The 57671-nt window shown below is 55.3% G+C and carries 48 protein-coding genes (1 of these 48 running past the window's edge); 30 read left to right on the top strand and 18 right to left on the bottom strand.

What is annotated here, in order from left to right; all coding sequences use genetic code 11:
- On the bottom strand, positions 1-566 hold the beginning of the coding sequence (locus tag BMY22_RS12760) for a hypothetical protein (protein WP_244158865.1). 637 nt of this gene lie to the left of the window's left edge; the window shows 566 of its 1203 coding nt (coding positions 1-566); the start codon lies at positions 564-566; its stop codon lies beyond the left edge, outside the window.
- A gap of 860 nt (positions 567-1426) precedes the next feature.
- Here BMY22_RS12760 and BMY22_RS12755 point away from each other — a divergent pair.
- The 4 genes from BMY22_RS12755 to BMY22_RS12745 are packed head-to-tail and all read left to right on the top strand — an operon-like array spanning position 1427 to position 7450.
- A complete protein-coding gene (locus tag BMY22_RS12755; RefSeq protein WP_090622505.1) occupies positions 1427-2476 on the top strand; it encodes a ComEC/Rec2 family competence protein in 1050 nt (349 codons plus the stop codon).
- Position 2477: 1 nt separating this feature from the next.
- Positions 2478-3752, top strand: a complete 1275-nt coding sequence (locus tag BMY22_RS12750; RefSeq protein ID WP_143068488.1) for an ABC-three component system protein — start codon at positions 2478-2480, stop codon at positions 3750-3752.
- Entirely contained in the window at positions 3724-4272 is a 549-nt protein-coding gene (locus BMY22_RS23800) for an ABC-three component system middle component 1 (protein WP_143068487.1), read from the top strand. The genes BMY22_RS12750 and BMY22_RS23800 overlap by 29 nt, the downstream gene beginning before the upstream one ends.
- On the top strand, positions 4253-7450 hold the full coding sequence (locus BMY22_RS12745) for an AAA family ATPase (protein ID WP_090622500.1): 3198 nt from the start codon (positions 4253-4255) through the stop codon (positions 7448-7450). The genes BMY22_RS23800 and BMY22_RS12745 overlap by 20 nt, the downstream gene beginning before the upstream one ends.
- Positions 7451-7879: 429 nt before the next feature.
- On the opposite strand, the gene BMY22_RS12740 is transcribed toward BMY22_RS12745, so the two are convergent.
- From BMY22_RS12740 to BMY22_RS12675, 14 genes are all read right to left on the bottom strand, one after another.
- Positions 7880-8494, bottom strand: coding sequence for a lysozyme family protein (locus BMY22_RS12740; protein ID WP_090622499.1), 615 nt, complete (start codon positions 8492-8494; stop codon positions 7880-7882).
- Between the two features lie 3 nt (positions 8495-8497).
- Positions 8498-8803: a TrbM/KikA/MpfK family conjugal transfer protein gene (locus BMY22_RS12735; RefSeq protein ID WP_090622496.1), complete on the bottom strand. Its 306-nt coding sequence runs from the start codon at positions 8801-8803 to the stop codon at positions 8498-8500.
- Positions 8804-8815: 12 nt separating this feature from the next.
- Positions 8816-10414, bottom strand: coding sequence for a P-type conjugative transfer protein TrbL (gene trbL, locus BMY22_RS12730; protein WP_244158864.1), 1599 nt, complete (start codon positions 10412-10414; stop codon positions 8816-8818).
- Between the two features lie 27 nt (positions 10415-10441).
- Positions 10442-10669 carry an entry exclusion lipoprotein TrbK gene (trbK, locus tag BMY22_RS25220; protein WP_090622530.1) on the bottom strand — a complete coding sequence of 76 codons (228 nt, stop codon included), beginning with the start codon at positions 10667-10669 and terminating at the stop codon, positions 10442-10444.
- A 24-nt stretch (positions 10670-10693) separates the two neighbouring features.
- Positions 10694-11479 carry a P-type conjugative transfer protein TrbJ gene (gene trbJ / locus BMY22_RS12720; RefSeq protein WP_040107094.1) on the bottom strand — a complete coding sequence of 262 codons (786 nt, stop codon included), beginning with the start codon at positions 11477-11479 and terminating at the stop codon, positions 10694-10696.
- Between the two features lie 23 nt (positions 11480-11502).
- Positions 11503-12918: a TrbI/VirB10 family protein gene (locus BMY22_RS12715; RefSeq protein WP_090622494.1), complete on the bottom strand. Its 1416-nt coding sequence runs from the start codon at positions 12916-12918 to the stop codon at positions 11503-11505.
- A 6-nt stretch (positions 12919-12924) separates the two neighbouring features.
- Positions 12925-13389 carry a conjugal transfer protein TrbH gene (locus BMY22_RS12710; protein WP_090622492.1) on the bottom strand — a complete coding sequence of 155 codons (465 nt, stop codon included), beginning with the start codon at positions 13387-13389 and terminating at the stop codon, positions 12925-12927.
- A 3-nt stretch (positions 13390-13392) separates the two neighbouring features.
- On the bottom strand, positions 13393-14283 hold the full coding sequence (gene trbG / locus BMY22_RS12705) for a P-type conjugative transfer protein TrbG (protein ID WP_090622491.1): 891 nt from the start codon (positions 14281-14283) through the stop codon (positions 13393-13395).
- 11 nt (positions 14284-14294) lie between these two features.
- Positions 14295-15062, bottom strand: a complete 768-nt coding sequence (locus tag BMY22_RS12700; RefSeq protein ID WP_090622489.1) for a conjugal transfer protein TrbF — start codon at positions 15060-15062, stop codon at positions 14295-14297.
- On the bottom strand, positions 15059-17617 hold the full coding sequence (locus tag BMY22_RS12695) for a VirB4 family type IV secretion/conjugal transfer ATPase (protein WP_090622487.1): 2559 nt from the start codon (positions 17615-17617) through the stop codon (positions 15059-15061). Before BMY22_RS12695 ends, BMY22_RS12700 begins: the two co-directional genes overlap by 4 nt.
- Complete coding sequence (locus BMY22_RS12690) at positions 17614-17925, bottom strand: conjugal transfer protein TrbD (protein ID WP_040107099.1); 312 nt, start codon at positions 17923-17925, stop codon at positions 17614-17616. Before BMY22_RS12690 ends, BMY22_RS12695 begins: the two co-directional genes overlap by 4 nt.
- Positions 17926-17927: 2 nt before the next feature.
- A complete protein-coding gene (gene trbC / locus BMY22_RS12685; protein WP_090622485.1) occupies positions 17928-18332 on the bottom strand; it encodes a conjugal transfer system pilin TrbC in 405 nt (134 codons plus the stop codon).
- 18 nt (positions 18333-18350) lie between these two features.
- Complete coding sequence (trbB, locus tag BMY22_RS12680; RefSeq protein WP_090622483.1) at positions 18351-19313, bottom strand: P-type conjugative transfer ATPase TrbB; 963 nt, start codon at positions 19311-19313, stop codon at positions 18351-18353.
- Between the two features lie 262 nt (positions 19314-19575).
- Entirely contained in the window at positions 19576-19953 is a 378-nt protein-coding gene (locus tag BMY22_RS12675; protein WP_040107061.1) for a transcriptional regulator, read from the bottom strand.
- Positions 19954-20198: 245 nt separating this feature from the next.
- On the opposite strand from BMY22_RS12675, the gene trfA reads away from it, so the two are divergent.
- The 12 genes from trfA to BMY22_RS12615 all read left to right on the top strand — a co-directional run bounded on the left by trfA (position 20199) and on the right by BMY22_RS12615 (position 31640).
- Positions 20199-21284: a plasmid replication initiator TrfA gene (gene trfA, locus BMY22_RS12670; RefSeq protein WP_090622482.1), complete on the top strand. Its 1086-nt coding sequence runs from the start codon at positions 20199-20201 to the stop codon at positions 21282-21284.
- A gap of 1567 nt (positions 21285-22851) precedes the next feature.
- Positions 22852-23277 carry an antirestriction protein gene (locus BMY22_RS12665; protein ID WP_090622479.1) on the top strand — a complete coding sequence of 142 codons (426 nt, stop codon included), beginning with the start codon at positions 22852-22854 and terminating at the stop codon, positions 23275-23277.
- A 53-nt stretch (positions 23278-23330) separates the two neighbouring features.
- Positions 23331-23927 carry a hypothetical protein gene (locus BMY22_RS12660; RefSeq protein ID WP_090622478.1) on the top strand — a complete coding sequence of 199 codons (597 nt, stop codon included), beginning with the start codon at positions 23331-23333 and terminating at the stop codon, positions 23925-23927.
- Positions 23928-24427: 500 nt separating this feature from the next.
- Entirely contained in the window at positions 24428-24640 is a 213-nt protein-coding gene (locus BMY22_RS23795) for a hypothetical protein (protein ID WP_143068486.1), read from the top strand.
- Between the two features lie 310 nt (positions 24641-24950).
- Entirely contained in the window at positions 24951-25277 is a 327-nt protein-coding gene (gene kleE / locus BMY22_RS12650) for a KleE stable inheritance protein (protein ID WP_090622472.1), read from the top strand.
- 217 nt (positions 25278-25494) lie between these two features.
- On the top strand, positions 25495-25797 hold the full coding sequence (locus tag BMY22_RS12645) for a transcriptional regulator KorA (RefSeq protein WP_090622470.1): 303 nt from the start codon (positions 25495-25497) through the stop codon (positions 25795-25797).
- The gene (locus BMY22_RS12640; RefSeq protein ID WP_090622468.1) at positions 25794-26570 is read left to right on the top strand and encodes a ParA family protein; all 777 of its coding nucleotides are present in this window, start codon (positions 25794-25796) and stop codon (positions 26568-26570) included. Before BMY22_RS12645 ends, BMY22_RS12640 begins: the two co-directional genes overlap by 4 nt.
- Positions 26567-27604 (top strand): ParB/RepB/Spo0J family partition protein, encoded by a 1038-nt coding sequence (locus BMY22_RS12635; RefSeq protein WP_208599274.1) that lies wholly within the window; start codon positions 26567-26569, stop codon positions 27602-27604. The genes BMY22_RS12640 and BMY22_RS12635 overlap by 4 nt, the downstream gene beginning before the upstream one ends.
- A gap of 231 nt (positions 27605-27835) precedes the next feature.
- The gene (locus BMY22_RS12630) at positions 27836-28780 is read left to right on the top strand and encodes a DNA-binding protein (RefSeq protein ID WP_090622527.1); all 945 of its coding nucleotides are present in this window, start codon (positions 27836-27838) and stop codon (positions 28778-28780) included.
- A 190-nt stretch (positions 28781-28970) separates the two neighbouring features.
- Positions 28971-29333 carry a KfrB domain-containing protein gene (locus BMY22_RS12625; RefSeq protein ID WP_090622466.1) on the top strand — a complete coding sequence of 121 codons (363 nt, stop codon included), beginning with the start codon at positions 28971-28973 and terminating at the stop codon, positions 29331-29333.
- Between the two features lie 32 nt (positions 29334-29365).
- The gene (locus BMY22_RS12620; protein WP_090622525.1) at positions 29366-30697 is read left to right on the top strand and encodes a phosphoribosyltransferase; all 1332 of its coding nucleotides are present in this window, start codon (positions 29366-29368) and stop codon (positions 30695-30697) included.
- Positions 30698-30728: 31 nt separating this feature from the next.
- Positions 30729-31640, top strand: a complete 912-nt coding sequence (locus BMY22_RS12615) for an IS630 family transposase (RefSeq protein WP_090622464.1) — start codon at positions 30729-30731, stop codon at positions 31638-31640.
- Between the two features lie 71 nt (positions 31641-31711).
- Here the strand turns inward: BMY22_RS12615 and BMY22_RS12610 are convergent, their stop codons facing one another.
- The 3 genes from BMY22_RS12610 to BMY22_RS24385 are packed head-to-tail and all read right to left on the bottom strand — an operon-like array spanning position 31712 to position 33308.
- Positions 31712-32152, bottom strand: coding sequence for a conjugal transfer protein TraM (locus tag BMY22_RS12610; RefSeq protein ID WP_090622462.1), 441 nt, complete (start codon positions 32150-32152; stop codon positions 31712-31714).
- Positions 32153-32896, bottom strand: a complete 744-nt coding sequence (locus tag BMY22_RS12605; RefSeq protein ID WP_090622460.1) for a nucleotide-binding protein — start codon at positions 32894-32896, stop codon at positions 32153-32155.
- Positions 32889-33308 carry a TraK family protein gene (locus BMY22_RS24385; RefSeq protein WP_167363740.1) on the bottom strand — a complete coding sequence of 140 codons (420 nt, stop codon included), beginning with the start codon at positions 33306-33308 and terminating at the stop codon, positions 32889-32891. Before BMY22_RS24385 ends, BMY22_RS12605 begins: the two co-directional genes overlap by 8 nt.
- 332 nt (positions 33309-33640) lie before the next feature.
- Here BMY22_RS24385 and traJ point away from each other — a divergent pair, with 332 nt between their 5' ends.
- From traJ to tnpB, 14 genes are all read left to right on the top strand, one after another.
- Positions 33641-34012 (top strand): conjugal transfer transcriptional regulator TraJ, encoded by a 372-nt coding sequence (gene traJ, locus BMY22_RS12595; RefSeq protein WP_090622457.1) that lies wholly within the window; start codon positions 33641-33643, stop codon positions 34010-34012.
- A 14-nt stretch (positions 34013-34026) separates the two neighbouring features.
- Positions 34027-36426 carry a TraI/MobA(P) family conjugative relaxase gene (traI, locus tag BMY22_RS12590; protein WP_090622454.1) on the top strand — a complete coding sequence of 800 codons (2400 nt, stop codon included), beginning with the start codon at positions 34027-34029 and terminating at the stop codon, positions 36424-36426.
- Positions 36423-38339: a type IV secretory system conjugative DNA transfer family protein gene (locus tag BMY22_RS12585; protein ID WP_090622452.1), complete on the top strand. Its 1917-nt coding sequence runs from the start codon at positions 36423-36425 to the stop codon at positions 38337-38339. The genes traI and BMY22_RS12585 overlap by 4 nt, the downstream gene beginning before the upstream one ends.
- Positions 38336-38872, top strand: a complete 537-nt coding sequence (gene traF / locus BMY22_RS12580) for a conjugative transfer signal peptidase TraF (RefSeq protein WP_090622450.1) — start codon at positions 38336-38338, stop codon at positions 38870-38872. Before BMY22_RS12585 ends, traF begins: the two co-directional genes overlap by 4 nt.
- Positions 38873-38878: 6 nt before the next feature.
- Positions 38879-41077 carry a DNA topoisomerase III gene (locus BMY22_RS12575; protein WP_090622448.1) on the top strand — a complete coding sequence of 733 codons (2199 nt, stop codon included), beginning with the start codon at positions 38879-38881 and terminating at the stop codon, positions 41075-41077.
- Positions 41078-41087: 10 nt separating this feature from the next.
- Complete coding sequence (locus tag BMY22_RS25370; protein ID WP_090622446.1) at positions 41088-41321, top strand: hypothetical protein; 234 nt, start codon at positions 41088-41090, stop codon at positions 41319-41321.
- Positions 41322-41370: 49 nt separating this feature from the next.
- A complete protein-coding gene (locus BMY22_RS24890) occupies positions 41371-45003 on the top strand; it encodes a zincin-like metallopeptidase domain-containing protein (RefSeq protein WP_244158862.1) in 3633 nt (1210 codons plus the stop codon).
- A 435-nt stretch (positions 45004-45438) separates the two neighbouring features.
- A complete protein-coding gene (locus tag BMY22_RS12560) occupies positions 45439-48729 on the top strand; it encodes a helicase-related protein (RefSeq protein WP_090622444.1) in 3291 nt (1096 codons plus the stop codon).
- Positions 48726-49400 carry a DUF4391 domain-containing protein gene (locus tag BMY22_RS12555; protein ID WP_090622442.1) on the top strand — a complete coding sequence of 225 codons (675 nt, stop codon included), beginning with the start codon at positions 48726-48728 and terminating at the stop codon, positions 49398-49400. Before BMY22_RS12560 ends, BMY22_RS12555 begins: the two co-directional genes overlap by 4 nt.
- A gap of 43 nt (positions 49401-49443) precedes the next feature.
- Entirely contained in the window at positions 49444-51417 is a 1974-nt protein-coding gene (locus tag BMY22_RS12550) for a site-specific DNA-methyltransferase (protein WP_090622440.1), read from the top strand.
- A 28-nt stretch (positions 51418-51445) separates the two neighbouring features.
- A complete protein-coding gene (locus BMY22_RS12545) occupies positions 51446-53089 on the top strand; it encodes an RNA-binding domain-containing protein (protein ID WP_244158861.1) in 1644 nt (547 codons plus the stop codon).
- A gap of 123 nt (positions 53090-53212) precedes the next feature.
- On the top strand, positions 53213-56293 hold the full coding sequence (locus tag BMY22_RS12540; RefSeq protein ID WP_090622436.1) for a type III restriction-modification system endonuclease: 3081 nt from the start codon (positions 53213-53215) through the stop codon (positions 56291-56293).
- Between the two features lie 249 nt (positions 56294-56542).
- Positions 56543-56839, top strand: coding sequence for an HU family DNA-binding protein (locus BMY22_RS12535; protein ID WP_090622433.1), 297 nt, complete (start codon positions 56543-56545; stop codon positions 56837-56839).
- Positions 56840-57424: 585 nt separating this feature from the next.
- The coding region (tnpB, locus tag BMY22_RS12530) for an IS66 family insertion sequence element accessory protein TnpB (protein WP_139204230.1) at positions 57425-57671 on the top strand (247 nt) is incomplete at its 3' end.

Here is a 57671-nt window from a genome sequence, read left to right as displayed (position 1 = left end):
AGAATGTTCTCTATAAATGCCAATGTCTTTTCAGGATGACTTTGATGCAGCCACCTAATTAGCTTAGGTGCCTGCTCACTTATTTCAGCATTATACTCGTGAATCGTGAATGGTGAAGACATTATAGAGGTGGCCGAATATAGCGCAGCTAATACGTCCTCTTTTTGGTGCGACTTGAGACTGATACCGGGTATTCTTGAGCAAGCCTTATCAAAATTATCTATATCTCCACGCTTGTACTGTGTAATTACGCTCCTCAAATCCTTTTGCATTGGATAAAGCATATTCAGCATGTGCAGGCGGTAATTCAAGTGCCTGTACGCCTCCGAACCGATTTCACCTGTCACCCTGAGAAAGGTCGTCATGCCCATTACGTATTTCCCAAAGTAAGCCGGGAAATCTAAATGTAGATCAACAAAGGGATTATCGCCATTAAAAGGGGTCTCAAAATCTTCTAAATCTTTGGCCCCCTGCAATTCACCATCTGGCTGACCAAAAACAAATGAAATGCGTTCTTCGCATTCCGGGCAAGCGAATTGAAAAGGTTGTATATCTCTGTTTGACATGCCAATTCTGCAATCGATTTTTGTCCCGCATGTGTTGCATTGAAAGCATTTGCAAATATTCATTCCTGTCCCTATCTATTCGCACTGGTGCTCAGCCTTACTGAGCAGGTAGTTCGTCCAAGCCTGACCAGTTTACGTTTAATCCCGACATAGTAGGGGCAAACGCAGAAAATGGAAAAAATCGTACGTTTAGCCTCGAACCGTCAGGTTGAGGCCATAGAGCCAGATTCAGCTGTGTCAGGAAACATCAAAATGAACCCTAACCTGACGATGCTGGCTGGTCAGATCTGACGTCCGGTTGAGGTGTAACCCAGCCGGACACCCCCAGTTCGGCTGCGGCTTCCAGTCCATTACCTGACGCTTAGCGTACGATTTTTTCCGTTTTCTGCGGGCTCCCCTAGTATGTCAAAAACGGTCGGGGGAAGGCCCAGCACGCATCGTCCCGCCCCAAGGGGCGGGGCTTGTCCGCTTTGGGTCGCCCTGTGCCGCTGGTGTCCGGCGCAGACCGGCCAGAAGCGGCTGGTCTACCACATAAGTAATCCGTGCCCTTTTACCGTCCCTTATTCCCCAATCCGCACGCGAGCCCCAGCCCGCGCGACCGCGACGAACTGGCACGGTTGAGGTGCCGATTTAGGCTCGTTGCCCGACGGGGATCGCTCGTCTAACAAACATGGCGCTGCCTAAAACGTTGGCATCAGCACCAGAGGCGCTCTCGGAGCAATCTGCAAGCTGCAATTTTGGCATCAAAGATCGCCTGAATCAGAGCGATTGGAAGATGCCCAGCGAAGCGCTATTTTAGCGGCACTATGACAGCGTGGTCGTCCTCTGCGGGATGACCTAGGGCGATACAGGGAGTTTGGATGGGCATCAGCGTACGCATCCTGCAAGCGAACCATGGCGATTGCATCCTGGTCACGCATGAGGCCCCGGATGGCGTGTTTAACCTGCTGATCGATGGCGGGAACGCGGCCACCTTCAAATACGGGTCACCGCCGAGAAACAAGGGCTCGCTCTGCATCATTCTCGATGAGCTGAAAGCAAAAGGACAGCACATCGACTTGGCGATTTTGACCCATATTGACGACGATCATATCGGTGGCCTCCTGAAAGCGTTCAAGGCACCTGATTATCTGAGCAATATGGTCAAGTCCATATGGTTCAACTCCTCTCGGCTGATCACCTATCATTTCAATGCGCCGGAAATACCTGAGAACAACGTTCATCTGAGCAGCGATTCGCCGGAGACGAGCGTAAGGCAGGGCAGATTATTCGAGGCGCTGCTGGATGAAATTGGCTGTGACCGTGCTCCTCTTGTGATGGCCGGCCAGACCATCCAAAACGGCCCCTTCACGTTTACGATTTTGTCGCCAGACGAAGAGAAGCTTCAAAAGCTTCTGTGTGTTTGGCCGGAGGAGAAGAGCCCAGCCGAGACTTCACTCGCCACGGATTATGGGTTGAGTTTTGAAGAGATCTGGGCAAAAGACTCATTTGAAACAGACACCTCCATCGCAAATGGCAGTTCGATCGCATTCATCCTGAGGGCGAATGAAAAGGCCATGCTGTTTCTAGGCGATGCGCATGATGGCGTCGTGGTATCAACGCTACGCTCATTGGGCTATAGCGCCGAGTCTAAGCTATCCGTCGACTTGGTAAAGGTTTCGCATCATGGAAGCGAGTACAACACGAGCCGGGAATTTCTTGAGTTGGTTGAGAGCGACCGTTTCATAATTTCTTCCAGTGGATCGATCCATGGGCTTCCAAATAAGAGGGCCATAGCCAGAATCTTAGCGGAGAGCGAAGCGACCATATTTTTTAATTATAAAAAAGTTATCGGGCAGATATTGTTGGATCATGAGCAAGATGTCTATTCCAAGCGCCTAGTAGAGCTTGCTGGAGAAATTGGTCTATAAGATGGCAGTTGATGAACTAATTATTTCGTACGCTGTTAAGGTGAATGCTGGTAGCGGCGTTCTGATAAGCGCGCTATCGCAAGAGTTTTCGTATGTTTTAACTGCACGTCATGTGATCGGAGATCATCCTGAGGTTAGCCGGGACGGGCGGGCAATAAACGTTATCGAACCCCCTTATCACCACCCAGATGTCGATTGCTCCATTATCAAGGTCGAGTATCAAGCTGACATCAAACAGCGTACTTGGATGGGAGTGCTGCCAGCAGGATCAAGAATTTCCTATGTGGGCTACCCGAGGTCAAATGTCGGGACGGGAAGGCCCTACAAGATTTACACAGGAAGCCCGAACGATCTAGCGCATCAGATTATTGTCTGCAATTTGGATAACAATCCTAGCCAGGAATCGATTGAGGGAATGTCCGGTGGTGGGGTCTACTACATCGATGGACATCTCCCATATTTGTGGGGCGTCGAGTCTAGAATGGACGATGAGGATCCAGAAGCGCGATATGGGCGCATCCGCTGTTTTCCCATCAGTCGTTTTGAGGAGATTATCGAGACCCATAAGCTTGTGCAAATAGCGCCTTTCTACATGGGGTGTTTCTCTAACTTCAAGGATGATATATTCTATTTCAACGCTGCAAATCCGGTAAATGTTCAAAAGCTACGGCAGAAGCTCATTGAGCAGGCCGAGTGGCTGATTGACCAGGGAATGCCTGCCCCTCATGACTTGATGGTGCGGTACCTAAGAGAGCTTCTGATAGGTGATGATGAACCTGACGTTACCGTGATGGGTAGGAAACTCTGGGTGGCTTACTTCGAGTTTGTGATTGTCTGCTCAATTCTCGATGATGTCGACATTATTGATGAAGCCTATCTGAAGACACTGGATCGTAAGCGTCGATTTATGTATTCGAGCAGTGCTGATAACTGGATACGAAAATTATCAGAGATATTTAAAGCCGCAAAGGACATGCTTGACGCTAATGGGGCCATGCTCGTTAACTCCCCTCAAGAAAATGCAATAGGTGTACCCGATCCGGAGGATCTTGAGGAAGTCATAGGCGATATTGCCTCCTCGCCAAGATTTAGAGAGCTGAGCCGAATTGATAATGCGCATGGCGAGATTTATAAGACTTACTCAATCGCGCACCTAAAAGGTCTGCGTAACGAGCATGTATTGAATAAACATCGTGAGTATGGAAGTTCCACAGTCGGGAAACAACTTAGTATATTCAAGGGTTATTATGGCAGTGCTATCAAAGAAGGCTCATGATCTGGATTTTTTAAGTTCGGAATTTGAGAGTGTAAGGTTTGAGCTATTTTCCTCTGATGAATTGCAGTTTATTAACTGCATAGTTTGCTGGTTTGACTCTCCTAGGGAAGTGATTGCGAGTTGGAAGGCGCTCCAAAGTATCATCTCGGTTAAGTTTAAACCTGAAGCTCGATTTTCAAGGTGGAACATTTACTTAGTCATGCTGTGCTCGGCCCCCTTGGATATACGCGAAAAATACGTGATTGAAAATGATCGCTATGCGGCGAGAAAAATCGTGCTAGATGGCCTAGGAAGCCTTCCGGCTATCGAAAAGGTTGAGGAGATGATCAATATCGAGTTGCTCGGCACCGATTTGAAACTGCAGGCGATGCCTCAACCCAACTCAGGGATAAAACTTCCCATTGCCCCTCTGATTAAGAATGCGCCTGTAGACTCAACAAGCAAGTCAAAAGAGAAGCGGGGGGAGATCGTAAACAAATTAATAGAGCATTATAGGCAAAATGAAAATAAAGAAGGTTGAGATCCAGGGGTTTCGTGCCTATAAACTCAAAGAGGATGGAATCTTCGATTTTACTCTTGATGGCGATACGCCCTCAAACTTTGTCGCCATATATGCTCCAAATGGGTTTGGGAAAAGCTCATTTTACGATGCTGTAGAGTGGGCGCTCACTAATAGTTTAGAAAGATATACGGGTGAGCATAACAAAAAAAACAATCAGATAGCAGCTCGTGGAACCAAACAAGATCAGATTCCGTTGAAGATCTTGCGCAACAAGGATGTCCCGGAGGAGGTTTCAACCCGAGTGGAGGTGGTTACTACTCGTGGGGTTTTTCCGAGAGAGCTACCAAAATTGAGGTCGAACTCGACGGATCTTTCGTTCGGAGTGGCTAAGAATAAGAAAGGGAAGGAGGTCAGAATATTTAGTAAGATCATACTCTCCCAAGATGCCATTGATCGCTTTCTACGCGAGGCGAAGCCGCAAGAACGGTATGAGTTGTTCATGCATTACTTTGGCGATGAGGCCGAGGCGCTACGCCAAAAAGTCACAGCCATTCTGAATGAAAACAGGCTAACGTTGGATAGCCTTCGGAAACAACGGACGGACGTCAAAAAGCAACTTAAGTTCCCGGTCGATTCGGCGATCTTTGATAATTTTAATTCCTTGGCTGCTGACTTAAATAAGGATGGTGAGTCGGTCTCGCTGATTTCTGCGAATTTTGACGACAAAACGGAACATCAATTACTTGCATCTATCATTGAGCGAAAGCACGCGCTAACGTCCTTCCTTGCCGCAGAGCGGCAACGTGAGTCAGCGTTGCTAGAGCAGTCCTCCCGGCTGGAGGAACTGCAGCTTAATCTTGATGTAATTGTCGAACAAAACCCTAGGTTGGCAAAGCTGGCGAAAGGTGTTAAGGACTCGCAACACTACCAATTTCTCTCCGCTGCTCACAGTAAACATCTTGCAGACTGGCAAACGTGCACTGGCGAACTTGCGGAGCTAGAGACGATTGAAAAGCTGATTCCAGCTTTTCTCTCTGACGAATCGGAGTGCAAAAGAGCGGCAAGTGAGCAAGCCGCGCTAGAGAAACAAAAGACTGGCGTCGCCGTAGAGCTTAAATCGGCCCAGACTAATGCCAAGTTGCATAGTGATGCTCTAAGTGCGGCTGATCAGCGAGCATTAGCCTTGCGGTCAATGTTGACAGGCAGCTCTGCTGTATATGCAGAGATTGCTGTTCATCAGGCGGGCCTAGTGGCGCAACGGTCTGACCTACAGAGCAAGATAGCAACGATCCAGGTCGACAAGGCTGATCACGAGCGTATCAGTGGGGAGCTCGCGAAGCTCTCCGCGATGACCCTAAACGTTGAAACCCTAATGGCGCAGGACACGGGCCATCCCGCACTTCCGGCTCACCGTCTCTCCGAAGTCTACTCCGCACATCAGGAACTAGATCTACTGCAGCGGCATGATGTTGCGATTAGGAGCACGCAAGTAGCGCTCACTCGGCAAAAGGAAGCTGTTGAGCGGATAGTCTCTCAAGGGCTAACTTATCTCGCCGAATGGCCCAGCGATAGGTGCCCTCTGTGCCGAGCAGTGCACTCCTCGCCCGGAGCCCTGACGTCTACGATAAAAGAAAACGATCTCCTGACCGAGACGGCAAGACAAAACGCGGTTCAGCTTGAGCAGATTGCCTTTCGGGTGACAGTGCTTAAGGGCGTAATTGAGTCAGCGGTTGCCGAGGCTAGGGATCGACACGGCAAGAAGGTGATCGAAACTAGAACCCAGCTTGACCAACTTACCTCACGAATCAGTACAGCAGAGCGAGAGAGCGATTCGCTGGCAGCCTCAATTAACGCGACTGAGGAGACAATCCAGGCACTGCAGCTCAGAGTTTGGAGTCTAAACTCCGAGGAGTTGTACGCTCAGGCGGGCGCTGAGTTCGACAAACTTTCTAGTACTCGAACCTCCCAGGTTGCACAGCTTGAGGCGGCCAATAACACTGTTGCCAGTCTACAGGCCCAGGTGCAAAAAATTGACGCAAGGCTGGAAGTGCTGCGCTTTCTTGTGGAGAGCATAACCTCAAAGGATCAATACAAAAAAGTAGTGGTGTTCGCGTTGGAGAAGGCGGTTCGTGATTTTAAGGGCCTCCCTACGCACTGTAGTCAAAAATGTGACCAACTTGCTCGCTCTATCAGCGAAATCGCTGGGCAACTAGAAGGGCTGTCTGCAGAGTGTCATAAGCTTCATCAGGAGATGCTCGCAGAAGGGAATTGGATCGACTTTCAGCTGTTGGCCTCCCAGAGAGATAGCGCTTCGAAATTGGTCAGCAACGCAACATTCGTCGTAGAATCATTCTTGGCAAACCTCGGCAGATTGCTTGGTAAGGATATCGATGCAAATCCGGAGTTGATGCGTTCTGAGATCGCGTCGGCGATGCAAACATCGGCTGAGCAATCCGCCTATTTGTTAGCGAAGATTGATAAGTTTGAGCTGCTTACTGAGCAGTTAAAGGCCTTCAAGCCCTACCTGGGCAGCCTAGTCTTGCGCGAGAGTCTTTCTGACATTGAACGAAAGATCTCTGAGCATCAGCTGGTCGATAAAAAGTTGTCGGAAGAGCGGGAGATAATTTTTGCAGAGCTTCGCGAGCGAATCGGGGCTTTCTTCTTCACGGATCTTATCAATGCGATCTACAGTAAAATTGATCCCCATCCATCATTTAAGAAAGTAGAGTTCATTCCTGATTTTGACGGCTCGAATCAGCCTGGTCTCAACATTGTGCTTAGAGATGATGCGGGTGGTTTGATTTCACCGATGCTCTACTTTAGTGCGGCCCAGCTTAACATTCTTAGTCTCAGTGTGTTTCTGGCTAACGCGCTGCATGCCAGAGACGAAAAGGGAAACCCGCTCGACGTCATACTAATTGATGACCCTATTCAGTCAATGGATTCAATCAACGTTCTTGCAACGATTGATCTCCTTAGGAACGTCTCGCTACGGTTTGATAAGCAAATCATCATATCGACACACGACGAAAATTTCTTCGATTTGCTCAAGCTGAAGATACCAACGGAGGTGTTTGGGTCTAAGTTCTTGCAATTAGAAAGCTTTGGTGTAGTCAGTCAGGAACAGGACGCTCACGATTTCGTCGCGGGATTGCCTAAAGTGGCTTCACACTCTAACCCTGATCGCCAGGGGTAGTCCAGAGCCTACTTAAAAGTGTCCGTGGTAACAGGGTAGAACCCGTACCCAGAGAGGGGCATAAGAAAAGGGGACGGATTTATTTATGTGGTAGACCGGCTGCTTCTGGCCGGTTTCTGCCTATTGCAGTGGCTCGGTTGGGGACGCGGCACCTCGTCAGTGCGCACGTCCTCTCGCTCGACTCAGGATGAAACTCTATTTGTAAGAATGATACTTTATTGTCTTCCCACACCATCTGCTAAGTACCCGAAGAAAAGTAATCCTATATTTTCCCTTCCATGCCCGTGCCAGCCCTTGAAATACGGGGTTTGCGCAGCTCAGGGCTCCGGAAAAGCCTGGAAAATTTTCTTTCGGGCACTTATCACCAGGCGCGGAGGTTTGAGGGAGGTAGCATCTATTGTATTTTCGAGCATATTTTATGCCGCTACATTATTGCTGTTTGGCTGTAATGGTGCGGGGTGTGTACGAGGTTTGCGCATGGCTGCGTGCGCGACTAGTAGTCGGTGCTTGTAGGCTGGCTTGAGTCTTTCCTTCTGCCGTTGAAACCGCTTTGCTTTCCTGGATCGCAGTGGCCTTGTTCTTATTCGTTACGGCCTCTTGCGAGACATTATAAGTATTAAATCTTTCATTCAGCCAGTCGGCCCATTTGATAGCCCGCTGCATGATCTTTTGCCGGTATATGGCATTATGTTGTGGTGTTCTAGAGTGATAATTAGCGACCCGCGTCCACAGGTCGCCTTTATCGTTCAAGACATGGCTGCGAATACGCCACGCGGCAAGCTCATATGAATAGCAGCCTGATTTTTCTACATCCTGAGCGGTAATGCCGTATTTAGAAAGATCGGCAAGATAACCCGTATTGAACTGCATAGGGCCAACATCGTAAGTTTCGTTCTTGTTCTTCATCCACTGACCAGGCTTGCCGCCCTCTTGGCCAGCTACGGCCAACACAATGTTGGCCGGCAGCTCATACTTTACTGCTGCGATGATTGAGCACACGACTCGCTCTTGTTCAGCAGGGGGAAGATCAGCAATCACGAACATAGTTCACCCACGAGATTTACCAAACTTGCTATTTATCTTATTAGTGATTCCCCTGTCTGCCGATGGGCAGCTATCCAAGAACTGTTGTCGAGCGGTGAAGGTCTTCCCCCACCGAATAGAACCATGTTTCTTTTTGAGAATGCTGAAATAGTCGCTGACTGCTGAACTACATTCGGAGGGATTTGCACCTTTAAGTTTGCCATACATGCAAAGTACCGTCTCGCATGGGTCTTTTGCATGAGCAGGGATAGAGGCGAAAAGTGTGAGGCTAGAAAAGACAAATGCAATTGTGATCTTAGATACGTTCATTTTGATGTTCCTTCATGAGTTTTGGTTACGATCACGGAATGCGGCAACTTCGTCTTCTACGTCCACGTCGTTATTTTCTGCACCACCGATGCTATTGCCTTCGAATAAAGACGCTGATTGTTGGGCCAGAAACTGGCGGGCCTCTGCGGCCTGCTCTGCGCGGGCTTGCTGGGACATGATCGTGTCGGCTTTGGCAATGTCCAAGTTATCGCTGCGCTCCTGCGCTCTGGCTCCTGGGTTACTGATTTCTTGCGCAAGCCGCCCACCAGCAGTTTCGGCTACGCTGGCCTTCGCTGAATCAACCATGTCGAGAGCTTTGTCCTTGGCCATCCGCCCGATGCCACCTGCCAGGTTGGCACTCATATCGGCAGCGATCCGGCCAGCAGTCCCGAGCTTGCTAGAACCCTTATCGGCTTGTTGGCTACCTGACTCGGAGGCATTCCCACCAGCGGTAGAGTCAAAAGATGGTGTGCCAAACGATATAATGCTTCCGGTACTGCCCAAGCCCATAGCGGAAGCAAGCGGACTGCTACCACTAGTGGCGGAATTGTCGCTGCTAAAGGCTCCTGCGACTTTAGAGGTAATGTCAGTGCTGGCTGCGACGTTGTTTTGCGCACGGTTGAAAGCTGTCATCAATGCTTGAGCACCACCGGAGATATTGGCAGCACCGGATGCGAGTGCTGCGCCGCCAGTCGCGGCGGCAGCGACCACCATGCCGGTCGTGCCAACTGCTGCGCCTGCTCCAAAGTTGCCGATCCCGGCGCCGCCAACGCTCGCGCCAGTAATAATCCCAGAAATGAGTTGAGGGATTTTATTCGTCAGAACCAACAGAATAACCGTGACGATCAACATTACACCCATTTCCTTGAGCTTTATACCTTCGCTCATCGCATTGTAATAGTCGTCAAGGAAGGTTTTGCCGATGCCTACCAAGAGCACCATGGACATAAGTTGGGCAGCGACGCCGAGGACTGTTTTGTAATAATTGACAGCCATATCCGAAGTCCAGCGCGAGCCGCCGAAACCCAAGAAGAAGACTCCTGCGTAAGCAAGAATCCACCCGGAGATTAAGAGTAGCAGCATGTTTACGCCGATCAACGCCAGGATGACTAAGATGATCCCGGCCAAGATAATCCCGCACGCGCTATCGACCGGCGCCCAAACCGAGGACTGATCGAGAACTTTGCCGAAAATCTCAAACCCAATATCAACGATCCCTGATGGAGATAGTGTCCCGCCAAGACCAGTTGCTTCACCGGCCAGTTGGCGAAGTGATCGCATAATTGCATCCGCAAAGGCTGGCCCGTTAGTAAGTAGCCACCAGAAGAAGCCAGTAAAAATAGTGAACCGAATAAACTCCGCGAAGAATTCGGCAATGTCCGCTTTGCGCAAAGCCATCATGCCGAATGTCCAGACCATCGAGATCACAACAAGCAGCCAGAACAAGCGGCTCGCCGCGTCTTTGATAAAGGTAGCCCATGTGCCGGCTGCCGCGCTGTATCTCTCTAAGACCGTATCAAGGAGCCCTGCGTTATCAATCGCGGCATGAACATCTACGGTAAAGGTAAAAAAGGCTAGCCCAACGAACAACGGTAGAGTGGCATTCTTCATGGCGGCTGACATCCTCATATCAGTTCCTCACCATTCCCGCTTTTCGCTGGGTTTGTAGTCGCCTCCGTGACGAAGGCACAGGCTAGAGAACTTCTGGCGAGTGCCAGAATCCTTAATTTTGGCGATGTTCTCTGGCTTGCAGTTCTCTGCGTCGATAGTGGGCATTGCCTCCTTCGGTTGATCTTGGAAGCACGCGCTTAGCAGGCCAGCCAGGCCGGTGACCACAAGCAAGCCTAGATAGGTATTACGGTACATATACTTCATTGGCTTCATTCCCCTTTACCAGTCCCGAGCAGGACTATTGCGATATGTGCCTGAGCGGATCTGTTCCGACGAAGCAGTTTCTTGAGCTTCGCGGTCTTGAACTGCCTGATTGCGCGCCACGATTGCATTCTGCTGGGCAACCATCAGGCCGCGAATCTGGAGTAACTGGTTAGCTTGCTGGCTGGCGATCTGGTTGGCGTACTGGATAGCTTTAACCTGTCCATCAGCGGTCGAAGCGGCATCTTGTATACGCTCCAACTGAACGGCATCTTCTTTCATATTCTCTTGCTGCTGGGCCAGCCCTTTGAAGAGAGCTGCATTTGCCTCCTTCTGCGACTCGTTGGCCAGACGGCGGTTTTCTGCCATCGCCTCTCGCGCCTCTGGCGTGCAGCCCCCCCCGCTGAAGCATGGGGAACTGCGGTAATAGGCAACGTCCTGATATTTGCCTAGGTAGGCGTCCAGACTTCCGGCCTTGTTCTGGTAATAGGTCAACATATCCTGCGCTGCGATAAGCTTGTTGATCGTATTGCTGGCCTGATCCCAGATGTAAGCCGCAGGCGCGGCCGTGTTCTGGATTTGGTTTTCGTATTGTTGAAGTTGAGTTTGATACTGCTCTACCTGCTTGGCGTATTGCTCAATTTGCTTGAGCGTCTGTGCCACGCTTTCAAACGCGGTCATATAGTTTTGCGTCAGGTTCGATCCGTCTATTACTGGAATACCGGCGTTCGCCACCTGGAGCGATCCAGCGCTAATAACCAGGAAGAGAATTCGAGCAGTTTTAGCAGCTAAAGATAACTTCATTTACGCGTCTTCCTAACGGCAGTTTAATAGTCAAAAGACTTATAGGGCTTCGAAAATGTCATATCTTTTGTCACCATTACGTTAAAGCGAAATCCGGGCCTAATATCCAGCGTCGGCGCAATGTTGGCATTCTTTGATATGAGCTGTGCTGTGGCTTGGCCGAGCTGCTGGCCAAGCGCCTCACTCATTGCACTACTGGCAGTTGTTTCATTTTCGAAGCCACTACTATTGTTGTCTTGGCTAAGTGAAATTCCGGCCGTCACTGCCGACATGAATAGGGCCGAGCCGAACAACCGTAAATAATGGTTTTTGACTCTATCCTTAAACCCCGAGTAGCCCGCACTATCGGCACCCGACATGGAACCGATATCCATTGCTTTCCCGTCAGGGAAAACAATGCGTTGCCAGGCGACGAGAACGCGAGACTGACCATAGGCCACGTCGCTTGAGTACTCGCCCACCAGGCGAGAACCTTGTGGAATCAGCAGATGCCGACCGGTAGGCGTGTCGTACACATCTTGGGCGATCTGAGCCATGATTTGGCCCGGTAAATCGGAATTGATGCCGGAAATGAGCGTTGCGGGCACTACGAAGCCAGCACGCAGCTCGAATGGTGAGCGGGGGGCCTCGGTCCTAGACTGGAGTTCCCAGCGGTCGCCACCCTGCCTGTTGCTGAACTGGTCATAGCTGTTGCGGCTGCTGTTGTTCACTTGCGTCAGGAAAGGCGAATCGTCCGAGCTGTCGGAGGTGCCGCCCATACTGTCGCTAGTGCCGCCAATACCTGCGCCCCTCAATTGCTCGAGACGTGCCTGATAGGCCGCTGTTGGGTCGGATTGGGCTTCGGTTTGAAGGCGCTGGCGAGCGGCTGCAATACGCGCCAAGGCTTCTTCCTGGGTGGTGGGCAGGGTAGCGTCGGAGTTGCTGGAGCCAGAGCTGCGAGGCGCCACGACTTGGACAGTAGTTTTCGCTTTCACTGCTTCCTGGAATTGCTGCATCTTCGCCATACGGATGCGCTCCAACTCGTCGTCTTCACGGGTGCGCTCACGGCTAGGTGGGACTGGTGGCTTATCGAGGTCATCCGGGCGAACAACCGCGAGGGCGCCGGGCGTGGGGGCAGCCGGGCTAGCGTCAGGGACAGTCAGCTCGGGAACTTCGGGCGGCTTGGTAGCCTCCGGGGGGATGATCCCGCTAGTGTGATTACCCGCAATTTCCTGGGCAAACATGCTGGTATTGCCGCCCTTCTCCGCAGGGGCTGGTGCGGGTTGCTTCTGCTGTGCTGCTCGATCCGCAGCTACAAGCATCATCACGATTAGGAACGTCAGGCCAGCACCGCCCAAGATATACATGGGCCAATTGTTGACACGGCGAACTCCAGTTTTCTTGGATAGCTCCCCAGGCGAGGCATCCGGAGACATTTGATCGTCAGTGGCAGTGCTCATCGACTGTTACTCCTTTCGAGTCCATGCACCGGCTGGGTAGACGGTATTGCTCTGTGCGATGTAGCCGCGTGTCAGCGACTGATAGCCGACCCGGACAGTCACGCGGTACAGGTTGTTTTCTGGCGTGATGTCGATGATGTAGTTCATCGCCAAGCCTGTGGTAGAGCCTGATTTCTGAACCTCTGCTACTTGCTTGGAGGCTTGCTTGGAGTCTTGAGGGTTGAACTCCTCAAGCGAATAACCCTTGGCCCGCAAAGAGGTGACGAGCGCCCGGCCGTAAGCGTCCGGGGTTTCGTGTATTAGCTTGAACCGCGTGTGTGCGGGCGGATACACCGCGACAAGCTGCTTCACCGTATCGGTAACCAGCGCTTGGTTGATAGAGGTGCTGGTGTTTTCCGCGAAGTTGCCGTAAGGGCTGGAAGCGCAGCCGGCTAGCGTGGCCAGCAGCGCGAGACTAGCGATCTTGCGCATGGCTTATTCTCCCCGCTGGATGGTCACGCGATCTTGAGACTTGCCGACGCCGGCGATAAGGATGGCTTTGTCGAAAATGGTATCCACGATGAAGCGGTTGCTTTGGACGCGGTAGTTGACCATCACCGTTTCGTCATCCTTAAACCAGCCGCCGTCCTTACGCACGACCAGCAGGGTCGGCGCTTCGGTTTGTGTCATGGTCTTGGGCATTTCGATGATGGTCTTGACACCATCGTTGTAGACGCGCACAGGCTTCCAGGAGGTGCTCCCACTAATTGAATAATTGAAGCTCAGATTGCCCAGGTACTCGCCCGTTTCTGGAATCGTCGCCTTCTGGCGTTCGACTGTCTCATGGCGCTTGATGGCCTCCCACTTGGCCAGGGCCTCTTCGGGGTAGGTGAAGGCGACTTGCGGCATGTATTGCGTCCGATGGGACCGCAGCTTGAAATGGTAGGTACGGCGATTGGTTGTAACGACCAAGCTGGTTTCTAGACCCACATCCATCGGTTTGATAATGAGGTGCTGGACCTCGGTTGCACCGAAGCCGGTAATGGCCGGCTCGACCGCCCAGCGGGCGGTATCACCCAGGTTGATCGAGTTCACTTGTTCGCCAGCTTGGAGTGCCACATCGCAGACCTGGAGCACTGCACAAACAATGCTTGGCTGCTGGGCACCGAAGATGAAGCGTACATAGCCGTCACCCGAATCAACTGGCTTGATGCCGGTCGCGCTGGCCTTCTGCCAGCGCTGGGAAATCTCGATAGCCGCCTTTTCTTGTGGGGTCAGGGTCGGGTTGTTGGTCGAAAAATACAGGTCGGCAGTATTGTCGCCGGGAGCAGCCAAAGCAGTTGCAGACGCCAGGCTGACAAGGATTGCAGGAAGAATCTTTTTCATGGAGTGGCGTCTCAGACTTGCTTGGACCAAGTGAAGTCGCGGACGAACAGCCGGATCGGGTTCATCCACATTTCTTCTTCTTTCGTGTTTATGTTCGGTTCGGCCTGGTACACCGTGACCAAGGCGCGATAAGTGCCTTCGGATTTCTTCACGCCCTGCCGGTCGCGAGTGGTTTCCACCCAATCAACCTGCCAGGTTTCGGCCGTTTGGGGCATCACCGACCTGATTTCGATGGACACGGTTTCCTTCGCGGCCCGCTTGAATGGGCTGGCCTCCGCGTCGCCATTCAGCCATTCGTTCATTTTTTTTGTGGACGGATCGTTCGGAGCAAGCACTGAGTAGGTGCGGAACACCGCGTCTCGTTGCAGCTTTACATCTGGCGTAACAACTCGGGCGTCAGCGATGAAGGAGGCGATTCGAGCTGCGATTACGCGCTGATCGGCCTCACCTGCACGATCAGCACGGCCGTAGGCGACCGATTGGCCCAGCTTGTCCACCTGGACGATATAAGGAATGAACTTAGACTGACTACCGATATGGATGATGCCGCCCACACCAGCCAGCGCGATCATCAAAGAGAGAATGCCAATGACCTGCCACGCCTGACGGGAGCTGACCAGACTGGAATCATGGTTATTCCAAGTACGCCGAGCTGCTAGATAGGGGTTTTCGGTTTCCCTGTTGCGGCGGCTGCCTGCCATTGGTCCGCTCAAGCGCTGAGGATTGGTGTCGGCAGGCTTTTTGAATACGAAGCGCTTTAGGGTATCTGCAAAGCTCATGCTGTCACTCCATAATCATTGAATCTCAGGCCACGTCCAGCCAGCCATTCATCGACCCAGGCATCGCCGAATTTGCGTTCTAAATTCTTGATGAGGGCAACGGATTCCTTGTCGGTGGAACCGACAAAGGCGAGCGCGAGAGGGCCTAGGGCGAGGTCATAGAGGCGGCGGCCTTGCTCGGAAACGTAGTAGTACTGCCGTTTCGCAACAGCGGTCGCCAGAATCTCGATTTGACGGGTATTGAGGCCCATACGGCGATACAGTGCGATGGTGTCTTGGTCGCGAGCAAAGACGTTGGGCAGGAAAATCTTGGTCGCGGTCGATTCAACGATCACGTCTAGAATGCCGGAGTTGGCCGCGTCGGAAAGGCTTTGCGTGGCCATCAGAACCAAGCAGTTGGCCTTACGCAACACCTTGAGCCATTCCTTGATTTTCTCTCGGAATACCGGGTGGCCGAGCATCAGCCAGGCTTCGTCCAAGATGATGACCGAGGGCTGGCCTTTTAAGGCACGCTCGATGCGTCGGAACAGGTAGAGCAGGACCGGAAGCGCATACTTATCGCCTAGGTTCATCAGCTCTTCGATTTCAAAGACAGTGAAGTCAGATAGCGACAGACCGTCTTCCTCGGCATCCAACAGGTGGCCCATCGAACCATCGACGGTGTATTGGCGCAGAGTTTCCCGGATCTGCTCGTCCTGGACCGTGACGCAAAAATCAGACAGGGTGCGCGAGCCGTCGCGGTGCATCGTCATGATGGCGTAGCCGACTTCGTTCCGCTGCGCGGCATTCGTCTCCAGACCATTCAACGCCAGGATGGTGTCGATCCACTCCATTGCCCAGGCTCGATCAGCCTTCGTCTCCAGGAATTGAAGCGGGCAGAACGCAAGCCTGTCGTCATCGGCTGCAACTGTGAAGTGCAGGCCCGACACACCTTTTGTTTTGGCACGGATGCCTGCGGCGAGGGGGTACATGGACATGCCCTTGTCAAAAGCGAAGATCGACATGCCCAGGTAACGGCGAAACTGCGCGGCCAGGATAGCGAGGTGGGTTGATTTACCAGCGCCGGTCGGTCCGAACATGAATGTATGGCCCAAATCGCGGACATGGAGGTTTAGACGGAACGGGGTCGCGCCTTGCGTGACGCAATGCATCAGGGCGGGCGAAAGTGGCGGATACAGTGGGCATGGAGCGTCGGCAGAGCCTGTCCAGATGCTGCTGGTCGGCAACAAATCGGCTAGGTTCATCGTATTGATGAGCGGGCGGCGCACGTTCTCTACTCCGTGGCCGGGGATACTGCCTAGGTAGGCATCCATCGTGTTGATGGTTTCGACGCGGGCCGCGAATGCCAAGCGCTCGATGGCCTTCTCCACCATGCGGGCCGATTCTTCGAGCCGACTACGGTCTTCGTCCATTAGAATGACAACGCTGGTGTAGTAACCCTGCGCGGCCAATCCGCTGTTGACCTCGGCAATCGCGTTAGCCGCGTCCTGAACCATATTCAGCGCGTCTTGGTCGATAGCTCCGGTGTTGGTGTTGAAAACCTGGTCAAAGAAGCCACGGACTTTCTGTTTCCACTTTTTGCGAAACTTCTCCAGGTGTCTTACGGCCTCATGGGTATCCATGAAGATGAAGCGGTTTGACCAACGATATTCGCAAGGCAGTTCGGCCAGTGCAGCGAGTAGGCCGGGCGACGACTCGAGCGGAAAGCCCTCGATAGCCACCGCTTGGATGAAGTTTCGGCCAACCTTGGGCACTACCCCGCCCCATAGCTCTTTTCCGCCAATGATCGCGTCCAGGTACATCGGATTGCTTGGCAGCATGACCGGCTGGGTAATGCCAGTGATGCAGAATTGCAGCCAGCTCAGGAAGTCATCGTGCGTGACCACTTGCCCATCTTCCAGCTCAATCTTGTTGCCCTTCAGGCGGGTCATCTTAAAAATTGACGACAGGCTGCTTTCCATGCCGGCGCAATCGCGCTTGAACTGTTCAAGGAGATTGTGCGTCCGGGCCTTGTGGTCAGGTACGTCCGCGTCGTCATCGAACATCATCTCCACAAACTTCTGCTGGGCGAGCATCGGCGGGAAATAGGTGACGGTCAGGACGAAATAACCTTCATACATCGTGTCCATACTTTCAAATAGGGCGCGACGTTCTTCATCTATCGCGGCCGTTAGTGGATCAAGGAAGTGCGAGACATTGCGAGGCGAGTAGTTCGGTGCTGGACGGCGAACGGCGTCCAGATGAACCATCCAGCCATTTCCCAGGCCGGCAAATGCTTGGTTAATTCTGAGAGATACCAGCTCGCGCTGTTCCTCGGTACTGCTGGCATTGTCGTCGCCTTGATAGAGCCATGCGGCCATTAGGGCGCCATTTTTACCGACGATCACGCCGTCATCGACAACAGCGGCATGGATCAACAGATCGGCTAGCCCTGCATCCTTGGAGCGATGCTTCTTGAGCTTCAAATCTGCGTCCATCTGGCGTAGACGTGAAACAAGGATCAGCAGAAGCAAGGCACCGAGGGCAGCAATTGCATACGCAATACCTTCGATCATTTGTATTGGTTTCCTTGGCTTGTAGTGTTGTCTCGGAAGGGCGTGCTACGAGCCGGATAGAACGACTTGTAGCGACGGTGACGGAGGTAGACGAACCGCAGCTTTGGGTCCGACTTGGCCATGATTCGGAGCACAAAGAGCGATCCGAACCACAACACAAAGCCCACCACCGTTGCCCTCAGTTCTTGCGCACTGAAGATCAGTGCGAAGGCCAGCAAGCCCGAGAACATCACCAGTTCACGGTCCCCACCCATGAACAGGTTGTCTCGATTGCCAGCCCGCCGAATGGGGATCGTGCGGAGAGCCATAATTAGGCAGTCCGGCTCAACAGCAGCGAATGGGTAATCACGTCCCAAGCGGCGGCAATTTCAGCGCCGCGACCGAAGAAAGTAGACATGACGTTTTGGGCACCGACGAGCAACGCCATCACCAAGACCAGAAAGATCAAGCTACGGAAGAAGCCGTTTAGGTCACCGCCGAAGATCAACACGCCACCAGCAACTACAATACCAATGATTGAGAGGGCGAAGGCGACAGGGCCAGTAACGGAGTTGCGCAAGTTAGTCAGCCAGGACTCATAGGGCAATGATCCCCCTGTTCCTTCGGTCGCGAAAGCGTGCTGCGGCATAACCATGAAAAAAGCCAGCAATAAGGTCAGGCCGATATAAAACATTGCCTGACGGTTAAGGCGCGGGGCTTGAACGAGTGCGTACATAGGGTAAAGCTCCTTTATTTAAAGGTTATGGAGTTGATAGCAGCCATCGGCGTACCCGGAAACTTCAAGAATTTCCTGTATGCGTCGGCCTTTTGGGGTTCTAGCGATGAAAACAACAACGTGAACCGCCTTGCCAATCAGCGGCTCAATTTCGGATGGAGCCGACCTGTTTCGTGAAACAAGTGACTTCAAGCGAGTCAATCCTTCCACCGCGCTGTCGGCGTGAAGGGTCGCGGCACCGCCTGGGTGCCCGGTATTCCATGCGTCAAGCAGATCAAGCGCTTCCTCGCCGCGCACTTCGCCAACCAGAATGCGGTCGGGACGCATACGCAGCGTGGTTCTCAGCAACTCGGTCATGGTCACACCGAGCGTGGTGTGGTATTGCACGAAATTTGCGGCAGCACATTGAATTTCCCCGATGTCCTCGATGATGAACACGCGTTCTGCCGGGAACTGGACGACTATTTCATTGATTACGGCGTTGACTAGGGTGGTCTTGCCAGATCCTGTACCGCCGATGATCAGAATGTTTCGGTGTTGCTGAACCGCCCTCTTGATCACACTGCATTGATCCGCAGTCATGATTTCCGCCTCGACGTACTCGTCGAGGGTATGGATGGCCACGGCCTTCTTACGGATAGCGAAAGTGGGGGCACGCACAACAGGCTGAAGCTGGCCGGCAAAACGTGACCCGTCTAATGGCCACTCCCCTTCCAGCAGCGGATTCTGGCGGGTTACTTCCTTGCCGTGGTAGCCAGCGACCGTCTTGATGATCGACTCAGCCTGAGCCGGGCGAAGCTGGCCAATCTCCTTCATGGGCTCGCCCAGGCGCTCAACCCAGAGTTTCCCGTCTGCATTGCACATGAGTTCAACAGTCTTCGGATCGTTGAGTGCGTCAATAATGAGCGCCCCCGCGTCCCGTTCGAGTTTCTTCCTTGCCCGCTCTTTGAGGCTGGAATGTTCTTCGTTGCTCTCGTGCATTTATTCCTCCGACTTGAAAAATAATTCGTCCTTGATTAACGATATAACGAAACATATTTTCGTGCAAGCGAATATGCCTACCGGAAAATCACGTAGTTAGAAATAGATAATGAAATATGGGGACGTACAGCGGGTACAGCGACACTTCCCTGTCCTGCCGAGGAGCGGCTAAAGGCTTTTCCTAGCGTCCTGCTGGATGGTGAATCAACGGACCATGACTTTAGCGGCTAAAGACATGGTCGCTTTAGGCGAAAGGACTAGCTTACGACCGGCCCTTCTCTTGCAGCTTCAGCTTCTTTTTGGCTTCTTCTTCCCATCGTCGTACCACAAAAGCCTTCGCTTCTGGGAGTACGGCACTGATACGGACGAAACCTTTCGGAAGGCTTTGCGGCATCCGACCACCGGCAATGGCATCTAGGGCTTCTCTGTCAAGATCGCTTGACTCAAGCAGCATCGGCAGCGGCGTTTCTAAAGCTGTTGCAAGGTTTTCCATGATCTTGAGGGAGGGGTTTGCTTTCCCGTTCGTCAGGTCAGACAAGAAGGAAACGGACATATCTGCCTTGCTGGCCAGCTCCGATTTGGTCATTCCTTTCTCGTCCAATATGCGCAGGACGTTGGTAAAGAAAATTATGTTGTACACGTTAGGCCCGCGCCTTTCAGTTGCGACAAATTTTAGCCGCTAAAGTATTGACCCTTGCCGACTGTTTAGCTAAACTCTTATTCCTGAGAGAGGGCTAACGAGAAAGCTTGTCAACAAGTTTCATTTTATCGGCATATTAACCGCGTTTCCGTGGTTCTATCCACACCGGACGGACAAATGATAACGGCGCTGCAAGCTAGTAGCCTATGAGCCTAGCCACGGGCCTGCTGTTATGAGGGGAAGTAATGGAACACTTTGACGAAGCCGCATACCGCGATTCGCTAATAGCGAGAGGCATGGAGCCTGGCTTGGCCACAGACGTTGCCGCAAACGTTGCCGCAAACCGTCCGCGTCTGCTCAACAAGAGCGTAACGAAGCTATTAGACACTCCCGAGGCTATGGCCAACGAGCCGGCGACAGCAATTAAAGCGCCCTCCAAGACGTCCTCTGCTCCATCGGCGCCGGCGCCGAAGAGTACTCGCAAACCCAAGCGTGCCCCTCAAGGAGAGGTGTCGCAGAAGGAAAGCCAAGCCAAGCGGGATGCCGTATTGCAGAAAACCATGGAGGAAGTGAAGAAAGAGCAGCTATCGCTATTCGACATCGCCCCGTGGGATGACGACATGCGGGCCATACCCAACGACATAGCTCGCACCGCGCTCTTCACCGTCAAGAACAAGCGGAAGCCACGCGAAGCGCTCCAAGGCCAGCCGATCTACTCCTATAACCAGGATGTTCGGATCACTTTTAGCGGTATTGAGCTCCGAGCCGAGGACGATGAGTTGGTTTGGCAGCAGATGCTGGAATACTCGAAGCGGTTTCCTATCGGCCTGCCTATCAGCTTCACATTCTACGAACTATGTACCGACCTCGGCTGGCCAATCAACGGCAAGTATTACAAGAAGGCGGAGGATTCCCTGACCAGGTTGCAGGCCTCTGCTCTACAATTCCAGTCGAGTCGCCTCGGTACTTTGGTTTCGCTCTCGCTGCTACGCCGTTTCGGCATTTTGGATCGTGGGAAGAGGAGTTCCCGCTGCCAGGTTGAGTTGGAAGAGGAAATGGTCTACCTATTTGCTGGCGACCACTACACGATATTCGTGTGGGAGAAGTATCGCAAGCTGACCCCGACCGCTCGCCGACTGTTCGATTATTTTGCGTCTCACAAGCAGCCCTTCCCTCTTGCATTGGACAAGTTCCAACAGATGTGCGGCTCGGACACGGCTCGTGCTGCGAAGTGGAAGGAGCAGTCGAAGGCAGCATGCAGCGAGTTGACCAACAGCGGCCTGGTAGCTGGCTCTTGGGTCAACGGCGACATGATCTACTGCAAGAGGTAAGGCTTCCTCGTGATTTGGCCGCGGATCTGGTGACACGTTAGAAACGAAAACGGGGGGCACAGCCCCCCGTTTTTCATTGATCTTTGAGGGATCGAATACCTTGACCTGCCTCTGTTCGGGGTCGCCTCAGAAAACGGAATTTAAAGCACGCTAAGGAGTGCATCACCCAGTAACGGCGCGGCTTTGCGTCGAATGGCTGCTGCTGGATGCCACATTGCAGTGTTTCTCGAAACTCGGCTTTGGCGGCACACCATTAGGAGAGCGATTTTCGAGAATCACTCGAGTAAGGCCAGCACTGGCGCGGGCTGCTTTCTCACGAAGCCCTCTCGAAAATGATCGTTTTTGAAGTCTGCATGGGGTCTTGGGACCTTAGCGTGCTTTATTTTCCGTTTTCTGAAGCGCCCCCTGTTCCATTGCTCCCCAAACCCCATGATTGACCCTTGAGGGATTCCTCTAAGAATCAGGCATAGCCAAGGTGCGTCTCAGAATTCGGAATTATCCACATGAGTTGTTGATAACTCTGTGTATAACTGCCCTAAGTTATTGACCCTTGAGGGACACACTATTGACCTTTAAGGGACCATTGATTGACCTATGAGGGACTAATTATTGACTCTTGAAGGATGCATTTATTGACCCTTGAGGGACAGGCCTGGCTAATTTTTACTTTTATTATCAATTGGTTATATGCGTTTTCTGAGGCCTCTAACCTGTTTTTAACCGCTTTTATAACCCTCTTTTAACCCTCTTTTTAACCTGTGCGCTTCACAGCGCACGCCGAAGGGGGGATACCCCCCTTCTCGATCCCTCCCGAGCCGCAAAGCGGCTCTCCCATCCCCCCAAGAGCACAACTCGCCATGTTGACCAGGCGCAAGCGCCTGGAAGAGCATGTCTCTCGGCCCACCAGTACGGGCCTTGCTTGGTTCATTCTCGAAAACCTATCTCGTATCAAGTCAATCGGAATATCGAGTTTCGAGAACCCTCATGACGAAGCTTCCAGCGGCCACAACCAAGCTCAAAGCCACGCCGCTGCTGGATCGAGCATGCTGCTACGCAGCAGGAGCCACCTGCCCACTGAAAGACCGCATGGTTTCACGCCAGAGGGGTGTCAGTGGCAGTACAGTAATGAAATCCCTCAAGGGTCAACGAACTAGGCCCACACGGGGTTTGGGGAGCAATGGAACAGAAAGTGCACTTAAGCACTGCGCCTGCCTTACAAGCCCTTGCTGTGTCTTGGGTTTTCGGGAAAGCCATCGTTTTGTCGGACTCTTACAGACCCTGACGCCAAGGCAGTCAAATGCATGAAAAGCAGTGCGGAAAAGCCGTTCGCCGAAACAAAGTCTGGATAACCGCCCATGTTTTCGGCAGCGATGAACTCTAATTTAGCCTTACGTTGGTTTTTGGTTCCGTTGCTTCCCAAACCCCACCCCTCCATTGCTGGCAATGCCTGCCTGGCATCCCTCAAGTGTCAATAAACGCAGAAAAAAGCTTGCGAATTAGGACATTTTGTCCTAATATTCTTTCCGAGGCCGGGCACTTCGTCCAGGTCATTACCGGAGAGCATCCGATGAGCAACACGCAACTTTCCTTTCGTCCGATCATCGCCACCCCTCTTCCTGAAAAAAGCCGTATGGGTTTCCTGCCTGCCTTCTTCGGCGAGAACCTGATGATGCTTGGCGAGCCGCTGGTGTACCACTGGATGACTACGCTGTCCCAGGACTACAACGGCGGTTTGTGGAACTACTACACGCTGTCGAATGGGGGCTTCTACATGGCCCCCGAGCAGGACAAACGCTACCGCGTCCAGGTCGAAGGTAACTACTTCGACGGCGAGCTTTCAGCCGATGCTGCCGGTATTGTGGCTACCCTGTTTGGCCTGTGCGAGTTGGCCAACCGTACCCAGGCGGATCGAATTATCGACCTGTACTACCTACTGCGGGACTATGCTGGCGAGCATCCCGAGGCGGGCCTGATCTTCGCAGCCATCGACTAACAGTCGGCCCAGGCCCTGGCCGAATGGCCGGGGTCTGTCTGGAGGATCACTGTATGGGTATGAAAGAAGACGCGGATGCGATCCGAGCCGGCGTAGGATTGGAAGCTATAGCGGGGTTGTTGGCAGAGTTTCCCCCCTCAGAACAAACCGGGAAACGTGAACCGGGGCAAATCATTTGGAATGACTTGTTTGTTCGCAAGAAGCCTCCGACCGACCCGAAAAAGCTACGGGCGAAGCTGGCGGCAGGATTGAAGGCGCAGCAGCGGACACTGGCCGAGCGGTGCCTACGCTATGACGAGATACGCACCCAAGGGCTTGAGGCGATCTCAGACTATGACCTCACGATTCAAGGCTTTCCAGGAAACACTGCAACAGAACGGGCTGTAAAGGCGCTGCGCTGTGCCCTATGGTTGGCTGATTCGCACGTCACTTACTCGCGCAGCCTCATTGAGAGCCTAGAAGAAAAGCTGGCCAGCCTGGATGCGGAGCTGGAATCCACGAAAAAGGCCGCGAAGGTAAGCAAGGCCGCAACTGAGATTCCGGCTGGTTATGAAATAGTGGACGTGACGCTGCCGGCTCACCAGGCGTTCATTGTCAGAAAGTGGGCCGAAGCGGCCCAAGCTAAGATCAACTCTAAGAGGAAGAAGTAGCCATGCCGGAAGACAATGCGGAGAGGCTTGCACCCCAAGCCTCTCTTCTTGTGCAACTTGTAGTTCCCGATCCAAAGTGCATACTCCAGCCTTTGAATGGGGAATAAGTGGTGGAAGTAAATATTCGGTTTGAGTGCCTGCGACCTGCTGATGATGGCTGGCAACAGCCGACCTCAGATGAGGTTCGGGAACTTCTGCGAATCATCGCCGCCCGAAAAGGGATATCACAATACAGCGGAAAGATGGCAGCACGCTTTCTCGGACTAGGTGAGCAGGGCGACCGAACTTTGCGGCGCTGGACGGGGGGGTACACGCCAATCCCTTATGCCGCCTGGGCGCTTCTGTGTCACGAAGCTGGCTTAGGGTGTATCTGGAGTCGGGCTAAAATTTAGCGGCTAAAATATTTTTTAGCTAAACAGTCCTTGTTCATTAGGGTATTTTGTCCCAATATTCTTTCCGAGGCCGGACACTTCGTCCAGGTCATTACCGGAGAGCATTCGATGAAAACGATGACGAATCTTTCGCTGGCTTGTAAAGCCTTTGGTTGGGCAGGCGGGACGATTCACCAAGTTGCGGATGAGCTAGGTATACCGGGCAAGGGCAACCACCTGGCACTAATGCCAGTAGACGAATTTTCCAAGCTGCTGCGCAAAGAGACGGATAGTAGGGTAGCAGCAGAACGAGCTTCGATCTTAGAGAAATCCCGGCACTGAGCCGGGTTAACCCCACACCCTGCGAGGGCTATGCTTTCGCAGGGTGTTTTCGTTAATGGCTATCTACGATATAGAGAAAAAGGTCATTACCGGAGAAGATCCGATGGAAAGCAAGACAGTTCCCGCTCATCAAGTTCAGAAAGGTATGGATTCGAGAGTAGCGTCATCGTAGAGGTGGAACCGGAGTAGGGAGAACGCCCCGGAGCGATCCGGGGCGCTTGGCCCCTGCGCTGTCACGCAAAGGCCCAGGCTTTGCGGAGCAGTCACCTGTAGCATTTTATTGAAATGCAACTGAGTAAAGGGGTCAAGCATGACACGTATCATCAATTTTCCGGGCGCGAAAGAACCCCCGAAGGTCGAGCCAGCGGCGAAGATGGTTATTCCAAAGGCTGAGGTAAAGCCTGGGTTGTTAAAGCGAGGCTTGGCTTCCCTATGGCGAGGTATCTGGATCTTCACCGTCCTACTGTGGCCAATCCTCAAGTGGGTTATCTCGATAGACGTTTTCATATGCCTCGTCTTAATGGCTTACCACTGGGATACACCAGGCGGTAATGCTGGCTGGATTTTTCTGACCCACTTTGCAGGTTTAACGGCTCTTACCTATTTCGTGTCAGCCTACAAGCCCAAAGGGCTTTGAAGGCCTTACATGAAGCAACATAATCTCATCAAAAGAATGCTCGGCGCATAACAATCAAGGCCCGCTGAAAGCGGGCTTTTGCTGCTTGGCGCAAAACTTTAGCGGCTAAAGTTCTTGACTAAAAATATTTTGTTTAGCTAAACTTCGCGTTATTGGTTGGCGGCTGTCACCGCCATTGTTCAATCCAGTCGCGGAGCAAGGGACATGGGTGCAATCAATGAAAAAACGGCTCACGGAGGCCCAGTTTCAAGCAGTCTTATCGGGGCTGGACGTTGGCCCTCAAACAGTGGAGATAGCGAGGGGTGTTTTAGTTCAGGGCAAGCCTCAAGCGGAGTTCGTGCAATCCCTGGGGTTGACCAAGGGTGCGGTGTCTCAGGCCGTCAGTCGGGTTTGGGCAGCGCACGAGGAGTCGGTGCCTCCGGGGTGCGAGCGGCTGACGGTGCTGCTGCCCAAACACCAGGCTTTCATCGTAAAGAAATGGGCGAGGGAGTTCGCCGAGAAGAGGGAATCGAAAGCATGAAGACAACGGTTGTTGCCCAGCAGAAGGGCGGGGTAGGGAAAACCTCTACGCTGGTTCACTTGGCGCTCGATGCGCTTGAGCGTGGTAAGAAGGTCGCGGTAATCGACCTAGATACGCAGGGCAACGCCTCATATTCCTTGCAAGCGTACCAGTCGAGCCTGACTGCTAGCGCCATGTTCAAGGACGTATCTTCGACGCCTTGGGCCGAGATTGCCGGTGAGGAGGGTCAAGAAGATGCCGCTCGGCTTGTTCTGATCGCTTCTGATGCTGGTCTGGCCGACATGGAGAAGACGAGCCTGGCCGAAGCTGGAACGCATTTCAAAGAGGCAATCCGGCTACTGGCCTTGCAGGGCTTTGATCTTTGCCTGATCGACACTCCGCCATCGCTCGGCAACTGCCTGGCGGCTGCGCTCTATGCAGCCGACTACGTTCTGTCTCCAATTGAGCTGGAAGTGTACAGCATCCAGGGCATCAAAAAAATGAACGCAGCCATAGCAAACATGCGCAAGGCCAACCCTGGCTTGATCTTCCTGGGCATGGTTCCCAGCAAAGTGGATGGCCGCAATCCCCGGCATAAAGAACACCTGGACAAACTGCAAGCCGCCTATCCGCAACTGATGATCCCCGCGACCATCGGTCTGCGCAGTAGCATCGCCGATGCCCTGGCGAATGGTGTGCCAGTGTGGCAGATCAAGAAAACCGCCGCCCGCAAGGCTGCGAAAGAGGTTCGGGCATTGGCCCAGTACGTTTACGAGAAAATGGAGATCGCATGATGACCGCCACCGATAAGGGCCAGGACAAGCAGAGGCCGGCCGGGATGGGGCTGGATAGCCTGGGCGACCTGTCGGGCCTGCTGAACGCTCCAGAGGCCTCTGTGAGCAATGGCGACCCGCTGATGCTCGACATGATGCTGATTGATGAGGACCCCAAACAGCCGCGAAAAGAAAATAATCCCGGTTTTAGGACAGAGATCCTGGAAGAGCTGGCAGCTACGATTCGCTTGCGAGGTGTGAAGACCCCTATTTCAGTACGGGAGAACCCTGATTCACCTGGCCGTTACCTCATTAACCACGGTGCCCGGCGCTTTCGGGCCTCCAAAATGGCCGGAAAGAGCACAATTCCAGGGTGGATTGACAATAACTACAAACGCTCTGACCAGGTTGTTGAAAACCTACATCGCGAGGGGAATACCGCTCGCGAGCTTGCAGACTTCATCGGCAGCGAACTGGCGGCGGGCAAGAAGAAGGCTGAAATTGCCAGGGAAATGGGCAAGTCAGCCGCTTTTGTTACGCAACACGCCACATTGCTGGACCTGCCCGATCCAATTGCCGAGGCTTTCAATTTTGGCCGAGTGAATGATGTTACGGTCATCAACGAGTTGGTGATGCTTTACAAGAAGTCTCCCGACGAGATTTCGGAATGGCTGGAAGACGAGAGCCAGGAAATCACCCGAGGTTCGGTAAAGCTGCTTCGTGAGTTCCTGGACGACAAAAGGCAACAGGAGGACGACGAGAGCCTGGCCGAGCAGACACTGAGAGAGGCTCGCGAGCGGACTGGCGTTGATGACCGCGATATAAATGCCGGCGAGGAAGAGGAAGAGGCACCACCTACCAAGCCCAAAGAGGAAAACCCGACCAAGCTCAAAAAGGCCATCGTCCAGGTCCAACACAACGGTCGGCCGGCGAGGCTTCTGTTGAACAAGCGCCCTTCTGCGACCGGATTCGCGTGGCTGAAATACGACGATGACGGTGAAGAGTTCGAGGACGACTTGGCCAAAGTCACGCTGGTGGCCTTGATCGAGGCGTAACCCACTCGGCAGCCGCTGATAGGCGGGCTTAATCGTTCAAAAGATGCCTGGTGCGCCGGGCATCTCAGAGGTTGGCAACCCCCCCGCTTGATTGCGGGCTTTTTTTGCCTACGAAATCAGAACTATCCACTAATTTCCCCACCGTTTTCGATATTTGTTTATTTGTTTATTTGTTTGTTAGTTAGTTTGTATAATGGAATCAACCTCAACAAAAGATTGGAGATTGATCCCGTGCGTCCCGCTGAATACACCCCCGAAGAGATCATCCAGGCCGGCGAAGCCCTGCAGGCCGCCGGCCGCAACGTCACCGGCTTCGCCCTGCGGCAGAAGGTCGGCGGCGGCAACCCCAACCGGCTGAAACAGGTCTGGGATGAGCACCTGGCCCGCTCGTCCGTCGCCGAGGCCGAGCCGGTGGCTGAACTGCCGGTGGAGGTGGCCGAGGAACTGGTGACCGTCTCCAAGGCGCTGACCGAGCGACTAGCGGCCCTGGCAGTCGAGTTGAACGACAAGGCCGTAAAGGCAGCCGAACGGCGCGTGGGTGAGGTGGTCAGAGCTGCCGGCGAGCAGCGCGAGCAAGCCGAACGGGAGCTGGCCGACGCGGCGCAAACGGTCGAGGACCTGGAACAGCAGCTGGACGACGTAAAGGCGGAACTGGCGGCGACCCAGGAGCGGCTGACAGAGGTTCTTGCGCAACGCCAGAGCCAGGCTGTCGAGCTGGCCCAGGTCCGGGAGCGCCTGGCCGCAACCGAGCAGGCCACCCGGACAGCCAGCGAGCAGCACACAGCCGAGCTGAAGCAGGTGCGGGCCGATGCCGCCGCTGCTGCCAAGAAACACCAGGAGGCCGCACAGCGGGCCGAACAGGAGCAGGCTGCCCTACGCTCCGAGCTGGCCCAGGCGAATGCTCGAGCCGAACGCGCCGAAGCTAAAGCCGGCGAGATCGAGCGCCGGGCCGTCGAGCTGCGCACAGAGCTTGACCGGGCACACCAGGACGCCGACCAGCTACGGGCCGAACTGGCGAAGGCTCAGGCCAGGAGCGAGGACGCAACCAGCGCCCGCGAGGAGGCCGCCCGGATGCGTGGCGAACGGGACACTCTCAGAGCGCAGAATGACGCCCTGCTGGCCGCGTTGAAGCCTGAGATCAAGCCGAGCACCGCCAGGAAGGGAGAGGAAAAGTAGGGGTTGTCCCAGAATTCGTTTTCGGCAGTAGTGAACTCTAATGGACGACGCAAAAAAGCCTGTAAAATCAGAGAAAAGAGTAGCAAAAGACAGTAATCAAGACTGATAAAACAAGGGTACTGCGCTAAAATTTAGCAGTGCTAGTTTTTTAGCATTCACCCGTTTTTTTACAATAATTTGGGGGGGGACAATGAAGCAGCGCCTTGTGGTCATGAATGGACAGCGGATCGTTCAGACGACCCCGCCTGGCTCTGTCTCTTTTGATGCGGCAAGTAATGAAGTAGCGGGGAAGGCGAATGGAATCAAGCCGGGAATTTATAATCTTCACTCTTCGTTATCTGCCGATAAAAACCAGAGCTATAGCGGACAATTGATTCATGCGGACAAGGATAAAGTATACCAAAAAGTTGGGATGAATATCGTCAAGCATAGCCGCTCAGATTTCGATAAAGTGCCTGAAATAGGGTCTGCAATAACGGTATCGTACAACCAGCAAGGCAAAGCTGAGACAGCCGCCACGTCTCTCCAGCAGGGAAGGGGGCTGAAACGATGACCTAATTTTAGCGGCTAAAAATGGAGGCTACCTTGAGCAAGCTGAGCCAAGCGGAGCGAGCGGCTTGGGGAGATTTCCCCAAGGTCATACGGAATGGTGACTTAGGCATTTTGGCGAAGGAGCCGGAATATCAAGCTGCAAAGCAGGGCGACATGGAAGCCGCCTTGAATCTGGTTGACCGCCTTGTGAGCGACGACACGATTAGCCAAATTAAGGAGCTGATCGGCAACGAGACGCCACGCATCCTTCCGGTTCTGGCGACGGAAGCATCTGGCAACAACAAGATTCCCCTAGCCTTCGCTGAGGTTCTGGCCGACCGTCTTGGCCTCGAAGTCGAGACTGGCATTGTCCAGAAAGAGAAGGTTAATCGTACAGGCTCCGGTGCCGACCATCGCCTGGCGTTCAACCCCTCTTTCATCGGTGAGGTTGAGGCGGAACAGAAGTACCTTATTGTGGACGACACGTTGACTATGGGGGGCACGTTAGCCTCGCTCCGAGGCTATGTCGAGAATCGAGGCGGCAACGTCCTGGCAGCCTCCGTGATGACGGCCCACCAGGGAGCCGTCGATATGGCTGTGAAGCCGAAGATGCTGGCCGCGATTGAAGAGAAATACGGCCAGGCCATGAATATCTTTTGGAAGGAGAGTTTCGGTTATGGCATCGAAAGACTCACTCAAGGCGAAGCCGGACACCTCAAAGCTGCCGCGTCCGTTGACGCCATCCGAGATCGAATTGCTGCGGCAAGACATGCAGGCGTCGAGCACCTGGATGCGAGCCGAACTCAAGCGACGGCGAGAAGCACGCAACAAGGGGTAAGCGGTGTCGGAGAGAGCCTTTATCAAGGCGCCCTTGAGCTAGAGCAACAGCAGCAAACCATCCTAGAGGCGGCGCCTGTAGAGCAAACCTATCAAGAATCGCTCCAGGCATATGTCCAGGCCAAGCATGACCAGGTTGAGCGCATCGAGGACCGCTTAGAAGCGCTGATCGACCAGCAACAGGCACGATTACAGCAGACTCGCGCAAGCCAGCCCGGCTTTTTCTCTCTGCCAAGCACAAAGGCAGCCTGTCAGGCCCAGCAAATGCAGCAGCAGGCCCGCCTACAGACCTTGCAGGGTCGGCTTGAGGCCGTCCAGGAGATTCGGGACGGAATGGGCATCCATTCGTCTAAAATTGAAGAGTTGGCCACCAGGAAGCTGCGGGCCGATGAGCCTGGGCTTGCTTCGGAGTTCGATGAGACGCTGGAGGCGCGGCGTCGTCAGCAGGCCCAACTGCGCAAGCAGGAACAAGAGCGCAAGCAGAAGCAGGATCAACAGCAGCAGCTTGGACGAGGGCAGCGGTTGGGGCTTTCGCAGCAGCATTATTAACGCGGCAATCAAATTCACGATATAAAGGGGCATGAAAAAGATCGATGCCCGAAAGCTCTCTCGAGAAACTCAGGACCAGATGCGGCGCCTGGCCATGAATCTGCGTGAGCAGCGCGAACTGACTTGGCAAGAGGTTGCCGACGTATTGGGCGTACATCTGAGTACCGTACTGGCCTGGTCCAAACGCTATAGCGAGCAAGGCAGCGAGGGTTTGAAATCCAGGACACGCGGTCGGCGCCAGGCAAGCGGACGGACCTTGACGCTCGCTCAGGAGTGGCAGTTGCGCTCGATTCTGGTGGGCCAGACCCCGAACCAGTTGCAACTCGACTTTGCCCTGTGGAACCGCCGGGCCGTCATGCAGTTGATCAAGCACTTGTATGGCGTCGAGATGCCGATCCGGACGGTGGGTCAGTACCTTCAGCGCTGGGGGTATACCCCACAGCGGCCGACCCGGCAGGCGCTGGAACAGAACCCGGAGGCGATCGAGCACTGGCTCGAAGAGACCTATCCGGCCATCGTGGCACGCGCCAAGGCCGAAAACGCGACGATCTACTGGGGCGATGAAACGGCCGTAGCTGAAGATGGGCATTGGATTCGAGGCTATGCGCCGGCAGGCGTCACGCCGGTGCTGGTGGCGGACAGTGACAGGAAGATCTTTCTGATCCTGGACAACCTGCGTGTCCATCATGCGCGTCTGGTCAGGGAATGGCTCGAAGGGCACAAGGAAGAAATCGAAGCGTTCTACCTGCCACCCTATTCGCCTGAGTGTAATCCGGACGAGTATTTGAACCGCGACCTCAAGACACGCTTGCGCACCAGTGACCGGGCGCGAAACAAGTCGGAATTGCTGGAGAAGGCCGAGGCATTCATGAGCTGGTTGGCCAAAACCCCGGAGCGGGTAGTTGCCTACTTCCAGCATGCGTCGGTGCGTTATGCCACTTAGATTGGGTATTTGATTGCCGGGTTAATAGAAAGAAAAATCCCGGCAAGCCGGGATTTTTTATTGCTTCTCGATCACAGGGACAGGGACGCGAACAAGACGATCCCGGCAGCAGCGAAAGCCATCACCCCTGCCACGATGTTGAAGACGGCGATACGCTTCACATCCTGGAGCTGGCTCCTGACGCGACGAAGAGCGGTATCCACCTCGGCGGTAACGGCTTCTGCGGTGGCTTTGGCGCTCTCTTGCATTGCCTTGGCCATTGTCTCTCGGCTGGCTGTCAGAGCCGCATTCAGAATACGCTCTGCCTTCTCCTTGGCATCACCACCCCAGCGGTGCGTAATGCTTTCCAGCTCTTCCTTGAAGCTATCTAGCATGACCTGCTGTGCTCTCGCCGAGTCCTCGAGCAGCCGTGCATTGATAGTGTGAAGCACCAGGATCGGGTCATCCCGCGAGACGGCCATGCCATTCTTGGAGGCGATTTCCTGGATCAGCTCATCAATGGCATCAGACATTTAGATCTCCGGGAGGTTGTCCAACTGGTCGTAGAAGCCCTTTTTAACGAGCTTTAGGCGCTGCCTGGTCATGATCGAAAGGGATTCCATGCCCAGCGCTTCATCGAACGTAAGGTGCGATTGCAGCATTTCCCCGAAGTCGCGGCCTGCTGTGTCCTTCTTCAGGTTCTCCACGACCACGAAGCCAGCGATCCGTCCTTTTGCTTCCTTGAGGGTGGCCTTGTACTCGGGGCTTTTCTCGAACGGAACCCCTGCACTCGACTGAACAGGCCCCCAATAGGGGTTGAGCCAGATAACGAAGAGCGTGGTTTGTGGGTACTGGCTAACAATGGCCTCGAAACCGTTCACAGTGTCTTCATAGGCCTGGCCACCAGTTACTGCGATGTGGACGATGAGTTGGTGCCCCATTTCAGCCAGCATGTCAGGAACCTGGTTGCCGATCAGGTAGCTGGAGAGGGGGACGAATGAACTGGCGCCGTTATCAATAACGATGTCATCAGCTTCTTCCGTGGCGATCCACTCAATCAACAGGTCGAAGTTTCTGGAGTTGATTTCGTCGCCATCCATAATTTCCAGGCGGCGGACGTTAAGGGATTCGTAACCTTCAAAGGTGGCATTGACCGGATCGGTGTCTATGCACAGCACCGGGCGCCCCTTGCTTGCTTTGTATTGCGCGATGATGGCCGCCATCATCGACTTGCCGACACCGCCTTTCCCTTGAAGCGTCAGATGAACTTTAGCCATTGTCTTTCTCCCTTCTGTTTTTCGGTTTCGGACTGTATTGAAAGCCCGCTGTCGTGGTTGATTTCGGTATCGGCACGGGGCTGGACACCTGGTCATCTTTAGCGGCTAAAGGCTTGTTTGGGGGCGGAAGCGGAGCCTGGCGCGAGGGTAGGGGGCTAGGCTTGTCAGCTTTGCCCGGCTTTATCAGTCGGCGCACATAACCTATGAATGCGTCGTAGCTAAAACTAATCGACCCTTCTTCCCGCAGCGTTGCCCAAATCTCCTTAACCGGCCACTGGTCATCCAGGGCCTTCGCCACATCCTCTTTCACGGCTAGAAACTGAGCGCGGTTGGCTCCCCCCCTGGCCTGTTTCTGCTTCTTCTTCGCCCTCTCAGCTATGCGCTCAGAAAGGCTTAATCCTGCTTTCGCCATCTCGAATTAGCATCCGTTGGAATGTCGTTTAAGCCGCGATTCTAGCCCTTCTAAAAGCCTCTCAGCCCCCATTCTATCGCGTTTTCCCGGAATTTCATTATATCCATTGATATTTGCGTTAAAAACGTTGCTCAAAAGGCTTCGTATGCGATACTTATCTGGCGTTAAACGGCTCGAAGAGCCGGGCAAGACAGGTGAAGTTAGCTAACCAGCAAGCCGGTTATCTATCTTCACTTCCCCTTATTCGCGCTTCGCGCTCAACGGGTGTCTTGCTCTGCGAGGCTGGACGGCTACCGCCGTCAGAAGCTGCGGTGGAACCGCAAGGAAAAGAGATGAGCGAGAAGAAGACGACTAGAAAGGACATTCACCTGCGGGTGCCTGTCCTCCCAGAAGAGAAAGCTGCGATTGAAGACAAAGCGCGAGCGGCGGGTAAGTCGGTCGCGGCATACATGCGTGCGGTTGGGCTGGGCTACGAGGTGGGCAGTGTTATCGACGCCGGGCTGGTCGGCGAGCTGTCCAAGATCAATGCCGACCAGGGGCGGTTAGGGGGGCTGCTCAAGCTGTGGCTGACCAATGACGAGCGGTTTGCCGGCTTCGATGAGGCCACCATGCGAGCAACGATCAAGGCTGTTCTCGGGAAGATTGATGCGACCCAGGATGCCTTGCTGGAGTTGGCAGACCGTGGCCTGAATTTTAGCGGCTAAAGGTCGGACGCCAGATGATTAGCAAGCGGATACCCATGAACTCAGCGAAGAAGAGCAGCTTCGCGGGTCTGGTGAACTACATCACCAACAGCCAGGGGATAAGCGAGCGCGTAGGTGAGGTGCGGATAACAAACTGCCAGAGCGAAAGCGTCACATGGGCTGTGCGTGACATTCTTAGCGCTCAGCAGAAAAACACTCGGGCCGAGGGCGACAAGACCTATCACCTGCTGATTAGCTTCGCGCCCGGCGAGAAGCCGAGTGCAGAAGTCCTGCGCGACGTTGAAGACCGCATATGCGCGGCGATGGGGTATGGCGAGCATCAGCGGATCAGCGCCGTACACAACGACACGGACGTTCTGCACATTCACGTTGCGATCAACAAGATTCATCCCCAGCGGCTCACCATGCACGAGCCCTATCGGGACTTCAAAACTCGCGCCGAGATTTGCGCGAAGCTCGAAATCGAACATGGTTTGGAGCGGGTCAACCACACCGGCAGGAAGTCGTTGGGCGAGAGCAAGGCAAACGACATGGAGCGTCATGCCGGCGTTGAGAGCTTGCTTAGCTGGGTGCGTCGGGAGTGCCTGGAGCAAATCCAAAACGCCACGTCATGGAAGGAAATGCACCAGGTTCTGCACGAGCATGGCCTGGAGTTGCGCGAGCGCGGCAATGGCCTGGTCATTGCTGACCATGAAGGCACGATGGTTAAAGCCAGCACCGTCGCCCGCGACCTTTCCAAGAACAAGCTCGAAGATAGGCTAGGAGAGTTCGAGGGTAGGCAGCATGGCAGGCCCATGCCGTCGCCAGGTGCGCCGCTGCCTAAACCTGGTATTGGCAAGGTAGGCCGCCGCCCACCGCCAGCCAGTCGGAACCGACTGCGCAGCATGTCCAGCTTGCAGTCCCTCAAGATCGACAGCGGTAAGCGGTACGAAAAACGGCCTGTAGGCCATCGCACCGACACAACCGAACTGTATGCCCGATACAAGGACGAGCAGAGCGCCGTCAGGCACACGCGGGCCAAGGAGCTGGCCGCCGAGCGTGATCGGCGCGACAGAGCGTTGGAGAACGCTAGGCGGGCGGCTGACCTCAAGCGGGCTTCGATCAAGCTCATGGTCGCTCCGGGCCTGAATAAGAGGCTGCTATACGCGAGCACGCACAAGACGCTCAAGGAGCAGATTGCCAAGATTCAGACCGAGCACCGGAAGGCGGTCGAGAAGATCAACACCACGCGGAAGGCTAGGCAGTGGGCGGACTGGCTCCAGGTTAAAGCCAAGGATGGCGATCAGGAGGCCCTGAAAGCGCTACGCGCACGCGCTGGGGTGAAGGGCCTTCGGGGGGATGCTATAGCCGCAAAAGGCCCGCAGAAGCCTTCCCAAACGGCCCTGGATGGCCAAGACCACATCACCAAAGAGGGCACCGTCATCTACCGGGCCGGCGCAGCGGCCATTCGGGATGACGGCAGTAAGCTCCAGGTGTCCCGAGGCACCACCTTTGACGGTATTGAGACAGCCTTGCGCATGGCTGTTGCTCGCTATGGCGAGCAGATCACCCTCACCGGCTCCCCGCAGTTCAAGGAGCTGGTAGCGCAAACGGCGGCAGTACGAAACTTGCCGATCAAGTTCGATGACCCTGCCCTGGAGCAGCGGCGTCAGGCCCTGCAACAAGCAATCGAGAAGGAGAAAAACAATGTCCGAGCTGACCGAGGACGAGCTGCTGGCACAAGCGCTGGCGGCAATGGATTCGACCCCGCCAGGGGAGGTCGAAGCGACACCGGAAGAGCCACCGGAGCCGCCGATGGACGAGGGGCTGGAGTTCGCGGAAGCGCCACCGGAACCGGAGTTCCTGAACGACTCGGCGCCGTCGATGGTGGACGAATCCCCGTTCGCGCCCTTGGTGGAACCGCAAAGCCTGGTGTTGCAAGAGTTGGACGCAAACCGCCGCCCGAAAGCCAGAACCGTCTGCGAGCGCTGTCCCAACTCGGTGTGGTTCAGCTCACCCACGGAGCTGAAGTGCTATTGCCGCGTCATGTTCCTGGTGACGTGGAGCACCAAGGAGCCAAACCAACTGACGGGCTGCGACGGGATGTTTCTAGGCCAGGAGTAGCGGCCCCCACCTCCCCAATTTCTGGTCAACAGGCTGCACGGGTATATATCGAAGAGCGCGAAGAAAAGCGGGCTAAAGGATTCGATATACCGAAGCATAGGCTATATAATCAGGCTGACGATGGAGCTGCATCGTTTGAGGGCGTTCGCCAAGTAAAGGGGCAGTTTATGGCCCTACTGAAACGTGGCGATGACGTTCTAGTGTTGCCCATCAACGAAGCGACTGCACGGCGCATGAAGCGCATGAAACTCGGTGATCCCGTTAGAGCGACTGCTAAGGGTGCGATTAAAAGCAAAGGAAAAAGCAGATGATTTCAAAAGACAAATTCAACAATGCCGTTGGCCCGCAAGTGCGGGCCAAAAAGAGCGGGGTAGGGAAAGCGGTGCCTGCTCTGGCCCTATTGTCTATCGGTGTCGGCCTGGCTGCGTCCACTCAGTTCTTTGCCTACGATCTCAACTACCAAGAGGTATTAGGCCCGCACTTCAATCATGTCTATGCGCCCTGGTCAATTCTGACTTGGGCAAACAAATGGTATGGCATTTATCCCGATGCGTTCATGCGGGCAGGAAGCATCGGGGTGCTGGCTACAGGCGTTGGCCTGCTTGGTTTGGTCGTGACCAAGATGATTTCGGCCAACAGTTCCAAAGCGAACGAATACCTGCATGGCTCGGCCCGGTGGGCCGGCAAGAAGGACATTCAGGCAGCTGGTTTGCTGGCTCGGCCTCGACGCTTCCTGGAAGTTCTGACCGGCAAAAGCGCACCCAGCCACTCCGGGGTCTATGTAGGCGCATGGCTGGACAATAAAGGGGTCCAGCATTACCTGCGCCACAACGGCCCGGAGCACGTCCTGACCTATGCCCCAACGCGCTCGGGTAAAGGCGTTGGCCTTGTAGTACCAACCCTGTTGTCCTGGTCAGACAGCACCGTAATTACCGACCTCAAGGGCGAGTTATGGGCTTTGACGGCCGGGTGGCGACAGAAGCACGCTCGCAACAAGGTTTTGCGGTTCGATCCTGCCAGCAGCAACGGTGGAGTCCGCTGGAATCCGCTCGATGAAATCCGTATTGGCACCGAAAACGAAGTTGGTGACGTGCAGAACCTGGCAACTCTGATCGTGGACCCGGACGGCAAAGGCTTGGATAGCCACTGGCAGAAGACCAGTCAGGCGCTGCTGGTCGGCCTCATCATGCATGTTCTTTATAAAAGCAAGAACGAGGGGACGCCCGCGACCCTGCCAGAAGTGGACCGTAACTTGGCCGATCCAGACCGCGATATTGGCGACTTGTGGATGGAAATGGTCACCTACAGCCATGTCAACGGTCGCAATCACCCACTTGTAGGCTCAGCAGCCCGCGACATGATGGACCGTCCCGAGGAAGAAGCTGGTTCGGTCCTGTCCACGGCCAAGACTTACCTGGCCCTTTACCGCGACCCGGTTGTTGCTCAGAACGTCAGCGCGTCGGAGTTCAAGGTGAAAGACCTCATGAACCACGACAACCCGGTCAGCCTTTACATCTTCTCAAAGCCGAACGATAAGGCTCGGCTGCGGCCTCTGGTGCGCGTGCTCATCAACATGATCGTGCGGCTGCTGGCCGACAAGATGGACTTCGAGAACGGGCGTCCGGTGGCGCACTACAAACACCGATTGCTGATGATGCTTGATGAGTTTCCAAGCCTCGGCAAGCTGGAAATCCTGCAAGAGTCGCTGGCGTTCGTCGCCGGCTACGGTATCAAGTGCTACCTGATTTGTCAGGACATTAACCAGCTCAAGAGCCGTGAAATCGGTTACGGCCACGACGAGACGATCACCTCGAACTGCCACGTCCAGAACGCTTACCCGCCGAACCGGGTTGAAACCGCTGAACACCTATCAAAGCTCACTGGGCAAACCACCGTGGTCAAAGAGCAGATCACGACCAGCGGCCGGCGAACCAGCGCCCTGTTGGGTCAGGTGTCCAGGACGATACAGGAAGTGCAGCGCCCACTACTGACCCCGGACGAGTGTCTGCGGATGCCCGGCCCGCTCAAGATCGCCTCTGGCGACATATCCGAGGCTGGCGACATGGTTGTTTACGTCGCGGGCTACCCAGCCATCTACGGCAAGCAGCCTCTGTACTTCAAAGACCCTGTTTTTCAGACCAGGGCCGCAATACCGGCGCCGAAGAACAGCGACAAGCTGCGCATAGTCCAGGAAGTGACAGCAGCTGAGGCGATCACGATATGAGCCGTTTCCTCAAGAAATTGTCCATCCGTACTGCCATTGCCGGCACCGCTGTCCTGCTGCTAGGCATCGGATGCTATTCCGCCGGTGCCCGCGTGAATACCACCAAGAGCATCCCGGTTGGCCTCTACTGGCTTACCGACGAGCCGGTAGAGAAGGGGGCCTATGTCGTTTTCTGTCCCCCGCCTGTCGGCGTGTTCGATGACGCCAAGGAACGGGGCTATATCGGGGCAGGCTTCTGCCCTGGTGGCTATAGCCTGATGATGAAGCGGGTTTTAGCCGCTAAAGACGACCAGATTGTCGTCACCGCCGAAGGCGTGACCGTCAACGGTCAACTACTCCCGCTTAGCGCCCTGCTGACTACCGATAAAGCCGGCCGGGCTTTGCCGCGCTACCAGTCCGACCGCTACACCCTCGGTAATGTCGAGCTGCTGCTTATGTCGGACGTAAGTGGCACCTCATTCGACAGTCGTTATTTCGGGCCGATCAACCGCAACCAAATTGAGGGCGTTATCCGTCCCGTTTTTATATGGTGATAGCCAATGCGACTCTTTATTGCAGAAAAACCATCGGTAGCTAAAGCCATTGCCGGCGAGTTGGGCCAGACTGGACGCGGCGACGGCTTCATTGAATGCAATAGCGACGTGGTTACCTGGTGCTTTGGTCACATGCTGGAGCAGGCCGAGCCAGACGTTTATCTGCCCGAAGACGTACCGAGAAATCAAAGTGGCAAAAAAATCTGGCGGGCGGAAGATTTGCCAATCATTCCGGACACGTGGATTACCGAGCCGAAATCAGACGCCAAGCAGCAGCTCGCGGCTATTGGCCGGCTACTCAAAAAAGCCACTCTGATCGTCAATGCCGGCGACCCGGACAGGGAAGGGCAGCTACTTGTAGATGCTGTCCTAGAGTACTTCCGCAACACCAAGCCCGTTAAACGGTTTTGGGTATCGGCACAAGACTCGGTATCCGTGCAGCGCGGCCTGGCGGCGCTCAAGGATAACGAAGGGTATGCCGGTTGCGGAGCGGCTGCGCTCGCTCGCGGCCGTGCAGACTGGCTGATCGGCATGAACCTCAGCCGGGCCTACACACTGCGCTCGCAGCGCGGAGGTGGCCAGGCCGTCCTGTCCATCGGCCGGGTGCAAACCCCTACCTTGGCCCTGGTAGTAGCCCGTGACCGTGAAATTGAAGGCTTTAAGCCGGTGGATTACTTCAACATCGCCGGCACTTTCCAGCACGCAAACGGAATTTTTACGGCGAAGTGGATGCCGAAGGAAGACCAAGCCGGCATGGACTCCGAAAGCCGCTTGATCGACAAGCAGGTTGCCGAAGGGATCGTCCAGGCTGCTACTGGTCAGACGGGCCATGTCATCGAGCACACCGACACGCCGAAGAAAGACCAGCATCCGCGAGCCTTCGCACTTTCCGACATCACCCTTCTGGCGTCCAAGAAGTTCGGCTCTTCGGCCGAAGAGGTGTTGAAGGTCTGCCAATCACTGTACGAGACGCACAAGCTCACCAGTTACCCCCGCACAGACTGCGACTACCTGCCAGAGTCGCAGCATGAGGATGCGCCCCAAGTGCTGGCTGCGCTTAAAAAGGTAAACCCTGACTTGGCGCGGATCATCGACGCTTGCGATCCCACGATCAAGTCAAAGTCCTGGAACGACGCGAAGATCACCGCGCATCACGGGATCATCCCCACAATGCATGCAGGCGATGCCTCGGCGCTGTCAGTAAGCGAGCGCAACGTCTACAACCTGATCGTGCGGGCCTACTTGGCGCAATTTTTCCCGGTGCATGAGTACATGAGCACCAGGATTATCGTGGAAGTGGCCGGCGAGGCGTTTGGAGTAACCGGCAAGAGCGTCACCCGCAAAGGCTGGCGTGCCGTCTACAACGAGCAGTCGGAAGAAGAGGGAGCTGAGGAAGAGGGCGAAAACCGGGCGTTGCCGGCAGTGAAAAAGGGCGACTCGGCCGCTTGCCAGAAAGCGACCCTGGAGCCTACCAAGAGCACCCCGCCCGCCCGCCTCACGGAGGGCACCTTGGGCAAGGCGATGGAGAGCATCCATAAGTTCGTCACTGATCCCGAGCACAAGAAAATCCTCAAGGAAGGCGACGGTATCGGAACCTCGGCGACTCGCGCCTCAATCATCACTGAACTGAAAAACAAGAAATTTCTGGAGACGAAGGGCAAGGCCATCGTCAGCACTCAGCTCGGCCGGGGATTGATCGACGTCTTGCCAGAAGTCATCAGGAGTCCGGTGCTCACCGCGCTCTATGAGCGAATGCTGAAAAAAATCGAGCAAGGGGAAGGCAGCCTGGCCGACTTCATGGCCAAGCAAGAGCAATTTATACGGGATCAAGTGGCCAAGGCGAATGATGGCTCCATTACGGTCGCTGGATCGGCCGCGCCGGCGTGCCCGAAGTGCAAGGCCGGCTTCCTGCGCCGGTTTCCCCGTAAGAACAGCAATGGCTTTTTCTGGAGCTGCACGCGCTACCAGGAAGGTTGCGATGCGAGTTTCGACGACAAGGCCGGAAAGCCCGTTCCCAAAGTGCCTGTCACCGTTTCCCAAATCCACAAGTGCGGTGCTTGTGGTTGCGGCCTAATCCGTCGCCAAGGCACCAAGCGACCAGGCAAGCCGGCATTGCCGTGGTGGAGTTGCAGCGGTTATCCCGAGTGCAAGCAGTCATACCCCGACCTCAAGGGCAAGCCTGATTTCAATTTCAGCAGGCGATAAGGAGTTCACCATGACCACAAATAACGATCAGAACAACGGCCTCTTCCACGACGATCAGGTGGAGATTCCTTTTGACGATACGGACCACGTAGCCGAGTTGCTGCGCGAGAAGATGACTGACGCGATGTTGCCAGGCTACCAGGTCGAGTTCGATGCCGACGAGGCCCAGCAGGTGGGAGCATTCGAGGAAGATGCCTTGAGTGAGGAAGACGCCGTAGCTAGCGTCGATGACTTGGCTCGCTGATCTGTCATGGCGTTAACAGAAGACCAAGAGGGACAAGAGGGACACAGAAATGGACAACCATAAAAAAGCATTCCATGAAGAGGTTGCCGAGAAGCTCATCGAGCAGCTCAAGGAGGGGACCGCTCCTTGGCAAAAGCCTTGGTCGCCGGGAGAGCCAGGTTCTTCTCTACCCATGAACCCAACCACCGAGAAGCGCTACAAGGGTATCAACGCGATCAGGCTCATGATGGAAGGTCGCAGCGACCAGCGCTGGATGACCTACAAGCAGGCTCAGGCCGAAGGTGCTCAGGTACGCAAGGGCGAAAAGGGTACCTCGATCCAATATTGGAAGTTTTCTGAGGAGCGGACAAAGAAGGACGATAATGGCAAGCCCGTCATTGACACGAACGGCGAGCCGGTAAAGGAAAACATACCGCTTGAGCGGCCTCGAGTTTTCTTCGCCACTGTTTTCAACGCCGAGCAGATCGACGGTCTTCCGCCGATGCAGCGCAAGGAACAGACGTGGAACCCAATCGAGCGGGCCGAACACATCCTTGCTGCCTCGGATGCCCGAATCATCCACTCCGCAGGGGATCGTGCCTTTTACCGGCCTTCGACCGATAGCATCACAATGCCGGAGCGTGGGCAGTTCGAGACGGCTGACCGTTACTACGCGACCGCTTTGCATGAGCTGGGCCACTGGACAGGGCACCCATCCCGCCTTGATCGTGACCTGTCGAATCCGTTCGGCTCGGAAGCGTATGCCAAAGAAGAGCTTCGAGCCGAGATTGCGAGCATGATCCTCGGCGACGAGCTGGGGATTGGCCACGATCCGAAACAGCACACCGCCTATGTCGGATCATGGATCAAATCCTTGCAAGACGATCCTCTTGAGATTTTCCGAGCGGCTGCGGATGCCGAGAAAATTCAGAATTTTGTTCTGGCATTCGAGCAGAAACAGGTTCAAGACCAGCAGATCAGCGTCACTCAGGCAGTGGAGCAAGACCAGGAGCAAGCCGAAGTGCTCGCCCATATCCAGGAAACCCACCAGAACGCGAACCCTGGCTATAGCGCGTTGGAGTCTTGGCAAACGCTCCAGAAGACCGCCGCAGATAACGGTTATGAGGCCGTGCTGCGATGGTCGAACGCGGGAGAGCATGACCCTGACGTCAGGATTGAATATCGCGACAGCAGCGGCCAGGTGCTGCCAATTCATACAGAGTTGAACAGCGGTGACGGCAAGGCCGTTACCTGCCTTGATGGCCAGCGCGTTCCGGGCACTAGCATGACCTCGGACGATGAATGGCAGAGCGCCGCATTCAACTCGGCTATCGCCACCATGCAAAGCCGGAACCAGACTGAGGAGGCCGACATGGAGCAGGGCCAGCAGCTACTGAGAGAAGAACCCAGCTCGCAGCAGCTTGTCGCCGAACAGTGGGTGCTCAAGCAACTGGAAGGGGACATGCAGCCCGTTATCGGCCGTATGAATGAGCGGCAACTTGATACGGCTTATAACGTGCTGGACGCAATGCACCCAATGGCCAGCGATAATCCGTTCTGGCAACGGCATGAAACAATGGCTGAAGCGATGCTCAACGCCCCGGATGATTTCGAGCAGAAAATTTTTGACGCCAAGGAGGCAGTGGAACGGCGGAGGGAAATGCTCCATGAGCAGGTCAACCGTCCCGCGCTGCCAGCTGAAGACAGCCGGATCGCTGAAGTCCTCAAAGCGCATCGCAACAATGCTGACGCACCGCGAGAGGGAGTCACGGAACTGGTTCTGACGCACGCAGACGTCCCTCTCACACTACCCATGCCGAACGATTGGACCGGAGACATTCAGGTACGCGGCTGCAAGCCTGATGGAGACGGAGGCGTAGAAGAGGCACCACCGGGTAAAGCCGAGTTCTTCGGCCTCTATGCCCAGGACAGCCGAGGGCTGCACTTTTGGGTCGCGGACGCTGATGCTGAGCAGCAGGCCCTAGAGCTGGCCGACCGTTTGAAGACCATCGACGCATACGCTCAAACCGATGAGCACGAGCAAGCAGCACGGCTTGCCCGTCTCCATGAAGAGCAAGTGCGGCGCGATCCGAGCAGCACCGACGAGGATATTTCAGCGGCTAAAGAATCGCGCAAGAATGCTGAAATGGGCTTAATGCTCAACGACAGTGATTTGCAGCGTCGTATCGCCGAGCTGGAACGGAGCGAGAAGCAGGCCCAGCAATCCCAGGCTGGCGAAAAGCCGGCGAATACCGCAAAGGAAAAGACCTGGCTGGCGATTCCTTACGAGCAAAAAGATGAAGCCAAGCAGGCGGCAGGCAAGCTACCGAACGGGCAATCTGCCCTCGGCTTCGACAAGCCCGCCAAGTGCTGGTATGCGAAGCCCGGTGCGAACTTGGACAATGTTAAGCAATGGCTCCCTGAAAACCAGCAGCGCCAAGAGCCGGCTATGAAGCCACGCAATGAGTTTGCACAGGCGATGAAAGAGGCCGGGCTTGTGGTGGAGGGCGATCACCCAATCATGGATGGCAAGTGGCACCGCGTCCCCGTTGAGGGCGGTAGCAAGGGCAATACTTCGGGAGCTTATCGGGGATTTGAGCTGGCACCGGGTGAGAAGGGGATTCCGGCAGGGAGCATCCAGAATCACCGCACGGGTGTTAAGGCGACTTGGAAGGCCAAAGGGTACGCGATCAGCGAGAGTGAGAAGGCGACGTTTCAGGCCGATGCGGCGAAGAGGCTGGAGCAGCGTAGTATTGAGCGCGAGGCCAATCAGACCAGGGCTGTAAAGGCAATTAACGAATTGCTGGCGATTGCCCCTCAAGCGACGGCCAATCATACATATCTCAAGAACAAGCAAGCCCGGCCGGGCGACCTCAAGGTTGTGCCGGCGGACACCAGCGGGCTACCTGCCGACTCGATTATTCTCATCGGGAAAACCGCTAAGGACTCGAAAGCGCTACGCGAGGCGAACCCCGACAACCTGGTATTCACGGCTGGCGACCTGCTGCTGACGGCCCAAGACACCAAAGGCGACCTCAAGGCAGTGCAGTCGATCCGCCCGAATGGCACAAAGATGTTCGCGAAGGGAACAGAGAAGCACCAGAACTTTCATGTCGTCGGGGGGGACCTTGAGGCCCTGACCAAAGCACCGGCCATCGTAGTCGGAGAGGGTTATGCCACAGCCGACACGCTCTCTCAGAGCCTCGGCTATGCCACCGTTGCCGCGTTCGACTCGGGGAATCTCCCCCACGTCGCCAAGCAGCTTCGCGAGCAGTTCCCGGACAAGCCTTTCATCATTGCCGGCGACAACGATGTTCATCAGGAAATGATTGACGGAAAAAACCCCGGCCGAACGAAAGCGTTGGAGGCCGCGAAGGCGGTAGACGGCAAGGCCATCTTCCCCATCTTCGCCCCTAGAGAACAGAGCTATCCAGCAAACTTGGAGCCAATTGACCAGGAGAAGGCTCGGACCAACAAACTTACCCCTGAGCAGCAGGAGGCCATCAACCAGATGAAGCGCTTCACTGACTTCAACGACCTTGCTACAAAGAGCGTCCTTGGTCGCGAAGGACTGGATCGTCAGGTACGAGCGGAAGTGTCCCTTGCTATCAAGAAGCATCAGGAGCGCACCGAGCAGCAGCGTCTGGAGCAATTACAAACGCAGCAAGAGCAACGACAACCTCGCCGGGCAATGTCCCACTGATCCTAGGGGGGAATCGCCGAAGCGGTGTTTGGATAATTCTACGAAAAAAGGCGCGGCGCCTTTTTTCGTTTCTAAATGGGGAGCCCGCAGAATTCGGAAAAAATCGTAATCGCTAAGAACATCGTTTGGTCGCGGTAGGAATGGCAGTTACCTGCTACCCCCCGCACACCGACCGCGATCTCGCTCGCCACATACCGCCTCGGTCTGCAGGCGCTGATCATCCACGGCGCAGTCATGCCACCGGCATTGGCATCTCCACTGCTGCCGCTGGTGAACGGCTCTTCGGGGTCGGCCAGTTCTGGTTGCCGAGCGCATCGTCGCGGGGCGAGCCTCGACCAGCGACTGACTCCGCAGCTCGGGATTAGCAACTTGTTTTTGGTTATACGGTGTCTCCCCGCGATAATCCCCCAAGCTCGCATTCTGGGATGACGTCTCATGGACCTGATCGATAACATCAACGCGCTGCTCGGCGACGACCTCAAGGGCCAGCTCAAGCCCGGGGCCAAGCTGAAGATTGCGGCGTCCTGCTTCTCCATCTACGCCTATGTGGCGCTGAAGAAGGAGCTGGAGAGCATCGACTCCCTGGAGTTCATCTTCACCTCGCCGACCTTCGTGCCCAGCGAGGCGACGGACAAGCTGAAGAAGGAGCAGCGCGAGTTCCACATTCCCAAGGCCGAGCGCGAGCGCAGCCTCACCGGCAGTGAGTTCGAGATCCAGCTGAAGAACAAGCTCACCCAGAAGGCCATCGCCCGGGAATGTGCCGACTGGATTCGCCGCAAGGCCACCTTCCGTTCCAACCGGGGCATGGCTCCCATGCAGCCGTTCATCGGTGTGCGGGGGTCAGCGAACGAGGCTGTCTACATGCCGGTGCAGGGCTTCACCGCAGTGGATCTGGGCTACCAGAAGGGCAACGCGCTCTCCAACATCGTCACCCGCTTCGACGAGCCGGCCCATACCGGAATGTTCCTCAACCTGTTCGAGCAGATTTGGAACGACCAGGACAAGCTGGAAGGCGTCACCGCCCGGCTGTGCGACCACATCGCCTCGGTCTATCAGGAGAATGCCCCCGAGCGCATCTACTTCCTGATGCTCTACAACATCTTTCGCGAGTTCCTGGAGGACGTGAATGAGGACGTCCTGCCCAACGACCGTACCGGCTACCAGGACACCCTGATCTGGCAGGAGCTGTTCAACTTCCAGCACGACGCCGCCACCGGTCTGATCAACAAGCTGGAGACCTACAACGGCTGCATCCTGGCCGACAGCGTGGGCTTGGGCAAAACCTTCACCGCGCTGGCCGTGATCAAGTACTACGAGCTGCGTAACAAGTCCGTACTGGTGCTCTGTCCGAAGAAGCTGGCCGATAACTGGCTGACCTACAACCAGAACCTCAAGACCAACATCTTCGCCAAGGATCGCTTCGGCTATGACGTGCTCTGCCACACCGATCTCAGCCGCACCCGAGGCACTTCGCTGGGCATGCCGCTGGATCGCGTCAACTGGGGCAACTATGACCTGGTGGTGATCGACGAGTCGCACAACTTCCGCAACAACGACGTCTACAAGGACAAGGAAACCCGCTACCAGCGCCTGATGAATCAGGTCATCCGCCAAGGGGTGAAGACCAAGGTGCTGATGCTCTCGGCGACCCCGGTCAACAACCGCTTCAACGACCTGAAGAATCAGCTGGCTTTGGCCTACGAGGGCGACAGCGAGGCGCTGAGTAGCCGGCTGCGTGGCGGCAAGGACATTGACCTCATCTTCCGGCGCGCTCAGGCAGCCTTCAACGCCTGGTCCAACCTGCCGCCGGAGAAGCGTACCGCCACGGCGATCCTCAATACCCTGGACTTCGATTTCTTCGAGCTGCTGGACAGCGTGACCATCGCCCGCTCGCGCCGGCACATCGAAACCTTCTACAACACTGCCGACATCGGCCGCTTCCCCGAGCGCCGCAAGCCGTTGTCCTTCCACTGTCCGCTGACCCAGCGAGGCGACGTGATCGGCTTCAACGAGATCTTCAACCAGCTGTCGCAACTCAAGCTCGCCGTGTACGCGCCGGTCAGCTACATCCTGCCCAGCCGGCTGAAGAAGTACGAGGAGCTGTACGACACCCAGGTCGAAGGGGGCCGGGGCAAGCTCAGGCAGGCCGACCGCGAGAAGAGCCTGCAGGCGCTGATGACCACTAACCTGCTCAAGCGCCTGGAAAGCTCGGTGGAGGCCTTCCGCCTGACCCTGCAAAGCCTGCAGGCCAGCCACAGAAGCGCCCTGGAGAAAATCGCCACGTTCCGCAAGACCGGCGAGGCGAGCGACTTTGCCGATGTCACGGCAGCCTTCGAGGACGCCGACTTCGACGAGGACAGCCTGCCGATGCCGGGCGACTTCAGTATCGGCAAGAAGATCAAGATCAACCTGGAGGACATGGACCTGCCCTCCTGGGAGCAGGATCTGCAGGTCGACCTGCTGTTCATCGACGAGCTGCTTGGCGAGATGAGCAAGGTCACGCCCGCCGACGACGCCAAGCTGCAGCACCTGAAGACCCAGATCGCCAGCAAGATCACCTCGCCGATCAACCCCGGCAACAAGAAGGTGCTGGTTTTCACCGCCTTCGCCGACACCGCCAACTACCTGTACGCCAACCTGGCCGACTCCCTGCAGCGCAATTACCAGGTCCACACCGCCAAAGTCACCGGTAGCGACGCCCCCAAGTCCACCCTCGGTACCATGCCTGGCAGCCGCCAGAGCTACGACTTTCAGGGCCTGTTGACCCTGTTCTCGCCGCGCTCCAAGGAGAAGGCCGCGATCTACCCGGACGAGCCGCGCGAGATCGACATCCTGATCGGCACCGACTGCATTTCCGAAGGCCAGAACCTGCAGGACTGTGACTATCTGATCAACTACGACATCCACTGGAACCCGGTGCGGATCATCCAGCGCTTCGGCCGGGTGGACCGCATCGGCTCGCAGAACGCCAGTATCCAACTGGTCAACTACTGGCCGGACATCAGCCTGGACGAGTACATCAACCTCAAGGAGCGGGTGGAAAACCGCATGGTGATCGCCGACGTCACCGCGACCGGTGACGACAACGTGCTCAACGCCCAAGCCAACGACGTGGCCTACCGCAAGGAGCAACTGCGCCGCCTGCAGGATGAAGTGATCGAGATGGAAGACCTCAAGACCGGTGTCTCCATCACCGACCTCGGGCTCAACGACTTCCGTATGGACCTGCTCAACTACATCAAGAGCCACGGCGAGCTGAGCCATGTGCCCAACGGCATGCATGCTGTGGTGTCGTCCCGGCCTGAACTGGGCCTGCTGCCGGGCGTGATCTTCACCCTGCGCAACCGCAACCATGGCGTGGACATCAATCAGCAGAACCGCCTCTATCCCTACTACCTGATCTACATCGGCAACGACGGCCAGGTCATCAGCGACTACACCGAGGCTAAGCGCCTGCTGGATCTGGCCCGTACCGCCTGCAAGGGCCATGGTCAACCAATCCCGGAGGCCTACCAGCGCTTCAACCAGGCCACCGACGATGGCCGTGACATGCAGACCTACTCCAACCTGCTCGACCAAACCATTCACTCGATGATCGAGGTGAAGGAGGAGAAGGACATCGACAGTCTGTTCAGTGGCGGCAAGACCACGGCCTTGGTGGATACCATCGCCGGGTTGGACGACTTCGAGCTGATCGCCTTCATCGTCATTCAGGATGTGGCATGACCCAGACTACTCAGGTTCTGTTTGCGTTTCCCAGCCAGGCGAAGCTGGGCCGCGTGGTGCCCAAGAGCAAAATTTACGAACACGGCCAGCTTGCCAGCGCCCAGCGCGATAGGTTCGTCGCCCAGGTCGAGCAGATCCGCTGGGCCTACAAGCTGGCCCCGGAAACCATCAACCTGCCGGCGCGGACGGAGGCGCCCGAGATTCAAGTCTTCGACATCGCTCTGAAGGGCGCCGAGCTGGACGACGAGGTGCTGCGTGCCATCGATCAGGCCATCCCCTTTCCGATCATCTTCCAGTTGCACCGTGACCGACAGATCCGCATGGTGGCGGCCTTCAAGCGGCCTAGCCAGGCAGAAGCCGGCCAATGGGTGCTCGGCGATTACCTGAGCAGTCGCTGGCTGCCGGACGACGCCGAGCGACAGCCCCTGCCTATGGCTCTGGACCTGCAGGTGCTCTACGAACAACTGCTGCGCAACCTGCTGCCGCACCCTGCCCGCACCGGCGAGAGCCTGGCCGAGCAGCTGGAGCGGCTAGCCCGACTGCGTAGTAAGCAGAGCGAGTACCAGAAGCTGGAGGCTCGCCTGCACAGGGAAAAACAGTTCAACCGCAAGGTAGTGCTCAATGCCCAGTTGCGCGAGCTGAAGAATGAAATCGACCGGCTGAGCGCCTGACTCTCACCGGATAAGCAAGAACTCAAGAAGTACAGGAAGTCTGATGGACAAGCTGAAAATGCACTCGCCGAACCTGACCGAGACGAATATTGAGAAGCTGGTACAGCTTTTCCCAAATTGTGTGACCGAAGCCGCTGATGGTAAAGGTGGACTGAAAAAAGCCATCGACTTTGATCTGCTGCGGCAGGAGCTTTCGAACCATATTGTCGAGGGGCCGCAGGAGCGCTATCAGCTGAACTGGCCGGGCAAGCGCGAAGCCTTGCTCGTGGCCAATGCACCGATTGCCAAGACTTTGCGTCCCTGTCGGGATGAGAGTGTAGATTTTGATTCCACTAAGAATTTATTTATTGAAGGAGACAACCTGGAAGCGCTGAAGCTGCTGCAGGAAACCTATATTGGAAAAGTCAAGATGATCTACATAGATCCACCGTACAATACGGGCAATGACTTTATTTATGAGGATGACTTTTCAGAAAATATTGATGATTTTCTCAAACGGTCTTATCAAAAAGATGAGAGCGGTAGTCGTCTTGTAGCAAACGCCGAGTCTAATGGAAGGTTCCATTCGGATTGGTTGACTATGATTTACTCACGCCTGCGCTTAGCGAGAAACCTCTTAACAGATGATGGCGTGATTTTTATCAGTATTGGTGATGAGGAATGTCAGAACCTTCGCAAGATCTGCGATGAGATTTTTGGCGAAAAGAATTTCGTCTCACAGCTTGTTTGGGAAAAGAAAAAAAAGGGTGCCTTTCTTTCTGGAGCAGCGACAAATGTTAAGGAATACATTGTTACATACACTAAAAACATATCTTTGTTTTGTGGTCTGATTGGGCAAATTGCGAGAGGCGAAGAAACATATCCAGTTATTAAAACAACAAATTCTCGAGGTGAGAGAGTTATTAGAAAGGGGATTCCAAGTAAGTTTAGAGAGAAAGATTATATAATGCCTGCGGGTGGCAGAATAAGTTCTGGAAATATGGAGATGATCCTTCTTTCCGACCTTGTGATTGAAAATGGTATTTTGGCTGAAGATGTTAGTGTTGATAGTAATTGGATTTACTCTCAAAGCTTGCTTGATAAGTATGCTGAAGATAAAAGTTTATATGTAACACAGGATCTATATTTTAGGCGGGTTGTATCTGAGCCTAGGCATAAAATGCTTAAAGACCTTCTTCCAATGAAAGGGGAGTCTTCAACAGGTTTTGAGTTTGTCTATTCGGATGATTTGTTTGTTGATGGCTGGGGAACAAACGAGGATGCGTTTGATGAGCTGCATAGCCTATTTGGTGCACAAAGCCTTATGAGCTTTCCAAAACCATCGAAGCTAATTGCAAAGCTATGCCTCTCAGCATGTAGATTTGATCCAGAATGTATCGTAATGGATTTTTTTGCTGGTTCAGCTACAACGGCCCATTCAGTTCTCACCTTGAACTCGAAGGATGGTGGCAATCGTAAGTTCATTATAGTTCAGCTTCCTGAAGGCTGCGACACTCAATCTGAGGCCTTCAAGGCGGGGTACAAAAGCATCGCGGAAATTAGCAAAGAGCGTATCCGTCGTGCAGGGAAGAATGTTCTTCAAGGAAATTTGCACCAAAACTGGAGCAAAGATATCGGCTTCCGCGTCCTGAAAATTGACGCCTCCAATATGAAAGAGGTGTACTACATCCCCGATGCTGTCACTCAGGATCTGCTCTCCAGCCAGGTCGACAATATCCGCGAAGACCGTACCCCAGAAGACCTGCTGTTCCAGGTGCTGCTGGACTGGGGCGTAGACCTGGCCCTGCCGATCAGTCAGCAAACCATCGCCGGCAAGAACGTGTTCTTCGTGGATGGCAACGCCCTGCTGGCCTGCTTCGACAAGGGCATCGACGAGGCCTTCGTCAAACAGATCGCCGAGCACAAACCACTGCGCGTGGTTTTCCGCGACAACGGCTTCGCCAGCGATAGCGTGAAGATCAACGTCGAGCAGCTGTTCAAGCTGCTGTCGCCGATGACCGAGATCAAGACGCTCTGAGGGGGAAGCCGCAATGGACCGTCAGGCTTTGCAGGCGCTGCTGGGCTCGCTGATCGAGCGCTGGGAAGGCGAGGTGGTGGAGTTCAAGCGTGCCGGTAACGATTACTCGACCGACAAGATCGGCATGTATTTCTCTGCCCTGGCCAACGAGGCGAATCTGCGCAATCAGGACCGCGCCTGGCTGGTATTCGGCGTGGACAATCACAGTCGCAAGCCTGTTGGAACCGATTACCGCCAGAAGCCTGAACACCTGCACAGCCTGAAGATGCAGATCTCCGACTCTACGGAGCCCAGCATCACCCTGCGCAATATCCACGAGCTGCTGCTGGAGGAGGGACGGATGCTGCTCTTCGAGATCCCGGCCGCTCCGTTGGGGATGCCGATTGCCTGGAAGGGGCATTACTACGCTCGTTCCGGGGAAAGCCTGACACACCTGGGGCTGGACAAGCTCGACGACATTCGTCGTCAGGTGGGGGCAGCAGACTGGTCCGCGCAGCTGGTACCGGGGGCGGCGCTCGCTCACCTGGATGGTGCCGCCCTGGCTCGGGCTCGGGAGTCGTTTGCCAAGAAGTACGCCAACCGTTTTGATGTCGAGACGGTCATGGGCTGGACGGACGCAACCTTTCTCGACCGCGCCAAACTGACCCGCGATGGCCAGATTACCCGTGCCACGCTGCTGTTGCTGGGCAAGCAGGAATCGGCGCACTTGCTGTCTCCCCATCCGGCGCAGCTGACCTGGAAGCTGGAGGGGCCGGAGCGAGCCTATGAGCATTTCGGACCACCCTTCCTGCTCAGCAGCAGTGGCCTCTATCAGAAGATCCGCAACATCCAGATCCGCATCCTGCCGGAGGATCAGCTCCTGGCCGTGGAGCTGGCCAAGTACGACCAGAAGATCGTCCTGGAAGCCTTGCACAACTGCATCGCTCACCAGGACTACAGCCGCAATGGTCGAATCATCGTGACCGAGTTTCCGGATCGGCTGATCCTGGAGAACGAAGGCAGTTTCTTCGAAGGCCAGCCCAGCGACTATATCGCCGGCACCAAGACCCCTCGGCGTTACCGTAACCCCTTCCTGGCCCAGGCCATGGCCGAGTTGAACATGATCGACACCATGGGCTACGGCATTCATGAGATCCATCTGGGCCAAGCCCGGCGTTTCTTCCCCATGCCGGATTACGACCTGAGCGAGCCGCAGACAGTACGGATGACCATCCATGGGCGTGTGGTGGACCCTGCCTACAGTCGCATGCTGATCCAGAAGACCGATCTTGCTCTGGAGGACATCCTTGCGCTCGACCGTGTGCAGAAAAAACTCCCGCTTGATCCCGCTGCAGTAAAGCGGCTGCGCAAGGCGGGGCTGATCGAAGGACGAAAGCCGAATCTGCATGTCTCCGCCGCCGTGGCCAAGGCTACGGCCAGCAAGGCCGAATACATCCGCACGCGCGGCTTCGACGATGCGCACTACAAGCAGTTGATCATCGAGCTTTTGACGAAATTCGGTACGGCAAGTCGCCAGGATGTCGACCATCTGCTGCTCGGCAAGCTGAGCGACGCGCTGGACGATCAGCAGAAGCAGACCAAGATCGGCCACCTGCTGACCAGTCTGAGGCGGGCGGAGCGCATCAGAAACATCGGCTCCCGCAAGGCCCCGGTGTGGGTGCTTGCAGAATAAATGCAGAATAAATCGGCCGCCCTGCAGGATAAGTGCAGAATAAATCTGCCATAACCATTTGTTTTTAAATAGATTCTGTCTTGCGGCATCTGCCGGGGACGCCCAGATTCGCAGGAATCGAATATGAAATTGAAGTTCAAGGAACAGGCCTACCAGCTCCACGCCGTGGAGTCCCTGGCCGACTGCTTTGCCGGCCAGCCCAAGTCGTCGGGCGTGAACTATCGCATTGACCCAGGCGTCAAGCCGGCTGTACCAACCACACCGCAGCAGGTTTCTCTGGCCGGGATGGAGCTACAGCAGGCTCTCGCACCTGTAGATGCCGGTTTCCGCAATGCCGACCTGGCTCTGAGCCTATCCCAGCTGCTGGCCAACGTGCAGGCCGTGCAGCGCCGGCAGAACCTGCCGCAGTCTGCGGCTCTGGTACATGACAAGAAGACCGGCTGCTCGATCAACCTCGACATCGAGATGGAAACCGGCACCGGCAAGACCTACTGCTACATCCGTAGCATGTTCGAGCTGAACAAGCGCTACGGCTGGAGCAAGTTCATCGTCGTGGTGCCAAGCATTGCCATCCGCGAGGGGGTCTACAAGTCGCTGCAGATCACCGCCGAGCACTTCCTGGAGCGCTATGGCAAGAAGGCGCGCTTTTTCATTTATAGCTCCAAGCAGCTGCATAACCTGGAGAGCTTCTCCTCGGACGCCGGCATCAACGTCATGGTGATCAACGTCCAGGCATTCAACGCCAAGGGCAAGGACAACCGACGGATCTACGAGGAGCTGGACGACTTCCAGTCCCGTCGCCCCATCGACGTGATCAAGGCCAACCGGCCGATTCTGTTTCTCGACGAGCCGCAGAAGATGGAAGGAGCCAAGACGCTCGACTCGCTCAGCGAGTTCGACCCGCTGTTCATCGCGCGTTACTCGGCTACTCACAAGACCGACTACAACAAGATCCATCGCCTCGACGCTCTGGATGCCTATAACCAGAAGCTGGTGAAGAAGATCAAGGTGAACGGTATCACGGTGAAAGGCCTGACCGGCACCAATGCCTATCTGTATCTGGAAAGCATCGAGGTTTCCGCCAACAAGCCGCCCATGGCGCGCGTGGAGATGGAGATCAAGCAAAACAGTGGCATCAAGCGGGTCGTGCGCAAGCTTGGCCGCGGTGACAACCTGTACGAGCGGTCCGACGGACTGGACCAGTACAAGGAGGGTTATGTCGTCGCCGAGATCGATGCGCGCATCGACACCCTAAGCTTCACCAACGGCGTGGAGCTGATGGCCGGCGAGGCTATGGGCAACCTGGACGAGCCGGCCATGCGCCGCATCCAGATTCGCGAGGCGGTGAAGGCCCACTTCGACAAGGAAATGATGCTGTTCAGCAAGGATATCAAGGTGCTGACGCTGTTCTTCATCGACGAGGTGGCCAAGTACCGTCAGTATGACGAGAGCGGCGAGCAGCCCGGCGAGTATGCGCAAGTCTTCGAGGAGGAGTACAACGCCTACCTCAACGAGGTGCTGAGCCTGGAGGACACGCCCTACAACCGCTATCTGAAGGGCATTCAGGTCGGCAAGACCCACAACGGCTACTTCTCCATCGACAAGAAGAGCAAGCGCCTGGTTGATCCGGAAACCGGCAAGAAGTCCACCGAAACCGACGATGTGGATGCCTACGACCTGATCCTCAAGGACAAGGAACGCCTGCTGTCCTTTGACGAGCCGGTGCGCTTCATCTTCTCCCACTCGGCCCTGCGCGAAGGTTGGGACAACCCCAACGTCTTCGTGATCTGCACCCTCAAGCACAGCGACAACACCATCTCCCGTCGTCAGGAGGTTGGACGTGGCCTGCGCCTGTCGGTCAACCAGAATGGCGAGCGTATGGACTACCCGGCCACAGTCCATGACATCAACGAGCTGACCGTGGTGGCTAGCGAGAGCTACCGGACGTTCGTGGATGGACTCCAGAAGGACATCAGCGAGTCCTTGTTGGCCAGACCGCGTGAGGCCAATGAGAAATACTTCACCGGCAAGATCCTGCAGACGCCGACCGGCGAAGTGGAGGTCACGCCGCAGCTGGCCAAGCAGATCTACAAGTACCTGCTGAAGAACGACTACACCGACGACAACGACCAGATCACCCCGGCCTATCACGAGGCCAAGCGGGAAGAGCAATTGGCCGAATTGCCTGCAGAGCTGCAGCCCTATGCCCAGCAGGTATTCCAGCTGATCGACAGCGTATTCAGCGCAGGGCAGATACCTGTTCCCAGCGATGGCCGCAAGGCCAAGGTCAATCCGCTGAACATGGCTAATTTCGAAAAGAAAGAGTTCCAGGCGCTGTGGAGCAAGATCAATCGCAAAGCCGCCTACACGGTGGATTTCGATGCAGGAGAACTGGTTGAAAAATGCATCACCGCACTCAACGACAAGGATGAGGGGCTGCGCGTAAAGCCCATGCAGTACATTATCGAGCGTGGCATCCAGAAAGAGCATGCCAGCTTCGACGAACTGAAGCAGGGCGAGGCTTTCAAGCTCGCACAGACGGCGACCGAAACGTACACCCACTCGGTTCATTCTGCGGTGAAGTACGATCTGCTCGGCAATCTGGCTGAGGCCACCCATCTGACGCGCCGAACCATCGCTCGCATTTTGCAGGGCCTCAATGCTGCCGTTTTCAGCCAGTACAAGACCAACCCTGAAGACTTCATCGCCAAGGCTGGCTCCCTGATCAACGAGCAGAAGGCTACCGCCATCATCGAGCACATCGCCTACGATCCGGTGGAAGACAGCCACAGCTCGGATATCTTCACCGCCGAGAAGCCCAAGGACGACTTCAGCAACGCCTTTGAAGCCAAGCGTCACATCTACGACTACGTGTTCACCGACTCGACCAACGAGCGCAAATTCGTCGAGAACCTGGACGCCAGCACCGAGGTGGTGGTCTACGCCAAGCTGCCGAAGAGCTTCTTCATCCCGACGCCGGTCGGCAACTATAACCCCGACTGGGCCATCGCTTTCCAGGAAGGAAAGGTGAAGCACATCTACTTCATCGCCGAGACCAAGGGCTCCATGTCCAGCCTGGATCTGCGCGCCATTGAAGCCTCCAAGATTGCCTGCGCCCGTAAGTTCTTCAAGAAGATCACGTCGGACCAAGTGAAGTACGACGTAGTGGATGGATATGGGAAGTTGATGGAACTGGTGAAATGACTGAGCGGAGCTTCTCTTCGTAGAAGCTGGACTTCAGCAGGGCGGAGCCTCCTTTGAGGCTCCGCCCCTCTTGGGCTATTACGGCACGTTTTTGACCATGAATAGCCGCATTTGCCAGATGCTGTCTGGCAAATCGCGCTGAAGTGACCGCCCAACAAGGTACGAGTCGCCGAATATCACACGGTATTGCCCGATGAACGGCTTCTGCCCGGTTATACTCGCGGGCCGAATTCCAACCTGGATTGAATAATGAACAAAGCTGACTTGATCGCCGCCGTTGCTGCCTCTGCGGACCTGCCGAAAACGACCGCCACCACAGTAGTGGACGCCTTCACCGCTGCCATCACCAGCACCTTGCAGAAGGGCGAGCCCGTCACCCTGGTCGGCTTCGGCACCTTCGAGGTGAAGGAGCGCGCCGCCCGTGAAGGTCGCAACCCGCAGACCGGGGCCGCGATCCAGATTGCTGCCGCCAAGCTGCCGGGCTTCAAGCCGGGCAAGGGCCTGAAAGACGCCCTGAATCAGGAAGTGTCCGAGGCAGCAGTCTGAGAGACCTGCAGCACGATCTGCCGGGATGAGGTGTGGTTAGGTGTAACGACCTGCAAACGAAAACGGCCCGACCTGCAATCAGGGCGATTTTCGACCGGGATTAACTGCGACTGACCGATCTGGCCAACCAGCATTAATTGCGAATGAACCTGCAATCGATCAGGTGAGCCTGCAATGGAAAGAGTTCCGGCCAGGATTAACTGCGACTATTCACTGGGTTCGCTAGCGTCCAACAAACGATGGTTTTCCAGACGCTAGCGTCGATGAAATTCGGTAAGCCACCTTACTCTGCCTGATCGCTCTACGAATCCTGTTCAGAAATCAAAGTCCAGTTTCACGGACTCTTGAAGAGATTCTGGACGTTCGATCAGATGCAGCTAGTTCTGGCTGGCTCCGATGGAATGCAGGTCGGCGCGGATCAATGCAGGTTCATTCGCAGTTAATGCTGGTTGGCCAGATCGGTCAGTCGCAGTTAATCCCGGTCGAAAATCGCCCTGATTGGTAACCGCTCCATAAACCCTACCTTCGAAACCACGCCCTGAGATCTGATGCTGAGCTCCCGATTCCTTCTGGAACTTGCCCCGCATGATGCGTCCCGCCCCCAACGTCAAAGCTGTTTACCTCTACCCCAAGCCGGTCGATTTCCGTAAATCCATCAATGGCTTGGCAGCCCTGGTCGAGTTGGATATCAAGGTCGCGGTGTTCGACCCTGTGTTGTTCGTCTTCCTCAATCGCACACGCAACCAAGTGAAAATTCTGTACTGGCATCGCAACGGCTTCTGTCTGTGGCTCAAGCGCCTGGAGGCCGAGCGGTTCAAGACCAAGCCGGATG

Origin of the sequence: Azotobacter beijerinckii, from assembly GCF_900110885.1 — a bacterium.
In the GTDB taxonomy this organism is placed as follows: Bacteria; Pseudomonadota; Gammaproteobacteria; order Pseudomonadales; family Pseudomonadaceae; genus Azotobacter; species Azotobacter beijerinckii.
Note: the sequence above shows the minus strand (reverse complement) of the source record. Positions and strands in the feature narration are given on the sequence as shown.

Bases quoted from the DNA above. Each gene is read 5' to 3' on its own strand.
- BMY22_RS12755 (WP_090622505.1), top strand. From the start codon at position 1,427: ATGGGCATCAGCGTACGCATCCTGCAAGCGAACCATGGCGATTGCATC.
- BMY22_RS12750 (WP_143068488.1), top strand. From the start codon at position 2,478: ATGGCAGTTGATGAACTAATTATTTCGTACGCTGTTAAGGTGAATGCT.
- BMY22_RS23800 (WP_143068487.1), top strand. From the start codon at position 3,724: ATGGCAGTGCTATCAAAGAAGGCTCATGATCTGGATTTTTTAAGTTCG.
- BMY22_RS12745 (WP_090622500.1), top strand. From the start codon at position 4,253: ATGAAAATAAAGAAGGTTGAGATCCAGGGGTTTCGTGCCTATAAACTC.
- BMY22_RS12740 (WP_090622499.1), bottom strand. From the start codon at position 8,494: ATGTTCGTGATTGCTGATCTTCCCCCTGCTGAACAAGAGCGAGTCGTG.
- BMY22_RS12735 (WP_090622496.1), bottom strand. From the start codon at position 8,803: ATGAACGTATCTAAGATCACAATTGCATTTGTCTTTTCTAGCCTCACA.
- trbL (WP_244158864.1), bottom strand. From the start codon at position 10,414: ATGAAGAATGCCACTCTACCGTTGTTCGTTGGGCTAGCCTTTTTTACC.
- trbK (WP_090622530.1), bottom strand. From the start codon at position 10,669: ATGTACCGTAATACCTATCTAGGCTTGCTTGTGGTCACCGGCCTGGCT.
- trbJ (WP_040107094.1), bottom strand. From the start codon at position 11,479: ATGAAGTTATCTTTAGCTGCTAAAACTGCTCGAATTCTCTTCCTGGTT.
- BMY22_RS12715 (WP_090622494.1), bottom strand. From the start codon at position 12,918: ATGAGCACTGCCACTGACGATCAAATGTCTCCGGATGCCTCGCCTGGG.
- BMY22_RS12710 (WP_090622492.1), bottom strand. From the start codon at position 13,389: ATGCGCAAGATCGCTAGTCTCGCGCTGCTGGCCACGCTAGCCGGCTGC.
- trbG (WP_090622491.1), bottom strand. From the start codon at position 14,283: ATGAAAAAGATTCTTCCTGCAATCCTTGTCAGCCTGGCGTCTGCAACT.
- BMY22_RS12700 (WP_090622489.1), bottom strand. From the start codon at position 15,062: ATGAGCTTTGCAGATACCCTAAAGCGCTTCGTATTCAAAAAGCCTGCC.
- BMY22_RS12695 (WP_090622487.1), bottom strand. From the start codon at position 17,617: ATGATCGAAGGTATTGCGTATGCAATTGCTGCCCTCGGTGCCTTGCTT.
- BMY22_RS12690 (WP_040107099.1), bottom strand. From the start codon at position 17,925: ATGGCTCTCCGCACGATCCCCATTCGGCGGGCTGGCAATCGAGACAAC.
- trbC (WP_090622485.1), bottom strand. From the start codon at position 18,332: ATGTACGCACTCGTTCAAGCCCCGCGCCTTAACCGTCAGGCAATGTTT.
- trbB (WP_090622483.1), bottom strand. From the start codon at position 19,313: ATGCACGAGAGCAACGAAGAACATTCCAGCCTCAAAGAGCGGGCAAGG.
- trfA (WP_090622482.1), top strand. From the start codon at position 20,199: ATGGAACACTTTGACGAAGCCGCATACCGCGATTCGCTAATAGCGAGA.
- BMY22_RS12665 (WP_090622479.1), top strand. From the start codon at position 22,852: ATGAGCAACACGCAACTTTCCTTTCGTCCGATCATCGCCACCCCTCTT.
- BMY22_RS12660 (WP_090622478.1), top strand. From the start codon at position 23,331: ATGGGTATGAAAGAAGACGCGGATGCGATCCGAGCCGGCGTAGGATTG.
- BMY22_RS23795 (WP_143068486.1), top strand. From the start codon at position 24,428: ATGAAAACGATGACGAATCTTTCGCTGGCTTGTAAAGCCTTTGGTTGG.
- kleE (WP_090622472.1), top strand. From the start codon at position 24,951: ATGACACGTATCATCAATTTTCCGGGCGCGAAAGAACCCCCGAAGGTC.
- BMY22_RS12645 (WP_090622470.1), top strand. From the start codon at position 25,495: ATGAAAAAACGGCTCACGGAGGCCCAGTTTCAAGCAGTCTTATCGGGG.
- BMY22_RS12640 (WP_090622468.1), top strand. From the start codon at position 25,794: ATGAAGACAACGGTTGTTGCCCAGCAGAAGGGCGGGGTAGGGAAAACC.
- BMY22_RS12635 (WP_208599274.1), top strand. From the start codon at position 26,567: ATGATGACCGCCACCGATAAGGGCCAGGACAAGCAGAGGCCGGCCGGG.
- BMY22_RS12625 (WP_090622466.1), top strand. From the start codon at position 28,971: ATGAAGCAGCGCCTTGTGGTCATGAATGGACAGCGGATCGTTCAGACG.
- BMY22_RS12615 (WP_090622464.1), top strand. From the start codon at position 30,729: ATGAAAAAGATCGATGCCCGAAAGCTCTCTCGAGAAACTCAGGACCAG.
- BMY22_RS12610 (WP_090622462.1), bottom strand. From the start codon at position 32,152: ATGTCTGATGCCATTGATGAGCTGATCCAGGAAATCGCCTCCAAGAAT.
- BMY22_RS12605 (WP_090622460.1), bottom strand. From the start codon at position 32,896: ATGGCTAAAGTTCATCTGACGCTTCAAGGGAAAGGCGGTGTCGGCAAG.
- BMY22_RS24385 (WP_167363740.1), bottom strand. From the start codon at position 33,308: ATGGCGAAAGCAGGATTAAGCCTTTCTGAGCGCATAGCTGAGAGGGCG.
- traJ (WP_090622457.1), top strand. From the start codon at position 33,641: ATGAGCGAGAAGAAGACGACTAGAAAGGACATTCACCTGCGGGTGCCT.
- traI (WP_090622454.1), top strand. From the start codon at position 34,027: ATGATTAGCAAGCGGATACCCATGAACTCAGCGAAGAAGAGCAGCTTC.
- BMY22_RS12585 (WP_090622452.1), top strand. From the start codon at position 36,423: ATGATTTCAAAAGACAAATTCAACAATGCCGTTGGCCCGCAAGTGCGG.
- traF (WP_090622450.1), top strand. From the start codon at position 38,336: ATGAGCCGTTTCCTCAAGAAATTGTCCATCCGTACTGCCATTGCCGGC.
- BMY22_RS12575 (WP_090622448.1), top strand. From the start codon at position 38,879: ATGCGACTCTTTATTGCAGAAAAACCATCGGTAGCTAAAGCCATTGCC.
- BMY22_RS25370 (WP_090622446.1), top strand. From the start codon at position 41,088: ATGACCACAAATAACGATCAGAACAACGGCCTCTTCCACGACGATCAG.
- BMY22_RS24890 (WP_244158862.1), top strand. From the start codon at position 41,371: ATGGACAACCATAAAAAAGCATTCCATGAAGAGGTTGCCGAGAAGCTC.
- BMY22_RS12560 (WP_090622444.1), top strand. From the start codon at position 45,439: ATGGACCTGATCGATAACATCAACGCGCTGCTCGGCGACGACCTCAAG.
- BMY22_RS12555 (WP_090622442.1), top strand. From the start codon at position 48,726: ATGACCCAGACTACTCAGGTTCTGTTTGCGTTTCCCAGCCAGGCGAAG.
- BMY22_RS12550 (WP_090622440.1), top strand. From the start codon at position 49,444: ATGGACAAGCTGAAAATGCACTCGCCGAACCTGACCGAGACGAATATT.
- BMY22_RS12540 (WP_090622436.1), top strand. From the start codon at position 53,213: ATGAAATTGAAGTTCAAGGAACAGGCCTACCAGCTCCACGCCGTGGAG.
- BMY22_RS12535 (WP_090622433.1), top strand. From the start codon at position 56,543: ATGAACAAAGCTGACTTGATCGCCGCCGTTGCTGCCTCTGCGGACCTG.